Genomic DNA, 57,671 nt, shown 5'->3' with positions numbered 1-57,671 from the left:
GTCACCCTATAAACAGCGCTACGATTATCTTATCAAGCGTTACCAAAAACTTGCGCAGTCGAAAGCTTAATTGAACAAGCTGTATATTGAAGTGTTAAGGCTTAAATTTTAACACAATCGAATTTACGCCCAGTTTTTTATCTATTTCTTTTTTCTGCCTAAGTAAGGTGTTTTTTTCAAACTTGGGGCCAACATAAAGACGTGTCCTCGCCCCTTTACTCGTTTTAACATTCTCCGTATAAGCGGCATAGCCTTGTTTAATCAACTGGTCGCGTCGTGCAATTGCTTTTTCTTGATCGATAAAACTAGCAACTTGTAATACCCACCCCTTGGGCACCCCTTGCGCATCTAGATATTGCGACGTCGAGCTGAGTTTTTTAGCATCAGGTTTTGGTGTACTTGTGGGTTTGGCAAGGACTGTCGGCTTGGGGCTCGGTTTTGTAGCAGCAGTTTCGGCAGTAGAAGAAAGCTCGACGTCGGAATCCTGTAGCTCATTTTCATCAGGCAGATACATTTCAGCAGCATCTTTTGCGGTCGAGTTCACCTTAGGGGGCTCAGCTTTTTCCACACTTAACGGGTCAATCTGTGGTGCTGGTGGAATTACGGTTATCTTGCTGACGGGTTCAATGCGCTCACGATCAAAAAATACTGGGACAAAAATAACTGCCAATGCCAGTAGTACAAACGCGCCAACTAAACGCTGTTTTAATCCGTCATCCATTAGTAGAGCCTATTTAGTGGAACCTATTCAGTAGAACTTATTCGATTTTACTATTTTCTAGAAAATCATGGGCCAGTGATACTGTTATAAAAGATCCAAATACAACAATAAGTGGTTTTTGATCACCCGTCTGTGTTTTTTGTAATGCGTGGATCATTGCATCGTCAACATCACTACATTGCACCACATTTTTATTATCAATACCAAGTGCAATTAGTGTATCAGCTAGCATATTACTTTTAGCCGAACGCGGCATATCTTTAAATTCACAGGTAATCCAGTTATCAATCATTGGACACAGTGGGCTCAAGGTTTGGGCAATATTCTTATCTGCCATCATGCCAACAACAGCAATTGAGGGCCTTTGGTTAACACGCGTAAGATTATCAACTAACAAACGAGCAGCTGCCGGGTTGTGTGCCACATCCATCACAAGCTGACAAGATTTAAAGGTGATGGTTTCAAAACGGCCGAATAAGCTAAGTTGCGATAAACTTTGTGTAAGCCCTTCTTCATCCGGTAAAACATTTAAGAGGCATAACACCTGCAGCGCAGCGGCAACACTATTAACAGGCAACGAGGGTCGTTGCACGCAAATACTTTGCACTTTATGCATTGAATTAGTGAAGGTAAACCTTACGTCTTGGCCATTATTTTCATCCATAGCTGAAAATGCATGGTTGATATTAGCGGGCTTAACCTCCATCGAGGTAAAAATTGCTTCCATATTTTCAGTAGGCTTGGGCTCTGCACACACACAAGCAACGTGTGACCTTAATATACCAAGTTTTTCTACTGCAATTTTCTCCCTGGTATCTCCCAACCATGCTTCATGATCTAAGTCTATTGAAGTGATGACAGCCACATCAGGGTCAATGATGTTAACCGCATCAAGTCGTCCTCCTAAACCTATTTCTAACAGCCAATAATCAAGTTCATTATGAGCAAAAATATAAAGGGCAGCTAAGGTACCAAATTCAAAGTAGGTCAGACTTATCTCAGCTCTTGCTTGATCAATCAACGTAAAAGTATCGCATAAGGTTTGGTCATCGATTTCACATCGATCAAGTCGGATACGTTCGTTATAGCGAGTAATATGAGGCGAAGTATAGCTGCCAACACGATTGTGATTATCCGTTAGGATTTTTTCTAACGTAGCAATACAGGAGCCCTTGCCATTGGTTCCTGCAACAGTAATGACTTTGGCCCGGGTTTTACTGATACCCAACCTCTGAGCTACCTGCCGAATACGCGACAAGCCAAGGTCGATTTCACTTGGATGGAGAGTCTCCATCCAAGTGAGCCAATCAGTGAGCGTAGAAAATCGAGCTTGCGACAAGATAATGCCGTTAGGTAATTTCTAAAATGGGTTGCTGTTGATGTGTTAATTTAGCAACGATCGAGGCCAGACGATCACGCATTTGAGTGCGAGGTATAATTAAATCGATAGCACCATGCTCAAGCAAAAACTCACTTCGCTGGAAGCCCTTTGGAAGCTTTTGACGAATTGTCTGCTCGATAATGTTAGGGCCTGCAAAACCGGCTCTCGCGCCAGGCTCAGCAGCATTGATATCCCCCAACAGAGCTAGACTTGCTGAAACGCCACCGTAGACAGGGTCTGTCATGACGGAAATAAAAGGAATACCTTCTTGCTTCAAACGCTCAATAACAGCGCTGGTCTTAGCCATCTGCATTAAAGATATAAGCGCCTCCTGCATTCTGGCACCGCCAGTGGCAGAAAAACAAATATAAGGACTGCGTTCTTCTAAGGCCAATTGCGCAGCACGGGTAAAACGCTCGCCTACAACATAGCCCATAGACCCGCCATGAAAAGCAAACTCAAATGCACTGGCCACTACAGGCATCCCCTTTAAGGTACCTTTCATGGCAACCAAAGCGTCTTTTTCGCCGGTTGTTTTTTGTGCAGAAGAAAGTCTATCTTTATATTTTTTAACGTCTTTAAACTTAAGCCGATCCACTGGAACAACATCGCTTGCCAGCTCTTCTCGTCCTTCTTTATCAAGGAAAATATCGAGCCTACGACGAGCGCTAACACGCATATGATGATCACATTTGGGACATACATCCAAGTTTTTTTCTAATTCGGGACGGTATAACATCGCCCCACACTTTGGGCATTTTTTCCATACACCCTCGGGAACCTTGCTAGCACCGCGCGCATTTTCTGAACGCACGACTTTGGGAACAATTTTATCTAACCAGCTCATTGACTAACTTCTTAATATGTTAATTTTTTTAGTTTTGCTCATCGAGAGCACTTCTCATAGGTTCGATGATATTCTTCAGATCCTGGCAAATCTCTTGCGTATTACGATCGGCATCTTTCCCCATGGCATCCACCAAAACGCTGCCGACTATAACACCATCAGCCACATTGGCAATTGCCGATGCGGTATCGGCATCTTTAATGCCGAAACCAGCGAGCACGGGTAAGTCCGTATACTTTTTAATTTCCTGCAAGCGTTTCTCGACAGCATCGACGTCGATATGACCAGCACCTGTAACCCCTTTAAGCGATACATAGTACACAAATCCGCCGGCTAATGACACGACATCTTTAATTCGTTCTTCTGTTGTTGTCGGCGCCAGCAAGAAAATATTTTCCAGCGAATTTTGTACTAAATACTTGTTTAGCTCAGCAGATTCTTCGGCGGGCAGATCCACCGTCAACATGCCATCCACACCTACTTCAGCGGCAAGTTTTGCACACTCTTCATAGCCCATGCGCTCAAGTGGATTAGCATAGCCCATAATCACAATGGGAGTATGCTGGTTACGGGTACGAAATTCTTTCACCAAAGCGAAAGTATCACGCAGGCTGGTATTATGCGCTAGCGCACGTTCATGGCCACGTTGAATGGTTGGACCTTCTGCCATAGGATCAGAAAAGGGAATCCCCAATTCAATAATATCTGCACCTGCCTCTACCAGTGCATGCATGGCAGGCAAACTTACTTCTGGACGAGGGTCACCGTTGACAATATAAGTGACCAAGGCTTTACGATTTTGCGATTTTAACTCAGATAAACGCTGGCTTATTCTATTCACGATGTTTTCTCTTAAACCTCTATTCCATCCAGTTGTGCAACAGTAAGAATATCTTTATCTCCGCGACCAGAGAGATTAACAATAATGCTTTGATCTTTGCTCATAGTAGGCGCAAGTTTATGGGCGTAGGCAATCGCATGGCTTGATTCAAGGGCAGGCATGATACCCTCTACACGGGTAAGTGTTCTAAAGCCAGCCATAGCTTCATCATCGTTAATGGCAACATACTCAACTCGGCCAATATCTTTTAACCAAGAGTGTTCAGGGCCGACACCCGGGTAATCGAGACCTGCCGATACAGAGTGGGTTTCAATAATTTGGCCGTTCTCATCCTCCATTAGGTAGGTGCGATTGCCGTGTAAAATACCTGGGCGACCATCATTTAACGGCGCTGCGTGCTTGCCACTTTCAACCCCTAGACCACCCGCCTCAACTCCGTACATCTTCACGTCTTGATCATCAAGAAATGGATGGAACAAACCGATAGCATTAGAACCGCCACCGACACAGGCCACTAGAGCATCAGGTAACTTGCCGGTCATTTCTAAACTCTGACGACGGGCCTCTCGTCCAATAACACTTTGGAAATCACGTACAAGTTGAGGATAAGGATGTGGGCCGGCAACAGTACCGATAATATAAAACGTGTTGTCGACATTAGTTACCCAGTCACGCATCGCTTCGTTCATTGCATCTTTCAGAGTTTTTGAACCTGACTCCACAGGAACCACGGTAGCACCTAAAAGTTTCATGCGATAAACATTCAGGGCCTGACGCTTGACGTCTTCAGCGCCCATGTAAACTACACATTCTAACCCTAGACGAGCAGCAACCGTCGCACTGGCAACACCGTGCTGGCCAGCACCAGTTTCCGCAATAACACGAGGCTTGCCGGTATACTTTGCCAATAGTGCCTGGCCAATGGTGTTGTTAACTTTATGCGCGCCGGTGTGATTTAAATCTTCTCGTTTAAGATATATCTTTGCGCCGCCTAATTGCTCCGACCAACGCTCGGCATAATATAAAGGTGAGGGTCTGCCAACGTAGTGGGCAAGATCTTTATCAAACTCTTCTTGGAAGTCTGCGTTATTCTTCACTCGAGAATAAATGGCTTTCAATTCATCCAAGGCATGCATTAACGTTTCAGAAACAAAGCGTCCTCCATAAATACCAAAATGGCCTTTATCATCAGGAACCGCCGAAAAATCTATTTTTTCATTCACCTTTCAAAACTCCGGTTTTTGCGCGCGCAACAAATGCACTCACTTTATTTGCATCTTTAATTCCAGGTGCCTGCTCAACACCACCACTAATATCCACCCCGTAGGGTTTAGCACAGTCTATTGCTTGCTGAACATTGTCAGCATCTAACCCACCCGCCAGTACAATCGCTTTTTGTGTATCGTGGGGCACTCGTTGCCAATCGAAACTCTTACCGGTACCACCTGGCATATCTTTGACATAGGTATCCAATAAAATTCCGCAGGCACTGGGGTAGGCATTTATACGTGCAAGCACATCGAGATTCTCACTCATGCGTAAGGCTTTCATATAGGGACGCTGATATTGCTTACAGTCCTGCTCACTTTCATTGCCATGAAATTGAATTTGATGAATAGGCACATTGGCTAAAATGTTAGCGATAAAATCAGAGCGAGCATCCACAAAAAGCCCGACTACAGTAACAAAGGGGCCAACGGACAAAGCGATTTCTCGCGCAAGTGAAAGGTCAGACAAATAACGGCTACTTTTGGGATAAAACACCAAACCGATAGCGTCAGCACCGCTGCGCTCAGCAACGAGGGCATCTTCAACACGAGTAATACCACATATTTTAACTCTCAATTATTTCTCACTTCACTCTCAACGCGATTAATTTAGCAATCTAGTATTTTTTCGATTTTGTACCGATCCTTTCGTAGCGACGATGGTTGCTCAGTGGCTTGCCCATGTTCAATTTTCACTTTTAACACCGGTGACCGAATCGTTAAATACGACTAAATATAAGCAATTGATTCGATCTCGGCCAATTATAAACAGCTGCAGCTGGCTATAGAGAAAACAGCATTCATCATAGCAAGCGTCATTAACACAATAATCAAAAAAGGATAACCGTTCGATAAAAAGCCGGATAAACGCACCAGTGAGGGCGCCACAAACGTTGAAGATATTAACAGAATTTCACTTGTTTGTGAGCAATGGTCAAAGGGCGATAAGATGTGTTTAGCAGATTAACTCACAAAACATAAAAACCGAGCACATTTTAGACACTAAAACGAAGAGGTTAAGTTTTAGGGGGCAGGCCCAACAAAAATTGGCCCTGCCGGAGTTTGGGGCAAAGCAAACTGGGCATCGTAATCAACCTTGACGAGATACAATCCCCAAGGCTTGGCGGTAGGTGAGGCCCGTTTGCGATCTTTTAGCTGAAGTAGTTCCTCCACCCAAGCAGGCTCTCTAGCACCACGGCCTATATCCATCATAGTACCCACGATATTTCTAACCATATGATGCAAAAAAGCATTGGCTTTAACTTCCATGATAATAAAAGCACCACTGCGATAAAAACGCAAATTATAAATATGCCTCACTGGCACTCTCGCTTGACAATAGGCAGCGCGGAAAGAGGAAAAATCATGTTCACCCAACAGATATTGACCGGCTTCCTGCATACGCTCTATATCCAGTTGATAAGATGTCCAGGTGGTTGATTGATAAAAACAAGCAGGCGCCGTTGCAGCCGCATAGATGACATAACGATAGGTACGCGCCGTCGCGCTGAAGCGCGCATGGAAATCAGGGCTAACAGGCTTTGACCAGTGCACGCGTATATCAAAAGGCAACTGCGTATTGACTCCCTGCACCCAGGCTTTTGCCGGTCTTTGCGCCAAAGTATCGAAATGTACGACTTGCTCACTAGCATGCACCCCAGCATCTGTACGTCCAGCACATACCAGTGAAATAGGCTCATTCGCCACTTTAGATAGCGCTGCTTCTAGAGCTGCTTGGATTGTATTTGCGGTCGAGGCTTGCTTTTGAAAACCGTTAAAAGGCGCACCGTTATATTCAACCCCGAGGGCAACACGTTGCATATTATCGGGAAACTCTATTCCCGGCTTGATTTCACAATTACGGCTATACATAACTCTAAACGAAAAAAAACCTTGTTCGCTATGAACAAGGTTTTAGTGACTAAAATAAGATGCAGAAACTAGCTATCAATACGGGCTAACAAGTTTTCTGCTTCTGTTTTCTGCTGATCTGTGCCTTCGCCTACAACTTCTCGAATAATATCGCGAGCACCTTCTTGATCTCCCATATCAATATACGCTCTGGCAAGATCCAGTTTGGTCGCTACCTCATCACTATCGCTCAAGAAATCCAAGTCATCATCATCTAAGTCATCAGGATTAACTTCTGGGATCTCAAACTCAACATCAGAAGACGCTGTGCTAGGAACTTCGCTAATAGCTTGATCAAACATGTTGTCATCGCCCATGTCCGCAACATTGGTGTCGCCAGCATGGTCAGATTTTACCGTCTCCGCCATGGCTTCATCTTTCGCCAGATCATCTTCGAAATCATCAAAGTCTGTTACTGGCTCAGCCATAAGATCGTCAGTCCCACTAGCCCCCTCATCCATTCCGGAAGTCAACGCATCCAATTCTTCATCCAGAGAAGACAAATCTAGGTCGGCGTCGTCTGCTTCAAGGTCTAAGCTGTCTAGTGATTGGCTATCGCCAGCTGCGGCGCCACTAGCGATGTCATCTACCTCACTTTCTAACGACAGAGAACTATTGAGGATCTCATCATCGGACTCTGCCGATAATCGTTGCTCAATATAATCGTCGTTAAGCGCCTTATTAACTACGGTATCACTGGATAAATCGTCTTCAGCGTCTAAATCACTGTGATCGAGCCCGGTATCTAATTCAAATTCGCTTAAGTCATCGTCATCAGAGCTGGCTGCCAGATCCTCTTCTTGCATACTAAGAGGCGGCTCGCTGCGGATTAAGGTATCTTCCATATCCAAACCATCAGCAACTGAATAAGTGGAAGACTGCTGTTCTTCATCCCCTCCATCCAAAGACAAATCTAAATCCGCGTCTAGGGAAGCTAAATCAGATTCGAGCGACTCACTTAAAGACACATCCGAGTCACCGCCTAAATCAATAGAAAGATCATCGATATCTAACTCAGAGCTATCATCACCAGAGAAATCACCCAAATCAGTATCTAAGTCTAAGGACTCTTCGATACTTATATCTGCGTCTGCAGCGCCATCATCAGGTTTGCTGTAGTCTTTAATCTGAGTGACATCGTCATCATAATCAAGACCACTATTATTAGAGTCTAACGACAACTCGCTATCGAGTTCATTATCTAAATCCAACCCAGAATCCAGTTCAAAGTTGGGCTCACTTAAATCATCCTCAGTGGCTTTGTTTTCATCTGACTCATCGGGTAAGTCCAGCTCGAGGTCAAAAGAGGTTTCGCTATCATCACCTTCGGGGAGATCTAGGTCGAAATCCAAATCCAGCTCTTCGCCCTCAGGCGCAGCGTCAAAATTGATAGGGTCAGATCCACTATCTAAATCCACTAAGGCATCAGATGTGTCAGCACTGTCTCCGATACCAAGGCCATCGAACTCTAAGCCATCATCTTCAACGCTGTCGTCGCTGATACTTATATTATCGTCATCAGCGCTGAAACTATCGTCTAAACCACCGGCGTATTGCTGCACATCAGAAGTATCAAACCCTGTTTCATCAAAAGCGGCAATACCAGGAATAGTGTTACGTAGCTCCTCGGCTCGCTCGATATTAGCCGGGCTAGCAAATACCATTAATTTGGCATAATGAGGATCGAAGCTTTGAGCATCGCCCTGGGCAGAATAAACTTCTAGCAATTTAAGCCTGACTTCTTGGTCACTAGGGTCTTTGGTCAATACCTTGAGCAACATTTCTTCAGCTTGGTCATATTTACCATAAGCGATGTAAATATCTGCCTCTGCTACAACGTCTTCTGTTTGTTGCTCAGTCTCATCCGCGCTTTCTGGGTCTTCTTGCTCTCCTGCCTCAGCTAGAGAGTCGCTATCACCTTCATCAAAATTTGGAAGATCACCGTCTAAATCGAACTCATCTTCTTGTTCTAAAGCATCATCAGTTGCTTCAACGCCACCGTGATCTTGCATAAACTCATCAAAATCATCCTCATCTGAAGATTTCTTCTTAAGGAAAAAGAATACGCCAACAGCTAAGACAACAATACCTCCAACGAGGTACAAGATATTATCAAGAAGGATATCAACAATACTTTTCTCAACTGGCGGTGGCGGAATAACCACGCGCTTGGCCGCAGTAGTTGGCGTCGGCGTCGGCGTTGCTTCTTCAGCTAGATCAGTATTTTCCTCATCAAGACCTGCTTCTGCGCTATCACTGTCAAGTGCATCGCCATCGATAGCAGCACTATCCTCAACAGCACCTTCAACACCCTCACCTTCACTCGCACCCTCTGATCCAGCAACATCTCCACTTGTTTCGTTGCCAGAATTGTATGTATCTAAAAGGTCGTCGATGGACTCGCTACCACCAGAGGTATCCTCAGGAGCTTCTTCGCCAGTACCATCTGTGTTGTCAGTCTCAACCCCTGCCGCGGCAATATCATCTTCTTGCGCTGCTACTTCCTCAGCATTTTTCTTGGCCGCTAACTCAAGCGCTCGAAGGTTTTCATTGCTGACTTCAAGCATGCGCTCCATGGTTTCTATCTGCTCTTCTAGTGAAGAAACCTTCGATCGCAATTCAGTATTTTCTTTACCACTCTTATCAAGCTGCTCCAAAGTAATGGCCAGTTCATTTTCAAGGGCGTCAACACTGCTGTCTGCTGCTCCCCCACTCGAGCGGCCTTCGTTACTATCAAACGAATCATCAGGAGATGTAAGTTTAACTCGTCCTTCTACGTTACCAGAATCACTAGAGCCGCTATCGTAGACGTTAGCACCACTTAACTGGGCATCATCAACTTCGCCATCGCTACCAGACCAAACATTATTTTGAACAGAAACTTCACGTACCGCGTCACCTTGGTTTAAAGACGCCATTTCATCCGCATTGGGAATACGTAGAATCTGCCCCTTCTTTAACAGATTGATATTTTCATTAATAAACGCTTCAGGGTTAGCACGCTGAATCGCAATCATTGTTTGATATATGCTGACAGAGCGATTCGGACGCACTTGCGTGGCGATCTCCCATAGAGTGTCATTGGCCTGGACACTGTATGAGTCTCCCGTATACGAAGGAGTCACAGGGGCTTGAGAAGGACGTGGAGGTGCATCCTCAAAAGATGATCGATCATTTGATGCTGGCGCCGTTGACGTTTGTTTGGTTGGCGCTGGTGGCTGGTAACGAGGTGTTTGTGCTGTCTGACTAGTGCCGGTATTTCTAGTAGTAGACTGCCTAACTGGAGGAGCATCCTGATTAGCATAGACAGGAAGATCCATAAGCAAGGTATATTCGCGCAGCAGCTTACCACTGGGCCATTGCACTTGAACAATAAAGTTCAAAAACGGCTCACGCACTACTTTTCTCGATGATACGTTAATTGTTGGGCCACTAGGATCGTCAAGATCAATATCAAACTTAATATCGCTGAGGAAGAAGATTTTATCGACACCAATGCGGTCGAAATCTTCTCGTGAGGCGATACTCACGCGAATTTCAGTGGGCGTTAAATCTCTTACCTCAAACAACTCAATCTGAGCTTGCAGTGGTTGATTTAGTGATGACTCTAACTTTATTTTGCCTACGCCAAGTGCTAAAGCATTAGACGCCAGAAACGTAAACAATACGCTGGCCAGCAAAATTATCGAACGGTGACCCATAGGAAGATCCTTGTTTAAATTATAATCAGGCCTGCTTTGTCTAAGAAGAAGTCTTGGATCAGCGACTTCATCCACAAAGCCAAACCTCGAATAATCTTTCAGTATTGGTCGTAAGTATTCATTATAAATAGGTTTTTTTCAACTTATTGACTGAGATATTAGCTGTGATTACGACCCATTAAAGCCTTGTTTTTGAAAATCCTCACATTTCATTGATCAATAAACAATCTTATTACAATGTTTTTATAGCAAGCATCATAAATATAGTTTTATCAAACGATAGATTCGATTAAGAAAAACTTAGCAACAAATTCTCATTTTGGCGTGATTTTCTTACAAAAACTTCAGTAGTAAAAATGTACAGAATGAAAAGGCAGGCTCCCTGCCCCACACGCTGGTGCAAATATAGGGCAGAGTTTTAAATAATCAAGTATAGGCGACGGCAGCCAACTAGATTTATAAGAAATTAATCTCCATATGGGATAAACACCTCTAGTTTTCCAGCAGAATTTTCAACATTCTTCTAAGCGGTTCGGCTGCCCCCCATAAAAGTTGGTCGCCCACGGTAAACGCGCTCAGATATTGCTCTCCCATATGCATTTTACGCAGACGTCCCACCGGAATATCTAACGTACCGGTGACCTTAGTTGGAGTCAGTTCTTGTAAGGTAATATCGCGGTCGTTAGGCACAACGTTCACCCATTGGTTAGCATTTTGGATAATGTCGCTAAGCTCATCAATAGGCACATTTTGTGTAAGTTTTAAGGTGAGTGCTTGGCTGTGACAACGCATGGAACCGACGCGCACACAAATACCATCGATAGGAATTACGGCATCACTATTGCCAAGAATTTTGTTGGTTTCAACTCCCCCTTTCCATTCCTCACGGCTTTGGCCGTTATCCAGTTGACTATCGATATAGGGTAGCAAACTACCTGCCAGCGGCGCGCCAAATTTATCGATACTCAAGCCCTCTCTCATCGCAGCAGCAACTTTACTATCAATATCAAGTATCGCAGATGAGGGGCTCGCAAGTTCCGGAGCAACACAGGCATTAAGCTCACCCATTTGCACAAGTAACTCGCGCATATGCTGAGCCCCAGAGCCACTAGCAGCTTGATAGGTCATAGCGCTCACCCACTCAACCAAACCGGCATTAAACAGGCCTCCAAGCCCCATTAGCATCAAACTAACAGTACAATTACCACCGATATAATTTTTAACGCCGGCTTGCAAACCTTCACGAATAACTTTGTCGTTAACCGGGTCGAGTACAATAATCGCGTCATCTTTCATTCTCAGCGAAGAGGCAGCGTCGATCCAGTAGCCCTTCCAGCCGTCATTGCGCAGTTGAGCAAACACCTCGTTAGTGTAACTGCCGCCTTGGCAAGTCACGATGGCATCTAGGGTCTTCAACTGTTCCAGATCGTAGGCGTCTTTTAGTGTGGGAATCTCAACACCAATATTTGGCCCTTCACCACCAACATTAGATGTTGTGAAAAAGATAGGGTCAATATCAGCAAAATCATTCTCTTGCTGCATTCTTCCCATCAAAACAGAGCCAACCATACCGCGCCAGCCGACAAAACCTACTCTCATTTAAATACCCCCCAAACGTGAAAAAAAATTAACTTACCCACCTAAGGCTTCGACTACGGCATCGCCCATTTGCGAGGTGCCGACCTTAGTTGTACCCGGCGAGTAAATATCCGCACTGCGATACCCTTGATCGAGAACTTTACCTACAGCCGCTTCAATATCATCAGCGACAGCACTTTGATCTAATGAATAACGGAACATCATTGCCGCCGACAGAATAGTCGCCAAGGGATTAGCAATACCTTGGCCTGCTATATCAGGCGCTGAGCCATGCACAGGCTCATATAAACCTTTACCATTTTGATCAAGGCTCGCCGATGGCAGCATGCCAATCGAGCCTGTTAGCATGGCACCAGTATCGGATAAAATATCGCCAAACATATTGCCAGTAACAATCACATCAAATTGTTTAGGTTGTCGCACCAATTGCATCGCCGCGTTATCAACATACATGTGGGTCAGCTCCACATCAGGATATTCCTTAGCCAGTGCCTGCATAACTTCACGCCATAGCACGGTCACTTCCAGTACATTGGACTTGTCGACAGAGCATATTTTCTTGGATCGCTTACGCGCCATTTCAAACGCACTTCTGCCAATTCGCTCAATTTCACTTTCAGCATAGACGTAAGTGTTATAGCCCTGGCGCTCACCATTTTCTAATAGTCGAATGCCGCGAGGCTCACCGAAATAGATACCGCCCGTTAGCTCACGGACAATAAGGATGTCTAGCCCTGCCACTACTTCCGGACGAAGGGATGAGGCATCTGCCAGCTGCGGATACAAGATAGCCGGACGCAGATTAGAAAAAAGTCCCATTTCATAGCGAATTTTTAGAAGACCTTTTTCAGGACGAATATTGGAGTCCAACGCATCCCATTTAGGCCCGCCCACAGACCCCATTAAAACAGCATCTGCCGCACGGCATTTGTCTAAGGTTGAGCTGGCTAAAGGAACACCGTATTTATCAATAGCGGCACCACCAATACAATCTTCCTCGTATTTCAGACCCAATTTGTACTTATTATCAACTGCGTTGAGTACCTTGACAGCTTCTTGCATGATCTCGGGCCCAATGCCGTCACCAGGCAGGATAACAATTTTCTTACTCACTAATACTTCCCCATCTACGATGATTATTGAGTTACCATATTAAACAACCAAGGCGATTGTACCTTTAAGTTCTCTTCGTATGCTCGAATTTTATCAGCCTCTTGTAGAGTCAGACTGATATCGTCCAAGCCATTGAGCAAACAATGCTTACGAAATTCATCAATGTCAAAAGAGTAAGATGCCCCTCCTGGGGTGTTTACTTGCTGCTGCTTAAGATCGACTGTTAATTGGTAGCCCACATTAGAATAGGTATTGGAAAATAGCTCGCTGACAACATTTTCATCTAATACGATGGGTAAAAGTCCATTCTTAAAGCAATTGTTGAAAAATATATCAGCAAAACTGGGAGCAATAACCACCCGGAAGCCATATTCATCAAGGGCCCAAGGTGCGTGTTCTCTGCTCGATCCGCAACCAAAGTTTTCTCTTGCCAGAAGTACACTGGCGTTTTGATAACGTTCATGGTTAAGCACAAAGTCAGGGTTCTGTGGCCGTTGCGAATTATCTTGCCCAGGCTCACCTTTATCGAGGTAACGCAGTTCATCAAATAAGTTAGGGCCAAAGCCTGTTCGTTTAATAGACTTAAGAAACTGTTTGGGAATAATTAGATCCGTATCCACATTAGCGCGATCCATTGGTGCCACTATGCCGGTATGCTGAGAAAAGCTTTTCATCACAGAATCTCCTATCAATTAAAAATGTCTAACATCGACGAACTTGCCAGCTATCGCTGCCGCTGCTGCCATAGCTGGACTCACCAAATGGGTTCGTCCACCGTAGCCCTGACGCCCTTCAAAATTGCGATTAGATGTAGAAGCGCAATGTTCACCGTCCCCAAGCTTATCTGCATTCATCGCCAAGCACATAGAACAGCCAGGCTCGCGCCATTCAATACCCGCTGCGGTAAAAATCTTATCTAAACCTTCACTTTCTGCCTGTCGTTTTACTTCCCCTGAACCTGGCACTACGATGGCCTGTTTAACTGAATCGGCCTTATGCCTACCTTTAATCACTTGTGCTGCTGCTCGAATATCCTCGATGCGGGAATTAGTGCAAGAGCCGATGAATACACGATCAACAGCAATATCTCCTATCGCTTGATCAGCCTTAAGTCCCATATAGTCCAGAGCCGTTTGCATAGCGCGACTTTTTACATCGTCAGCTTCGTTTTCTGGATTAGGGACTTTTGCTCCTATGGCAGCCACCATTTCCGGTGATGTGCCCCAGGTGACTTGAGGCTCAATCTCTTCACCTTTTAGCACTACAACACTATCGAACACAGCATCATCATCACTGCGCAGGTGGCGCCAATGTTGCTCAGCGGCATGCCATTGCTCACCTTTGGGTGCAAATGGACGCCCTTTGACATAGTCAAGAGTAATGTCATCAACCGCTACCATACCCGCACGGGCGCCAGCTTCTATCGCCATATTGCAAACGGTTAAGCGCCCTTCCATCGACATGTTGCGAATCACATCACCACCAAATTCAATGGCGTAACCAGTGCCGCCAGCGGTACCAAGCTTGCCGATAATCGCTAACACAACATCTTTGGGTGTAACGCCTTGCCCTAGCTGTCCATCCACTCTCACCAGCATATTTTTCATTTTTTTACTGACCACACACTGAGTCGCCAGAACATGCTCGACCTCACTAGTACCAATACCAAACGCCAGTGCTCCCAAAGCACCATTGGTGGAAGTGTGGGAGTCACCGCAAACAATCGTCATACCGGGCAAACACGCCCCAGTCTCAGGCCCTACTACATGAACAATCCCCTGGCGAGGATCGTTGATCTTAAACTCGACAATGCCTAGATCGTCGCAGTTATCATCAAGAGTCTGTACTTGAATTTTAGAAATAGGATCTTCAATACCATCTACACCAGAACTGCGCTCATTCCTCGTTGTCGGAACATTATGGTCAGGCGTAGCGACAATGGAATCGACTCTCCAGGGTTTACGTCCGGCTAAGCGCAAACCTTCAAAGGCCTGAGGAGATGTGACCTCATGGACGATATGGCGATCGATATAGATCAAGGCAGAACCATCTTGTCTCTGGGAAACAATGTGTTGACGCCATAGTTTGTCGTATAGGGTAAGAGCAGGCATTAGCGTGAATTCCTCTTGGCCATGGATTTTTGTCGCACTTATATGTGCGCATAGTATAAATCTCTAGAAAATAACTCAAATTCATTATTTTCATAAATTGCATAACCAAAAAGAATAGACTATAACAGCAACCATGGATATAGAATCACTTAAAGCCTTTGTTCATGTGGCTCGCACCGGCTCTTTCTCTTCTGCGGCTGAGAATTTATTTATTACTCAGCCAGCCGTCAGTAAACGTATTGCCTCTTTAGAAGGCCATTTAAACCATACGCTATTTGACCGCCTTGGTAAGGAAGTGGCTCTAACACCAGCCGGACAAGCACTGTTGCCCAGTGCACTTAAAATTCTCCAAACTATCGAGGATACTGAGCGTCAAATACGTGAACGCTCCGGAGAAATCATTGGTTCACTTAAGGTCGCGACCAGCCACCACATAGGCCTACATCACCTGCCACCGGTACTTCGAACTTTTGCATCACAATACAAAAATGTAAATTTACAATTTGAGTTTTTAGATTCTGAACAGGCTCATCTGAGGGTACTTAAAGGGGACTGCGAATTAGCGGTAGTGACCCTAGATCCAAAACTTGAAAAGCCACTACGAGCTCTCGTACTCTGGCGCGATCCGCTGTGCTTTGTAGTAGCCAATGAACATCCCTTGGCAAAGGAGCCTGTCTTGTCATTACAGCAGCTAAGTAAAGAAGCAGCAATCTTACCCGACCTTAATACTTTTACCGGGCGAATGGTAAAAACCTGCTTTAGCCAAAAGAACTTACCGATATCCCTTAATATGGCAACTAATTACCTCGAAACCATAAAGATGATGGTATCAGTAGGACTTGGTTGGAGTGTTCTACCGCAAACTTTAGTGGATGAGCATATGACAGTGCTGCACATTCCCAAGATTAAACTGGAAAGGCAGCTGGGTATTGTCACCCACCAAAAGCGCTCTTTGGGCAATGCTGCCAGAGCTTTTATACAAGCACTGCAAGATGCATCGACACAAACAGATACTTCCTAGGGCCTGTTCACACTAATGGAATCGCTCCTGCCGCCGGTTTAATAAATACACCCATAGAACAGAACGTCCTACTCAACTCTTTGCTATACATATAATTAGAGGTGCCCTAAAGGCGCCCTGAGTCCACAGGCAAAGAGACATGAATAAAAGGATTACACTGTTTTATATATTTTTAATGCTACAAGCCTTATCCAATAAAGTCCTATGTGAAGAGTTGCTTGGCATTCGAATGGGAGCAATTGTTTGGAACCCCAATATACAGGGGAGACTGCAATCAGAAGACATTACCAGTGATAGCGCAAGCATAAGTGCAACGCGACTATCGCCTTTTCAGCTAGGCATTACAGATCAACAGCAAAAAAGTTATTTTTTTGAGCTGCATCATAACCTACCTATTATCCCTCGCTTTATCTATACCCAGGCTAATATTGAAACTTCTGCACAGAGCATACTCGGACAAGATATTAACTTCGTTAACACTACCCTTGCGACAGGCACTAGTGTCAACTCGGTGATCGATCTCAGTTTTCAGGATTACAGTTTTTATTATTCATTGTTAAATTCATGGATTAATTTGGACATTGGGCTCACACAGCGAAACTTTGATGGCCAAATATCTATTGTGGATCAAGCGGCCAATAGCACAAGTGGCAGTACGGATGGAGGAACAGATGGCGGCACCGACGGTGGCGACACTGGCACAGGTGGTGATGCAGGAGATGGCGGCGCAACTGATGGTGATGGCACAACTGGAGAAAACAACACAGAAGCAACAAGTTTACCTATTGCCACTATCGATGAAAGTCCCTTAATGCTATTTAGCCAGTTACAATTTCAGCTATTAACAACACCTTTACATGCAGCATTCAAAAGCCACTATTTAAATTCTGGCAATGATCATTTTAGTGATCAAGAAGTGAAATTTTCTTACTATATAGATGCAGGGATGCTGAATTACAGAATTGATTTAGGGTATAAAAAATTAAAAATTATGTCTTCTGATTTAGGCGGCTTAGAATCACGACTTAAAATTCAGGGGCCTTTTCTAGGCTTTGCGATATCTTTTTAATACTCTTTAAAAGCCTTTAACTCTAACAGTACTTTTTGCTGCTAGGTGATTAAATTGATACCGCAATACTATCCCATGACAAAAGTAAAATTCTAATTTACCCATGTTAGTCTGTTATCGACCAGTGAGAATACCATCTTCTTGCAAGTCTTCTTCAATATTGCTTACCAGTGACTCTAAGTTCTGCTGACCGTCTCGGTTAACAAATAGCTGCGACTCTCTCAGATCGGCAATGGACTTCTCAATATTACCATCTATCAACCAATGCAAGCTTGAACGATGTAAACGCGATGCCGCTTGGAACTCAATGAACTCAATATTTTTGTATTCGTTTGTATTAAGCTTATTAATTTCAATCAAACTAGTGGCTACATCTGAGCTTATTTTCCAGGCTTCCGCCGCCTTGCTATGTTGATTGAATTTTGCATAGGCATGACCACTGTGTTCAAAACCTTTGCCTGCAATACGCAGAGCTTTACGGCTCAACAAAGAGAAAATTGCTCTTTCTTTATCTGTTTGACTCTGCTCGATATTAGCACTCAAATCCATGCCTAGATCGCGAAACCCGGCAGCGTAAAGTTCCGCGCTTTCAGAATACTTCTTCCATGAGCGCCTCATTTTTTTGGCTTTATTAATAGCAATATAGTACGCATCTATTTGTTGCTGTAACTGAAAGATATTGTCGATATTAGAATCTTGTAATTTCAAGATTTGCAGTGTTCTTTTATATTTTTTTTCGGCTACGTCTTCTCGTGCTTCGTTGATTCCTGCTTGTATATTTAAGACCAGTCGATCAATTCTCTCATCTAACTCCTTAACATTAATGGAGTCATCCACCTCAAACTCACTAAATTTAATGGTCAAAGGCAAAGGTCTACCATCTAAGCCGTGAACAAGACAGTAGTCTTTTGGCGTATTGCCATTCTCAACACAAGCATTTTTAATAAAATCTTCATGGGCATTGCAGACTAAGGCCCATTGAACATTGGGTAAAGAATTACAATCACAATTAATCGCTGGACACTGCTCTGAGCTTTGGGATTTGGCACTGGGTGCATAGGTAGTCAGAGTAAGAGCAACTACCACGGTAAGAGAAGAAACAAGATATTTGATCATAAACCACCTTTCCTCTGTTCCACTTTTATAGCTTTCCTATTAATTTACAGCTTCTATAGTAATTTACAGCGGCAATTTACAGCTTTTGTAGCTATCCTGGTCTGCCTGGCTTGTATAGCTCTCTGGCTTCAGTTTGATTATAGCTTTTGCCATCTATGCTGCCTTATAACTATTTTTGTAGCTTTCTCTAAATAGCTTCCTGAAAGTTTATTTCCTTGCGCCTAAGCTTCCAAGTATCTGGTGTCGAGTAAGTTTAGTTGCCAATTGGTTGTAACTTGTTCACGCACTTTACGAAACTTAACCAGAACCGACGCATTATTAAGAAGAAACAGTTATATCTATTCAATTATTAGAGCTAATTATTATTAAGTTATTATATAGGGTAGATAAATCGTTAAAACTACCGTAGTTACTAATTTACAGCCTCATTTTTAAAAATACAATGGCTAATAACCAAGAAAAAAACGCCGCACCAGCTGCCACAAGAAAAGTAAGTTGAGGAGAGGATTGCCATAGCAAACCACTGACGAAGGCTCCAAGGGATGCACCACCACCAAAAGTGACGGCGGCATAGAAGGCTTGCGCTTGGCCATGGGAGCTTTCACCAAAGGTAGTCTTAATGAAATCGATGGCGACTGCGTGCATAACGCCAAAAGAAAAAGCATGCAGCAATTGAGCAAACACGATAATAGGCGCTGAAGAAGCGAATAGGGCCATCAGACACCAGCGTAAGGCAGTAAGAAACAAGCTCCATGACAACAGCTGAAAACGAGAAAAACGTGAGAATATTTCCGGCATTTTAATAAAAATGTAAATTTCACTGACGACACCAATCGTCCAAAGTACACCAATAAGCGTTTTACTGTAGCCATAAGACTCCAGATAAATACTGTAAAATACGTAGTAAACACCGTGGCTAAACTGTAGTAAAAACAATACAAAATAAAAAATAAGCACATATTTCCCCATCATTATTTTGAGGAAATCCGCCATACGTGAAGGCTCAAGCTGCCTGTCTTCAGGAGGAAGAAGGCAAGCAAAAATAAAAATTCCAATCAAAAAAAGCAGGATAAAATGCGGTAGCCATTGAATACTAAAATATTCAAAAAATACTCCCAGCAGCAACACTGTGACAATAAAACCAATCGATCCCCAAACGCGAATTTTACTATATTCATGCGCTTTATCTTGCAAATAAGTTAGAGTGATGGCTTCAAACTGAGGTAACACTGCATTCCAAAAGATACTGTACAGCGCAAGCAATACAATAAGGCTAGAATAGTCGTAGAGAAATAGTAACCCAACAAAAAATAGGCAAGCGCCAAAGGAGCCATAGCGAATAACAGTTAGGCGCTGGCCTGTAGCGTCAGCAAACCAGCTCCATAAATTCGGTGCTAGCAACTTAGTAAGCAATGGTACAGCTGATAGCACACCTATTTGCTGGGCTGAAAAATTTAGCGCCTGTAGATAGAGACTCCAATAAGGAGAAAATGCACCCACCACTGCAAAGTAAGAAAAGTACACCCCCGATAAACGCCAATACGGCATAAAAAATTTACATCCCTTAGGTCATAACTGCTCAGAAAAACCTATTAAAGAATTGGTGTCGAGCATTTAACATCGGCATTTTGTCCACGGTGCCGCAGAGCATGGTCTAAAATCACAAGTGCCATCATGGCTTCTGCAATAGGCGTGGCTCGTATCCCAACACATGGGTCATGGCGTCCTGTGGTGACCACTTCTACCGCATTGCCGTCAACATCGATACTGCGACCCGGCAATCTCATGCTAGAAGTAGGCTTTAGAGCAATGTGGGCAATCAAATCCTGGCCAGAAGAAATACCCCCCAGTACACCGCCGGCATGATTGGAAAGAAAGCCCTCTGGCGTCATTTCATCGCGATGTTCCGTGCCCTTCTGTGCGACACAGTCAAAGCCGTCACCGATTTCTACTCCCTTAACCGCATTAATACCCATAAGCGCATGGGCAAGATCAGCGTCAAGACGATCGAACACTGGCTCCCCCAAACCGGGAAACATATTCTTGGCAATCACTGATATTTTAGCACCGACAGAATTGCCTTCTTTGGTCAGAGCTTGCATATAACTTTCCATTTCTGGAATCTTACTTGGATCAGGGCAGAAAAATGGATTGTTTTCAACTTCACTTAAATCTACGGTATCAACACCAATAGGCCCTAGTTGCGATAGGTAGCCTTGTATTTCAATGCCCCAAGTCTCTTTTAAAACCTTCTTCGCCACCGCTCCTGCCGCTACACGCATGGAGGTTTCCCGCGCAGAAGAGCGACCACCACCGCGATAATCACGAATACCATATTTGTGCATATAGGTGTAATCGGCATGTGCAGGGCGAAATTGGTCTTTAATCTTAGAGTAGTCTTTGGAGCGTTGGTCCGTATTTTCAATCACCAAGCCAATACTTGTGCCTGTGGTCTTGCCCTCAAACACACCAGACAAAATTTTAACTTCATCGGCTTCTCGTCGCTGGGTGGTGTAACGTGATTGACCGGGTTTACGGCGATCTAAATCTCGTTGCAGATCTTTTTCCGACAATTCAATTCCCGGTGGGCAACCATCAATGACACAGCCTAATGCCAAGCCATGACTTTCCCCAAAGGTCGTGATAGTAAATAGTTTACCGAAAGTATTTCCCGCCATAATATCTAATCTTCTTAAGTTAATCTTAGAATACTGAGCTGGGACATAAATTAAGCCCCGCAATTAAAAATATTTTTTAAAAATATTGTTGCAATTGTTGCTTGGTCAAAATAAACACACCGTGGCCTCCATGCTCTAGATCTGGCCATGTGAAAGGTACATTTGGATAAGCCGCTTCTAAGGCGACATAACTATTGCCCACTTCCACAACTAACAGGCCTCCATCATTGAGAAACAAAGCGGCTTCTTTAAGCAGACGCCGAGTAAAATCCAGTCCATCAGCTCCCGATGTCAGCCCGAGCTTTGGCTCCGCATGATATTCTTTTGGCATTGAGGCGAAATCATCATCATCCACATAAGGAGGATTGGAAACGATTAAGTCATATGATCTGCCTTGCAAATTTTCGAAACCATCAGAGTGCACAATATTTACACGATCTTGCACTTGATGAAATTCAACATTTTTATGCGCCACATTAAGAGCAGGCTCGGATATATCACTGACATCAACTGAGGCTTGTCCAAATTGGTGGGCACAAGTAATCCCAATACAAGCACTGCCCGTACAAAGGTCCAATATTGTATGAGGGGGATTGTCGAGCCAAGGCTCGAAGCTATTGAGAATAAGTTCAGCAATGGGCGATCGTGGCACTAAAACGTCAGGCGTAACTTTATAAGGGAGGCCTGCAAACCAGGCAACACCGGTTAAATAAGGTGCTGGCACACGCTCACCAATGCGACGCATATAAAGACGGTAAATCTTTTCTTTTTCAGTGGCAGTCAACGCAGCATGTTGTATTTTATCAAAGGCATCCCAAGGCTGATCAATACACCAACATACTAAGTAAAGGGCTTCGTCCCACGAAGTTTGAGTACCATGGCCAAAATATAAGCCCGCTTCAGAAAATTGACTGGAACCCCACCTCACCCAATCGAGTACGGTGTTTAGGAAACGAGCATCTGAATCGTGAAAATCGACAAGGTTGTTCATAAAGTTTTGGCAAAAGTTAAAAAAGGCGGCTATTCTAGCGCCTTTTTGCTTCACAGCATAATAAGAATACGCAGATGTACCCACAGATGTATAGGGGTATGTTAACAACTTAGCTTAGGATGAAAGTGCCATTTATTTTCTCTCTTAAGCTCATGATCATTATGCCAATAAATAGCATGTAAATGTCGTGCATATTGGAACATTGATAGGAAAGACAATGAAAGAACTTTTTGCAAAAATTATCGAGACCGTTGGTGAAGACTTAGACCGACCCGGTTTAGTAGACACCCCTGACAGAGCGGCCAAAGCCTTTGAGTTTCTCACCAAAGGTTATCACCAAACTGTCGAAGAGGTAGTTAACGGCGCTCTCTTTCCTTCAGATTCAAACGATATGGTAATCGTCAAAGATATTGAGCTTTTTTCGATGTGCGAGCACCACATGCTGCCGTTTATTGGTAAAGCTCACGTGGGTTACATCCCAAGTGGCAAAGTATTAGGTCTTTCGAAAATTGCCCGCATCGTTGATATGTATTCACGACGCTTACAAATTCAAGAACAATTGAGTTCACAAATTGCACAAACAATTTTTGAAGTGACTAATGCAACCGGGGTCGCGGTGATTATAGAAGCCAAACACTTGTGTATGATGATGCGGGGTGTAGAAAAACAAAACTCATCCATGAGAACATCGGCGATGTTGGGAGTTTTCCGCGAGAACGCGACCACCAGATCTGAGTTTTTATCACTCATTAGGTAGGGATTTATTAGACAGCTATTTACCTGACGGGAGTTTGACCATCACCTTTTTTCCAGCTTGTTCGTGTTGTTGAACTGAATGATGTTGGTTTTGTGATGGCTCTCCTGCAATACCTTTAAGCCGTATACGTCCCTTTTGGATACCAAGTTTTATCAATGCAGCAGCAACCGATTGTGCATAATCAAGCGCACGTTTGTTATCAGAGACATCTTTCACATCGTCGTAAACAACAATTTCTAAAGGCCGAAAAGGCTGTTGATTAAAAGCGCGTACAAATGGTCGCAAACCATTTGAGTCAATATTAATCTGATCATTGTTAAAACTGATACCTGCTAGCATTATTTCTCGGTCACGATAAAAATATTTCGCCAGAACAGCAGCACTGGGAACGAGGGATGTGGGGAAGTCCTGCGGCTTCAGAGTATCTCGCTGTAAGTAAACACGTCGATTGCCCCGTTCAACCAAATATATAATTTCAATAACATTATCTTTTTCGCGATTGCTTTTCCACACTTGATAATGCTGAGATAGATCTAAACCATAAAGTTGTTTAACTGCAAAATGTTCATTCGCCCAAGCATTACTGCTACCGCAGCTTAAGCCTGTGCATTCAAAAATCAACTGATCTCCACGCTTAGAAAAATACTGTTGAACCCGATCCCAAGCAGACCTCAAAGTGTAAGGCCGTTTTAGCTCATAGGTGAGTCTGCGCACATCACCTAGTACCGATTGTTGGTACTCTGCCTGCCACTGGCCATTAATTTTTTTTAGAGCGCTCAGAGTTAAAGGGTACAGGCTAGATATTTCTTGCCTATTTTCAAAAGCGGATATATTAGCAAATAGAGACTCTGAATCTTGCGCGAAAGCGGAGGCTGATAAAATAACAACAGAGAGAATACTAGCGCGAAAAATAGTCATTATAGATATCGGCCACTTGCTGACATTGATGTGACATATGTAGATGGTGATCTCCCGATAAGTAATGAATTTTTATATTTTGCGTCTCATCAATAAAAGACTTTGCTTGAGGGAAATCCTCCATCAATCCATCTTTAGCGATAATTAATTCTATAGGGATAGTAATACGATCTGTAAAAGCTCTCGCCTGTTCTAGGGTAAATTTAATTTCCGAAGGAGCATTGAGTTTAATATCGTTATTCCACATATACTTGCCCTCGCGTTCAATAACACCTCGTTTAGCCAGTACTAAGGCATCTTGATGAACCAGTTTTAAAAAACCTTGTTCACGGGCTTTGACCGCATCATCAAAACTATTAAACTCGCTGCGGTTTTTATCGCGTATTCCAATTAAAGCATTAATCGCTGCCGCCATTTGTATAGGCGCTTCTTTTGCTTCGACAAATTGTGGCGCAAAGCTTTCAATCAGGGCCAGATGGGAGACGCGATCGGGGAATGTGCCGGCGGTTAACGTTGCAATCATGCCACCACGAGAATGCCCGAGCAGTGCGAATTTCTCCCATTTTAGCTGATCCGCAAGCATAATGATTTCCATAATATCCAGCCAGATATTATAAGCTCCAGAATGAGATCGATGATCACTCTGGCCTTGACCCGCCAGATCGATAGTCACCAAATCCACATCATTTAACAGCGGCGCCAGAAAATCAAAGCTGGCACAATTATCCAACCAGCCATGTAAAGCAATAACGGGTAATTTACCCTCTTCACCCCAACGCTTGCCTTTAAGGGTGACACCATCCAACTCAAAACTACATTCTCGCATTAACATCTCTTCATTATTTTTTTAAAACTGCCGATTTATTTATTTTTGAGTGACAAGTAACTAGTCACAAGCTCTAAAACAGTTTCTAGTATTATTTACAGGCTCTTAATTTAGCTATTTATCTGCCGAGCTTACACTTTACACTAAGATTCATGATCAAGTAGTATGATGCAGCCACTGTAACTGACAACACCCTTTAGCCATCACTTCGACGTTAACAGCAGCTAACGAGGCCGTTGCAAGTCGATGTTTTCCTGTTTCTAGCGCACACAATTGATCCAGTAATGTACCCAATAAAGGCTGGTGCCCAACCAACATAATAGTATTAACATTACGTTCATGGAACAGGGTGTATAGCATCTTAATAACTTGATCAGGGTCGCCGCTTGGCACTAGCAAATCACTATTGTGGCAAGTAATACCCTCAAGCCTCTTAGCGACTATTTTTGCCGTCTGTTGTGCTCTTAGATAAGGGCTTACAATGAGATAGTCAACTGAATCTAAATACGCTTTATCTGCATTAACTGCCGCTGCCACTTCTTGTCGTCCAAGGGCTGATAACTCCCTTAAACTGTCTTTAGGCGCTTCAGATACAGCCTCTCCATGACGCAGAATGAATAATTGCATAAAAGAAACCTCAATTGGAGCCTGTTATATTTAGTATCGGAATAAAGCCCTACCTACAGAACTTAACTTGTTCACTTTCATAAAGGATAAAATTCACTTAAGTAACAAATAAATTCGTTGTGTTATGGCTTATTTCACGTCATCTTCGTTGTTTGCCCTGTCCTCAGCAGGCTCAGGTCTCGCAACTTCAACCTCACCTTCAAGGGGTTGATCCTCCTTTGGTTGCGGCCAATCAGCAAATGGAAATGGTTTTTCGTCAGAGTTATAGGTTAAAAACCTTAATGCTTGGTAAATATACTCGCATAGCGTTTCACCGAAGCGACGTAGATTTGGGTTGTCCACACCGTTAACCAAAGCAACGAAGAACTGCAAACAAACAAGTATCCACATGACAAATCTTGCCGCGCTCAGGCAAACGATGAAGAACACCATGTATAAAAATCTTAGCCAGTGCTTACTTGAAGTCAAATTCGATTTAAGTTGATTATCCACTATACGCCCCCTTGAAGATCGACATCGCTTGCCATTTCTCCTGTCATGAGACCTCGGACAACAGACATAATATCCTGGCCATCGAATAAAATAGCATACAAGCCCTGTACTAAAGGCATGTATATGTTCATTTCATCTGCTTTTTGTTTTACTATTTTTAAGGTGTTTACGCCTTCAACCACTTGTCCGATCTCTTCTAGGACTTCTTCTAGTCTACGGCCCTCACCTATGGCATAGCCTACACGATAATTACGGCTTAAGTTAGACGTACAGGTCAATATCAGATCGCCGACCCCGGCTAAACCGAGAAAAGTCATTGAGTCTGCACCTAACTCCCGAGCAAAACGCCCCATCTCAGCCAGGCTTCGCGTTAATAACATGGCAATTGTATTTTGACCAACGCCCAAGGCTGTCGCCATACCTGTGACAATGGCGTAGATGTTTTTCAACGTGCCGCCCAGCTCCACGCCAAAACGATCAGAATTGCGGTAAATACGAAAAGTTTCAGAGGAGAAAACCCGCTGCACACTACTACAAACCTCGGTATCATCACTGGCAACCACACAGCCAGTATAATGTTTAGCAATGATTTCTTTAGCGAAATTGGGGCCGCTGATTACACCAATACGCACATCTTTTAACTCCTGTTCCAAAATCTGGCTCATGAGAAAAAAAGTATCCGCTTCCACTCCCTTGGTAGTACTTAAAACAATACTGCCAGGGCGGATAAAATCTCGTGCTGAACGGGTGACTTCACGAAAAGATTTACTGGGCACAGAAATAACAACCACATCGCTTTGCTCAACGCATGCCCCCATATCACTGCTTATTGTTAAATTTTCGTGAAAAATAAAGCCGGGTAAATATTCCGGGTTTTCTCGTATCTGTTGACAACGTTTGGCACGTTCAATATCACGCATCCATAGAAAAGTGTTATGGCCATTAGCTGAAATAATACTGGCAATTGCAGTGCCGAAACTGCCTCCCCCCAGTACCGTTACCGTGTGAGAATCGGTCATAAAGTGCCTTTTTGTTGAATGTTTTTATTGTTCGGATAGAAACAGTGAACTAATGATAGGCAAAATTAGCCTTGGAGAGAAGAGTAGCTTAAATATATTCTTACAGTAAAAGCTCAATAAAGAGTGTACGCATTACCGGATAATTACATGTACAAACTCTGATTAGGATTGACGCTAAGCACAAGAACACGAGGCAGCAATAAAGCTTTGTGAAGTAATATTATTGCCGGTGCTAACGGTTATTTAAACGTGTACGTTATTGAGGGGAGATTGTTGAAAAAACACACCTGAAAAAATGCAGAGTGCATTTTTTCAGGGTAAAACAGCCTAAAATTCTAGGCGCTCATTTCCAAAAGAAGTTTATTTAAGCGACGTACATAAGCAGCAGGATCTTTTAATGTACCGCCCTCGGCCAAACTCGCTTGATCGTAGATCACTTTCGTGAGCTCGGCGAAACGATCTTCATCTGGTTCTTGATCAATCTTCTGAAGCAGAGGATGCTCAGGATTGATTTCAATTGTTGGTTTAGATGCAGGCATTGCCTGGCCAGCTTGCTCCAGCATGCGACGCATCTGAGCTCCCATATCGTTCTCACCTACCACCAAACACGCTGGGGAGTCGGTTAAGCGATGAGTGACTCGCACGTCCTCTACGTCTTCTTTAAGGACTTCCTTAATACGAGCCACAAAATCTTTGTATTGCTCTTCGATTTTTTCTTGCTCTTTTTTCTCTTCTTCTGTGTCCAGATCACCTAGATCCAAAGCGCCCTTACCCACATCCTGGAAGGGTTTTCCATCGAATTCGGTAAGGTGGCCCATCAGCCATTCATCCACACGATCAGACAACAATAATACTTCTACCCCTTTCTTCTGGAAGACTTCAAGGTGAGGGCTATTTTTAGCCGTATTAAAGTTCTCGGCGACCACATAATAGATTTTTTTCTGTTCCTCTTTCATGCGAGCAACGTAGTCAGCCAATGACTGGTCTTGCTTGTCTTCACCTGTATGGGTAGAGGCGAAACGGAATAAGCCAGCAATTTTTTCCTTATTAGCAAAGTCTTCAGCAGGACCTTCTTTTAGTACTTCACCAAATTCTTTCCAAAATTCTGCATACTTGTCAGCATCATTTTTGGCAATCTTTTCAAGAGTATCCAAAACGCGCTTAGTTAAAGCAGAGCGCATGCTGTCGATATTAGGGTCTTTTTGCAATATCTCACGAGAAACATTCAAAGATAGATCGTTGGAATCGACCACACCCTTTATAAAACGCAGGTAAAGCGGCAAAAACTGCTCCGCATCATCCATAATAAAAGTGCGCTGTACATAAAGTTTTAGACCACGTGCTGCGTCACGATTATATAAATCAAACGGTGCGCGAGCGGGAATGTATAACAAACTTGTGTAATCAAGTTTACCTTCCACACGATTATGAGACCACTTCATGGGTTCTTGGTAATCGTGAGAAATATGTTTATAGAACTCTTTATATTCTTCTTCGCTAACATCAGAGCGAGAACGCGTCCACAACGCAGTTGCTGTATTTACAACTTCATCTTCTGGTGCTTTTGCTTCCGTTTCAGCGCCCTCTTCTCCCTCTGCTTTTTCAGGTTCAGCAGGCTGATCTTTAAGCATCACGATAGGAAGCGAAATATGATCAGAATACTTCTTAATCACCGAGCGCAGACGCCAGCCATCCGCGAACTCTTCTTGGTCTTCTTTCAAGTGAAGAACAATTTTTGTACCGCGATCCGCCTTTTCCAAAGACTCTATGCTGTACTCTGCTTCACCTTGGCTCTCCCAGTGAACACCTTCTGAAGCCTCAGCACCAGCACGACGAGTGAATACTTCTACTTTTTGAGCAACAATAAACGCCGAATAGAAACCCACACCAAACTGACCGATTAATTGGGAGTCTTTCTTCTGATCGCCAGATAAGTTAGATAAAAATTGTGCTGTACCCGACTTAGCAATCGTCCCTAGGTTTTGTACAACTTCATCACGAGACATACCAATACCGTTGTCACTAATAGAAACAGTTTTGGCTTCTTTATCAAACTCAATTCGAATTTTTAATTCTGGGTCATCCTCGTAGAGGGCTCCGTTATTAAGCGCTTCGAAACGAAGTTTATCAGCAGCGTCAGACGCGTTAGATACCAATTCTCGTAAGAAAATCTCTTTATTCGAGTAAAGAGAGTGAATCATTAAATGAAGAAGCTGTTTGGCTTCAGTTTCAAAACCACGAGTTTCTTTAGCTGCCTCTACGCTCATGAAGCAAGACTCCTTTAGATAGTAAGAATGTTATGGTGCAAATCCCATCAAAAAGCGATCAATCTGATGTTCATTGAAATACTTGGAGCAAAAATGGGGACACTTGAAGGTAATTCAAGGTATAAGACGTGAGAGATCAAAATACAGACAAAAACACATCCCAATACACAGCAAAATCCAGCAGCTAACGAGCTGAATTATGGAGTTCAATGCAACTTCATTGCTCTGAGCGCCAATATTTTAAGATAGCCAAGCGTCAGTAGATAAATGACCGAACCAATCAGGTGGTAGTTACTACAAAGCTAGGAAATTATCGATTTAATCAAATTTAGGAGAATATATGTTCCCAGGCCCTTCGGACTACAGATCGACAATACACGGTGTAAATACACATCCTACATCAAGTACCGTAAATAGAAGTACAGGTTATGCAAGATCAACTTCGGCGACACCTCGTTTGACTCAAGCCCAAGCCATACAGTCTCTCACCATAAAAGACCTACGAAAAGAAGCAGCAAAACGTCGTACCAATTTAGCAAACGCTGTAAGTAAGCCGAATAATAGAGAGGCTATAAGAGAAGCAACGCGACAGCTAAATCGTATAAATAAAGTTATGAAACTGAAAGCTGAGGCTAGTGCTCGTGCGAGAGGTGCATTATGATGATGAAAAATAAGAATATGCTCTTGCTAATGAAAACTTAGCTAATACTGACTCATGCACTAATCTCCGGTGACGACTTTATCGGGAGAATGTGACACTCTTATAAACCCAAGCCTTACTATGCATATATCCTACGAGCATCAGCCAGACTTTAGCTGATCTTAAGTCTCGAAGGCTATAAAAACCCCTTTTAAAGTATTAAGTGCCAAGCAAAAAGCCACCCTTCATAAAGGTAGCTTTTTGCTTGCAATAAAAAGAGTAATCGCTCAGTAGGCGTATTTCTTAAGCGATATTGCTGAAGTAAATTATTGGCAGGAATAGATATCGAACTTTTGACTACCGTCGACCATTTCACCGATTGCCACAATTGTATCACCATTGATCTTTGCAGCTTCATTTTTAGCTAAAGTCACCAACTCATCGCTTACCACATCGTCTTTGCGCTTGACAAAGCCAACCTTCTTCTTGCCTACAGAAGTGGTTACCGCCAGCTTCTTACAATTCTGCACATGAATAGGCTTCACCAGCGCAACGTCCTTACCATTATCCGATGGCTTCACCCACTTACACCCCGTAGCGATAACACATAGTGCTAGAACCAACACTCGACCCATATTTCCCCCAAACAATCATTTAATCTCGAATGTCTATCCTACCATAAGATAAAAATTCAGATTGTGACCTAGCAAATTTACAGAACAATTTACGTCATACCGACCGAAGAAAAGACATATATTTTGTGTCGACTAAAGCAGCATTTGGATATCATATTACCTGTGAGGAACCTCGTGTTTTAATCGTTGTAATGGCGGCGAACTCTCGGCTATTAGCCTAGCAATCAAATAGTTCGTCCTGAACTATTTGATGAATACCATTGAAAACCTTAACTGTGCGAAGTTTCTCGATTTTCAATGGCTTGCATCGGCTATGCCGATGTTAGGGCATCCTTGCCCTATAGTAGTTAATCTGGAAAACAAGTTTCCCAGATTAACAGAAATGATAAGAGTTCTATATCATAGACATTCTGCTTTACAGTTTTTCGAAAGGAAAGGTTATGGCCCCGCTCTCAGATATCCGCACGCATATTGAGCAACATATTCATCAAGATGAGAATGAGTGTGTCGCTAATCTATTAGCGCTCAGTAAACTCGATCGTGCAGCGCGAGAAAGAATACTGAAACAATCGAGAGAATTAGTAATACGTTCAAGAGAGAGTAAAGACTCGCGTGGAACCCTGGACGCGTTTTTACAAGAGTTTGGCTTATCTAACAAAGAAGGCATCGCGCTTATGTGCTTAGCCGAATCGCTGTTGCGTATTCCAGATGCCGATACAGCCGATAAACTCATCGCCGAGAAAGTCGCGGTAGGCGACTGGCAGATTCACTTGGGCCAGTCCGACTCCCTGTTTGTCAATGCTTCTACCTGGGGTCTAATGCTGACGGGGAAAATTATTGAACCGGAAAAACTAAGTAAAGATGCACCTTGGTACAACAGCATGATTAGCCGCCTGGGGGAACCGGTTATCCGCACGGCAATGCTGCAAGCGATGCGTATTTTAGGCGGTCAATATGTGCTCGGCCGCACTATTAGTGAGGCCCGTAAAAGAGGCTATAAAGAAAACCGTAAAGGCACGCGTTTTTCTTTCGATATGTTGGGCGAAGGCGCCAGAACCGCAAAAGATGCAAATAAGTATTTCCAAGCCTATAGCGAGGCCATCCACGCCATAGGCAAAGCAAGCAAGTGTGCTAAAGATGATGATGTGAACCAGGCTGATGGCATTTCCATTAAATTATCCGCGCTTCATCCCCGCTACGCATTTTCTCATAAACAAAGGGTTATGGATGAATTACTACCTCGTATTAACGAGTTAGTGGCACTAGCGGCCGAGTATAATATTGGCTTAAATATTGATGCCGAAGAAGCTAACCGCTTAGATATATCGCTAGATTTATTCGAAGCCTTGGCAGAACAAGCAAAACAATTGCAGTGGAATGGTTTGGGCTTTGTCTTACAAGCCTATCAAAAACGTGCTCCGTATGTCGCTAAGTGGTTAATTGCCCTGGCACAAAAAAATAAACAAAAGTTTACTGTTCGTTTAGTAAAAGGGGCTTATTGGGATAGCGAAATTAAACACGCACAAGAGCACGGATTGGAAGATTATCCAGTGTTCACTCGCAAAGCTAATACCGATTTATCGTATCAAATATGTGCAGAACTATTACTCAATGCGCAAGGTTATATATATCCTCAGTTTGCAACCCATAATGCCTACACCATTGCACTGATTTATGAAATAGGCAAAAACAAACACTATGAATTTCAGCGCCTTCATGGCATGGGGCATTTGCTCTACGATCAACTGGTAGAGTCGGTGGAGGATACACCGTCTATTCGCGTCTATGCCCCAGTAGGTGCCCACAAAGACTTACTCCCTTATTTGGTAAGAAGACTATTAGAAAATGGTGCGAATAGTTCTTTTGTTAATCGCTTTATGGATGAGTCGACACCAGCAGATGCGTTAATTACCGATGTTTTTTCCACGGTAAGCGCATATCAGCCCTATCGTCATCCGAGTATTCAGACACCCGAGAAAATTTTTCAACACAGCCAACAACCACGCATTAATGCTAAGGGCATCGATATTGATAACGGTGCTGAAATAATTCCTCTACAAAAGCGCTTAATAGATTTTGGTCAACATCACTATATAGGTGGAGCTATTGTTAATGGCGAAAAAATAGAAAGCCAGCAAGCGATTCACTCCCCTGCCGATGGCTCTCTTGTGGGTTATTCAAGTGAGGTAGGCAGTGAAGATATAGAGCAAGCCTTAGCAAGCGCACACGCCGCTCAAGCACAATGGGATAAATGCCCGGCGGAACAAAGGGCGTTAATTCTTGAAAAAATCGCCGATGGTATAGAGCAACAACAACCCGAGTTTATGGCACTAATATGTTATGAAGCGGGACGTACAATCGCTGATGCCATTAGCGAGATTCGAGAAGCGGTAGATTTTTGTCGCTACTATGCGCAGCTGGCCAGACAGCACTTTGCCACCCCCCACATGATGCCGGGGCCGACAGGAGAAACCAATGCTTTAAGCTTACACGGTCGCGGAATATTTTTGTGTGTCAGTCCGTGGAATTTTCCACTGGCTATTTTTACCGGACAAATTGTTGCCGCTCTGGCTTCCGGTAATAGTGTGATTGCTAAGCCGGCTGAACAAACACCTTTGGTTGCCTCTAAGACTATTGAATTAATGCACAAAGCTGGAATTCCCAAGGAGGTGCTGCATCTTCTTACTGGCGGCCGAGAGCTCGGCGCACAGCTTGTCGATGACTCCCGTATTGCCGGCATCGCCTTTACTGGCTCAACGGCTACAGCAAAACATATTCAGTTGCAATTAGCCAAAAAAGAAGGCCCCATCATCCCCTTTATTGCCGAAACAGGTGGTCAAAACGTGATGATAGTGGATTCCACGGCATTACTTGAGCAAGTTGTAGATGATGTTATTGCCTCTTCCTTTATGAGTGCCGGTCAGCGTTGCTCAGCGTTGCGTGTCTTATTAATTCAAGAGGATATCGCCGATAACTTAATCGACATGTTAAAAGGTGCCTGCGATGAAATTACCATCGGTCAACCATGGCAGCTAAATACCGATGTGGGTCCTGTAATTGACAAAAATGCCCAACAAATGTTGTTAACACATATTCAAAGAATGCAGCAGGAAGCTAAAGTTATCTATAAAACAGAAAATAATAGGCTTCCATCATCAGGTACTTTTGTTGGCCCACATATTTTTGAATTGGATAGCCTTAAACAACTTAACGGAGAAGTTTTCGGGCCAATCCTCCATATTCTACGCTACAGCGCAAACAAGCTTGACACTGTTATCGATGATATTAACGCCATGGGCTACGGCTTAACACTGGGCTTACATTCACGCATTGAGAGCAAAGCAGACTACATTTTTAGCCGAGCAAAAGTAGGCAATACCTATGTGAATCGCAACATGGTTGGTGCTGTGGTAGGCGTTAACCCCTTCGGTGGGCAAGGGTTATCGGGTACAGGCCCCAAAGCCGGTGGCCCCCATTATTTATTTCGTTTTGCGACTGAAAAAACACTAACAATAAATACTGTGGCAACAGGTGGCAATGCGCAATTGCTCTCCCTAGAACAATAAAATGTGCCTAGACAAAATGCTCAATAGTCGACAGGCTTCAATATCGACGTCATAAATGTAATATTAAGCTACGGCACTTATTGATAAGTGCCAATAATAATTACTCCATTTACGATCGAGCTCAACAGCAAGAGCCCCGACATTTTATTGCTTAAAGCAATAAAATGTCGCGATCTTATAATCTTTCTCCCTTCCTCCGAACTTATTTTTTAAGATCGCACTAACACAGCACACACCTAACTTAATAAACTTAATTTAAAGATTATAAATAATGGCAGACATATATTTACCAAGATTCGGGGCAGTGACAACGGATCGAGCTTCACAAATATTTTCAGATTCGACTACTTGTAAAAGTAAGTATCATAAAGCAATTTCTCATTCACCAGTACTTTCACAAGATAACACCAGACTAAATAGCCTTCTAGAGCCATTAGGAATGAAGGACAATGATAAAATTTCACGATCCGAACAATATACTGGGCTTTCATTAAGTGGCAAAAAAGGCGCAATTAGAACACATAAAAGCATATCTTTACCGCCTAATATCACTAGAGAAGCAGCATACCGCGCTTGCTGCCATATAGAAAAATTAATGAACGAATGGGCTCATAAGGATATCAAGTGGGAGGGAGAAGGTTTAAATCTTAGCCTCACACACAGAAGTTTTCCTTTACAAAATATTCCCGATCTCAGAGTAACCGGTAGCGTCTTGGATATTCGTCCTGGGCATCATGTAATGATCGAGGAGAACTATCCAGACGAATATTCGACTCAAGATCATTATCAGCTTTTTAGGTTAAAAGAAGGAAAAAAAGGAAACATTGAAGTTCACTATAACGCTATTATTATGAACCAGAAAAAAGATGAAAATAGTTCAACCATTAATAATAACGCTTTATTTAATCGAATGTTTTTCTCTTATGATTATGCATCAAGACAAAATAACATGTTGAAAGATTTAAAAAATATGGCAATCGAAGAACAAAAAAAAATTGATGCAGAAAACCAAAAAAATAATTAAGTAGCTGACGAGATTGCTCTCATAGATGAATCGATATTTAACCCAAGAAAAATACCGGTTCATCGAATATACTAAACAAGAAAAGCTGTCAATATAGACCTAAAAATTAAAATACACTCTTCATAATCACTGTGGTTTTCATGTAGCAAGATTGCTATTCCAAATATCACGATGGTATTTCCATTGGCCGTTTACCTTTTTCCAAACAACAAGATACTTACCAATATCGGCGACTGCTCCCCCTTTTTTCATAAGGTATGAACCCACTTCAATCGCGGTATCATCGATGAAGTCCAGCTCTATGGTTTCTAAATTTGCATCGGTAATACCTGCATCCAATACCCCCCGCCAATAGCTGTTAATGGCATCTTTATCAGCAAGTGTTTCGCCGTGAGGTTGGAGCATTTGACCTTCACTGGTATAAATCGAAGCTAAACGCTCAACACTGGTTTCATCGGCATCACGTATTGCCGTTTCCACACCTTTGTTAATTTGCATAATCGCCTCAGCATCAGGCGAATGTTGAAATGAATTCATGCGCGTTATCTCTTATTAAAAAATTTTTTGTATTGGGCCTTGTTCAATAGCAAGATTTCCACTTTCTTTCCATACTGAAAAAGAGCCATCAAATAGAGCCGCATCAATACCTAAAACTTTAAGAGCGATAAGAATTACTGTGCCAGCATAACCTGAGCCACAGGAGGATATTAATTTAGCTCGATCAATATTCGATATTTTTTTATTAAATATAGCCCTTATAGATACCTCATTTTTAAACAAACCCGAAACATCATCCAATACAGAAAAGTAAGGAATATTGATGGCGCCGGGTATATGACCTGTATCTGATTTTGAGGGATCACCCCCATAATTAACAGGACCTCGCGCATCAATCAAAGATACATTGTCTGCCCTATTTTTAATACGTTCAAGGCCGACACTTAAATCACTGCGTTCAGATACTAAGAAGCGGCCTTCTTCAACATAGCCAATCGTTGTCGTTGTAGGAAAATCTTCCGCAATCCAGTATTGCCAACCGCCATTAAGTACTTTGACATTTGAAAAGCCCCAGTAACGCATCGCCCACCAAATTCGACCTGCTAACATATGATGATAGTCATCGTATAAAACTACCAAATCGGTTTCAGATATTCCCAATTCCTTAAATGCCTTCTGGGCATCTTTTTTTGAAGCGATTGGGGCTAAGCCAATAGGGAGATCTTGCTGCAAAAAATACTTAGTCCAATCAAGATAGATTGCAGCCGGGATATGCCCTTTTAGGTAATCATCATAATTACTTACTGGCGGCGCACCCCAATTGCCTCGAATATCAAAGACTTTGACATTTTTTTTGTTTAGCAAAGGTTGTAATTCTAATGCTGAAATAAGCGGAGAAGTATTGTCAACTATTTTCATAGCAGTACCTCTGTCCTATTGTTTTTTTGATATATCATAGGGAACAGCATCAAGAGGTTTTTCGTATGCGACAAACATGACACATTCAATATTGCTTGCACAAAAACCGTCGTGAGGTAATTGTTCAGGGCCATAAGCAAAGTCCCCTGATTTCAAAATAGCTTTTTCTTGACCTTGATAAATAGTATGGAATTCACCAGAGATCATAACCATATGCTCAGCTGAAGTATGGGTATGAAAAGGAATTTTAGCCTTACTTGGAAATTTCAGAAAAATATCCATATTGTCGCCACCTAATTGACCATGTAAAACGGCAAATTTACAAGGCAGAAAGTCAGGGCAGTTAAGCCATTCAAGCTTGGCATTCGCCAAAGAGAAAGACATAGCTTTTTTTGACGGTGAAGATTCTGCTGAGACTATCGAAGCAATAGTAAAGCTAAATAAAAAAAAGCTTGTCTTTACTATCTTTGACATTAAATTAAAATTAGCAATCATAAAAATTCTCAATAATTAATTTAGAGCAAGTAAAAGTTAGGCCACTGCACCATTCAAAATTGCACGGCTTTCTTCAAGGGTAATAGCTTGATGTTCACCTAACTTTGTCATACCGTGCAGCTGTAGCCGCTTAATAATTTTCTCAATCGCTTCTTGCTTGGTTTCTACATGTTCAGTCAATTGAGTGCGAACATTCAGTTGCTGATAAAAAGATTCGATTTCTTGAACAGTTAACTCAGCAAGATCATCACGCTGAGATAGGCCAAATACATTGCGCCCCATTTGCTCAAGTTTTCCTTTCTTAGCAGTTAGTTGATTACGCAATAATGACGGTTGGACAATCGCCAGTGAACGTGCATGATCGACGCCATATAAAGCGGTGAGTTCATGTCCAATCATATGCGTAGACCAATCCTGTGTAACACCCAAACCAATAAGACCATTGAGAGCTTGATTAGCAGCCCACATTAAGTTAGCTCGCCACATATCATCTTGCTGATTAAAGTTGTCTGCGATGTTCTTTAGGCTTTTTAATAATGCTTCAGCGTATCCTTCTTGTACCAGTGCGCCAGTTGGAAAGGTCAGATATTGTTCACAAACATGCACCCAGGCATCGACAATGCCATTAACAAGTTGTTTTTCTGGTAATGTTTTCATTACATCAGGATCCATTACCGCAAATACCGGCTGCACATAAGCGCTGGCAAATGCCAGTTTATCTTGAGTTTCCGCTTTAGTAATAACAGAGTTGGCATTAGATTCTGAGCCAGTCGCAGGCAAAGTGAGAATGGTGCCTAAAGGCAAGGCCTTTGTGATAGTGTATTTGCCTTCAAGTATGTCCCAGCCATCACCCTCATAACAACTTGCAGCGGCAACATATTTAGCACCATCGATGACAGATCCACCTCCTACCGCGAGGATGTAATCTATATTTTTACTTTTGGCGATAGCCACGGCTTTATCCAAGGTTTCTTTGGTTGGGTTTGCTTCAATACCACCAAATTCAAGCCATTGGTAATTACTCAAAGCGGCTTCAACCTGGTCGTAAACACCGTTCTTTTTAATGGAACCAAAGCCGTAAAGCACTAGTACACTGCTATCCTTGGAGATTAAGTTTTTTATACTTTCAATTTGTCCTTGACCAAATTGAATTTGAGTAGTGTTTTGATAAGAAAAATTCATTTATTTTATCTCTGTATTTTTATTTCAAGTGTAAGGCGTAAAACATTATAACTTTACTATATGGGCTAAATAATCTTCTGCGGATTGGTCTATATCCCGTTGCGATGCTTCCAGAGCGCTATAAAATACAAATGGCGGTAGATAATTCATCTGTGTTAGTTCAACTGTTTGTTGAATGGGCTTTAGAAACTCACTCATAGAATAATTATTTTCTCCCCCCGCCTGATAGGATTGCCCAGAGCAACCTGTAGATATAGCTAATACTACCGACTTGCCTTTTAGCGCTTCACCACCAATACCGTAAGCCCATTCATAGGTCAATATATCGTCGACCCACTTCTTCATTAGCGGCGGCATGGAATACCATAAGAAAGGGAATTGAAAAACAATAAGCTCGTGTTCGCTTAGCAGCCGTTGCTCTCTAACCACATCAAATTGCCAGTTTGGATAATTGGTATATTGTAGATTCAAAGTTACATCACGATACTTTCTAAGAACTTCAACCCATGTAGCATTAACACTAGATGCTTCTATATTGGGGTGAAAAACATTGACTAAGATTTTCATTTTACTTCCCTAGATTTTAAATTCTGTCTAGATAATAGTTGTCTCCGTTAAGGCGTTTATGCTTTCTAAACAGAACCTGAAGACCGAAAGTATAAGAAGTGAAGATAATTCAGGGATAATTATTTCATTACTGTTGTATATGTTTTGCTAACAATTCTCCAGCCGACATTTAGTTTCAACAAAGTTAGGTAATCGTAGAAGTCTCGATCGGGAAGATCGAGGTGTACTTTTGCAAAAGCCATATCGTTGGTCACTTCAATCTGCATAATTTCACCCTTGTGTGGAGGAACATTACCCGCTAAAACCATCTCAATGAGGCTGTCACGGGGTTGAAACTTTACATTGCCATCTTCATCAAGTGAATGTAAGTTAGTACTTGAATAAAATGCCGCTTGAATACGCTCTCTGGCAATCTCTGGACGGCTAATACCTGTTAAATAATTGTTTACGGCGGTTTTAACAGCCTCTTGTTCGGCATTGCTAGACATATTTATTTCTCCACGATTTGTTGTTTGAGCAAACTGGCTAGATTTTAAATTATTAGTGCTTTTTTCATTAGCTGAAGCAAATGTAGATAATACAATTGCGATAAAAATACATGCATTTAGTAATTTAAATTGTGTAATCTTCAAAATATCTTTCTCCACTTAACATTTAAACGGATGAGATTTGTCAAAATATCTCCGCCATGAATGTAAAGCTCAAATGCATTACTCATGACCTGAAAATATTGTAATCATCTTGTCTGAGAATAATAATAGGGTATTTTTGCAAATAACTATTGCAGCTGAGCAACAATAGAGATTACTAATACAGAGCTAGTGACTTATTTTTTAATCACGTATAGAGATGGCCTTAGATAAAGTATATTGAAAAGGATGGTGGAAATAAGATTGATTCAACGCATAGGTTTTTGCTGAAACCACATGACGTGTTTCAGCGAAATTGATATAGATTAAGGTGTTGCATCTATTGATATGAGCGAGGAGTTTTTAACCGGGCAACCATTCCAGTATAGCTTTCCCAATATCCTCGGGAGAATCCTCTTGAATAAAATGAAGCCCCTTTACCGTCACTTCTTTTAAGTTCGGCCAAGTACGCACAAAATCTCTCGCATATCCCGCTAAGAATGCGCCAGGCTCAGCGTTGATAAATAGTTTAGGTAGATCTGAGGATTGGGATAAGTACTGCGCGTAGTTTGCAATTAAAGCAACTGTTGCTGCAGGTTCACCTGCAATGGGCAGTTGTCGGGGCCCGGATAACATCGCCCTTCGCGCTTCTCCTGCCTGGATAAATGGCCGACGATACTCATTACGTTCAATATCACTCAATGGTCTAGTCACAGCAGCAGGCAGTAATGTTTCGATAAAAAAGTTATCCTCTAAAACCATTTTATCCCCCTCTTTAGAACGCAAACGTCCAATGGGATCATGCAGATCTTTGGGGAAATCATCCCAACTGGGAAAAGGTGTCACAATGGCCTCCATAAACGCGATTCCTTTAACCGACTCTCGATGTTGGTTAGCCCAGTGAAAGCCAACCCCAGATCCCCAGTCATGAAGTATTAAGATCACATTGTGTGTGACACCAACAGCCTCCAAAAGCGCAAAAGTGTAGCGACAGTTCTCCTCTAAGGAATAATTACTATTGTCGGTACTTTTGTCGGTACTTGCCAACTTTTCAGAATCCCCCATGCCAATCATGTCGATCGCTATTAAGCGGCCTCGGCCCTCTATATAAGGCATGATATTGCGCCATAGGTAAATCGACGTTGGATTGCCATGTAAAAAAACAATTGGATCGCCGGAGCCAACATCCACGTAAGCCATCTTCTTACCTAATACGGTTTTGTATTGTTTGTCGTATGGCAGCGTTTCTGAATTACCCTTCATGTGATTATTTTGTGTCATTTTATAAATTTCCACTCATTGCTGTTAGCAAAGCCAAATTAATATATGATTGAGTCATACAATAATTCAGATAGAAAACCTTGTCTATATATTTTTATGAGCGAGTCATATATAGTAGAAGGTATGAACAATGAACATTACCTCGGGAATCTTATTGGCGCCTTCGCGACCAACATTGCCAACCGCATCGAAGAACAGGTCGCGACTTTGGGAGGGCGAAGTCTAAATCACGAATCTGCACTGGTGGCAATTCATTATCACCCCAATGATACGATTGATACCTTAAGCAAGGTACTAGGACTATCTCATTCCGGTGCCGTAAGGCTTGTAGATACGCTAACAAAAGAGAATTTAGTTGTGCGCCATAAGAGTACTGCGGACGCGCGCTCTGTGGTGCTCTGTGTAAGCCAGAAAGGAAAATTGCGCGTGGAAAAGATATTACAGGCACGCCAAAAAGTAACGGCGCAAATACTGTCACAATATAGTGAGGAAGAAAAGCAAGCTATCGCCCAACTACTAGAGCCTGCTATGAGCAAACTGGCGAAAGAGCCTATTGCCGCAAGACGCGTTTGCCGGTTATGCAATGAAGATGTATGCCGCTCAATGGGGTGCCCGGTAGAAAAATCGGTACACGTTTCTTCAATGTAATTTAGTTATGCGTTATTGCTTAACTGTTCACCCAATACAAACATACGTTGGATGAATAAGTAAACGTGCAAATAAAAAAACCGCTTTCAATAAAATTGAAAACGGTTTTTTATGAGCATCCTTAAAAATAAACTACTTATAATATCCTATAAGAACACTCCATATTCACTTTCTGTTGTTAATCAATCCCCAAAACTGCTTCTGTATTTCCGTATATTAACAATCCTTCAAAACGCGGTACTACTTCTTCGCGCCAGTAGTATATAGTCATCCCTGACAATAATTCCGTTTATGTCCCTTTTCCCTAACACATCCTAAAACACACCACTACATATCAACTTTAATACACAATATCCGTATTTTATTCGCCTTATCCGTAGCATCTAACACACACATAACACACAACTCTTACACAATCTCCAACACAAATTCCTAATTTTTGTGCTTAAAATTCCATTTAACTTTATAAAAAATCCTTCTCTTCCTATTCCTAACCACACTACTGTTACAAAAAACTCTTGTAATACATCAATTCCGTTTAATGAAAAAATTCCTATAACCCTATTTCAATTCCTTTGTTTTTTTCTTATCACACCATCCTTTTTCCAACACTTCTCTATCACACAACAACACACTAAATATTCAAACGTCCTTGTAGTACAGGGTTATTCCTTTTGCTCCAACACACACTAACACTTCAACACTACTATCTACTTTCTCAACATCCATGTAGCTTTGATTTTCATCCTAAGCTCCAACACTTCAAAAACCAGAGGTATCCATTACACAATATACATATAGCAAAAGCTAAGCCAACATTTAAAAAAAGGTAAACATCTTGTAAATAAATTAAAAATAGCGTTTTCTGAACGGTATTTTTTAAACTTAACGTTTACCTTTATAAAAAAAATGCCAAATGCGTCTACTTTTTAATTTGCTTCAGCTAAATAAAATACAAAAAAGACACAAAATAACTTTGTTTTTTTCCACAATTAAGCTCTAAAAAATCATGCTCTTTTAAGTAAAAATAAATAGAGAAACACAAAATCAAAATATTAGATAGATTGATAAATTAATCGACACGCACAACCCAAGCCAAGATAGAGAAATGAGGCAGAGATTTGCCATGAACCAATGAAAAATGAGCTAAGCGCTTGATAAGTATAGGGAAATGGCTATTTAACCCGCTATTTTTATCACTTAATGACAAGTATTTAGCTAAAGTGCAGTGATAACAATTCCGTCACGAGAGTGGATTTTAGGTAAGGGAGAAGAGTTATCTACAAATAGATACAAAGGGGTTAAGAAAATCTCACTGCCTAGGTAATAAGCGTGATAGCCATCATATGTATGCCGGTTTGGAATATGATGTATCGAGACTTAAAAGGATCAATCATAGCCTTATATTCCAGACATAGCGCTAGGGAAGTTATTGTAATATTAGTCGACACATACGCCACAATAAGCAATATCATGCAGCTTGCAGCTTCGATCTGCAGGCATACTAGCCCCCTATCCTCAGCTCACTATGCTCAGCAAGAGGATTACAGAAGGCAAGAAAACAAAAAAATAAATAAGCTTAAATGAGTTCGGCGAGAACACCCAAAATAGGCGCATCAGTTAGCCACCATCCCACAAAACAAATAATTGCAGCGAAGGTAATTAAGCTAAAGTCAGCTATGGTACAGTGATAGCCATGTTTACTAGCGTAGGCAACCATCACAGGGTGAGAGGCGATACTGGCGAAAGCCAGAGCAACAATCACGCCTGGAGCACCCGCCATCCAGCCACCCAATAAAATCGAGGCAATCAAAATCACGGCACTTACTGCGCTAAACTTCATTTGGCTAAAAGAATCCCCACAGGCAAGCATAAAAGGCATTAGAGTTCCTGTAAGCGCCCTGCCCACCTGCCCTAAAGCGAGAATTTGCAGCATCCAACCACCGTCGAGATAGCGATCATCATAAAAGCCTTGAATTATTTTATCGCCAATTAACGCGACCACCACACACACCACCATATAGGCAGCGTTGAGCATATTGCGTACTCTTTTAATTTTAGAGTGATCACTGTTAGTGTCATCGATAACCTGCTTAAAATAAGGATGCAAAATACGAGTAGAAAAGTTAACAGACAGCAGCGCCACAATCGCCGCCCAAGTGGCCGCGACCGAATAAATCCCCAACTCACCCATCGTTAGAAAACTTCCTAGTATCAGACGGTCGCCTTGCACCGTGATATAGGAAATAGTCGATGATATAAGAATCCACTTGCCAAAACTGGTAAGGGTTTTAACTGCTTTTTTATCCCAGGCAAACTTACTATGATGTCCCTTGAAAAGCACATAGCTCAGTATTACGTCTAATACAGAAGCAAATACATGGCCGACAACCAAGGCCCAAATACTTTTCCACCACCACGCGCAGACAATTACTACCACAAGCCCTGCTACCTGCACACCCAAGTCCACTAACATTTGCGCTTTGAGATCAAGACGCTTGTCATAGGCCAGCACGGCTATAGATTTAAAACCAGTAATAAAAGTGCCGCAGGCGATCACCATAAGCACCGGGGCTAATACAGCTTCGTCATAAAAATTTGCTAGAGGGAACGCGATGATCGCCGCCAGTATTGCAATTACAGCGGTGCGGCAAATCTGCAAAGTCCAAGCCGTGCGCATAAATTGAGGGTCATTGATGCGATCACTATTAACCACACCCTCCCTAAGACCGACATCAGATAGCTGGCCTAGGCCAACAAGGACAGCAGTTACGATGGCCATAATACCGAAGATCTCGGGAAACAGCAGACGCGTCAGAATCAAATTACCAAATAGGCGAATGACTTGATAACCGCCACTACCCAAAATCACCCAAAATGTCGCCTGAACAGCAGGAGAAGATTTTAAACTACGCACTCGCTCAGCGACTTGTGCAGGTGAACGAGGCAAAGATGATAAAATTGATTTCATGTAACAGCATTCCTAATATGCTAAAAAATCACCATTTAATGTGGCCGTTATCATACCGTATTTCTTTGAGCAGGCTCTAAGTCAGCAAAAGAAACAAGCGCCGCTTTAGCATCTCACTATTCATTTGCACACATAAACCCTTATGCACTATCGCTAAGTGCTAGCTTTTAAACAGGGAATTTACATCGAGAAAAGAATTCTCATAGAGCCAATCCACGGTATGTCATGTCATTCCATTTATTGCTACAGGATGAGTAAATAACTGCTGCGAAGTTTAAGGGAAATTCGCTTTAGAGAAAAGCACTGCATACACCACTTCTTTTCCACAACGATGATTTTCTATCAAGAAAAATGCCCTATACCAGAGATTAATCCAAGAGTATAGACTCAAAATTCAGCCTGTGAAATTTTTTGTGTGGATAAAAATAATCGTATTGCAGGCACGAAATAGAATATAACAAAATTTAGACACCAAGCGCCAAGCCATGCTAGCCGTGGCCTGTAGCCAGATACCCCAAGTTTATCCACAGTCCTATTCTAGATATTGTTGATATCTTTATGATGAAAACTCCAGCAAAGCGATTAGCAATATGCCAATTTTTTTGTTTAAAAAAATACTAGCGCCTACTAACACCACACTCACGTACCACGCCATTTTACTAATAGTAAATATAGGTTTATGTTATCAACTCAAGTAATGGGGAAATAACAATGGCTTACGCTGCAGACTTTTATATACAGGAAAATATTATTGGCTATACTGGCGACAGCCAAAATAAGCCTACCGTCTATTTTAGATCGGGCCACAAATTCGGGCGAATAACCCAAGCCTACCCGGACTCAAACTACCAGGGCAGAAGCCTAGTAAGAGAATATACTGATTACAGCATCAGTAATCGCCCACCTAAGGGCACAGCGGAAGAATATTATAATGGCGAAGTCCGCCATTGCAGTCGCTATCCATTTATCCCCGTAGATGACAATGACTCACTTAAAGCAGTATTAGCAATAGCCATCGCTTCATATCCCTACAAGAAGCCTATCTACAGTAAATAGCCTGATAATAGAATTAAAAAAGAATAGTCTTGTCCTATGCTTACTTTTAAAATTATTGGCTAATTATAAAATGGTCTCTTTTATATAGTGTATGATTTGCGAGCAAGCCAAAGAGCCATAAGAGAAACATATGAAATATTTAATAACAGCGTTACTCTTTATATATTCACTACAGACCCAAGCAGGGAAAGTGGATGATGGAGTGATCACAAAACTCGCCATCAACAAAAACATTGGCAATACAGTGTTTATATATACCAACGAAGCCAAGGATACAGACCCTCAGTGCCAAACCAATCACGCCTGGCGTTATGTTTTGGAACTACAAACAGATATAGATAAATCCCTGTTTTCCATGCTATTAGCCGCAAAAGCCGGTGGAGCAAAAGTGCGTCTCAACGGCAATAGCCTTTGCGACACATTTTCAAGTGTAGAAACGCTTCGTTATGTGGAAATTAAACCTTAAGTGATTTATCAACAAAAGATAAAACCACCTTTCTTAATTATTCAAACACTAATTTATTATTATTTCTTTTTACCCGATGTTTGATCTGCTGCTGCATAAAGTCAAAGCCTCCCACTTTGTGCAGGAGTGTATCTACACTTTGTTTTTCTTCACCGTGTAACGAGTGATAACAATCCAACACTCGCTGCACTTTCCATTGATGGAAGCTTAGCATCTTGCGCTTACCTGCCACACCCGCAATTGTAAAATCACATTCACCCAACGCCCTAGGAATTGGCTTATGGTTATTATCACCGGCGGACTGATGGGAGCTTTGATGGTTATAAAACTCGGCAATAGCTGCAACGGTGTTGATTAGCACAGGCCATTGATCTCGAAACATACCCGTTAAGAGTGGTAATAAGGTTTCCGGTATTTCATCGTTGGTAGGTAACGCTCCGACAGGCTTGGGAGGCGCTTTAAGCTCTTGATCCCAGCGTACAACATTCGCAGCTTTTCCTAAAATCATTTTTTTGGGAGCAGGATCATGAAGTAAATGACCTGAAAGTGGCCCCATAAGTGCGAAATCACCGAGTGTGGCTGCATCACCTAACAAATAACGGTGTTTGGCAAAATGTGCGTCTAGCTGCACTAATACTTCTTGTTCGAACCACTGTTCAATAGCATCACGTGTTTGATCGTTAACACCAAGCATAGGTAAGTAACCACTGAACTTTTTACTAAGCTTGCGGCCGACAAAATTCTGCACAAAGTGAGGCATGCGAGGAAAAGCCACTTGCCCAAACTCGCGGTATATTTGCATTGAATTATCATGATTCCAGCGATAGTGCATCGCGGGAATCACCAGCCACTCATCGGCAAAAAGCTCGAATAAGTAGGAGACCAGTTTTTGCTTAGGGCCAATAGGAATCACCGGGCGCTCTGTCTCGCGTGCTTCAATCGTATCGATAATGGCTGATGTATCTTGAAAGTAAGCTCCGTCAGGCATCTTAACTACAGGTATAAAGCGCACCCCAGTATTGGGGATAATGATATTTTTATACACCTTTAAAGAGGAGAAAACCTCATTGAACTCTATATTTTTATAGCGCAGGTAGGCCCGAGCTTTACCCGTGTAAAGTGAAAACTCTGTACCGTACAAGGTGTAATTTTGTGACATAACGGTATGCTCTTTGAATTGTTGAAGTAGATGAAATATGAGAGTCAAGACCCTACAAGCCATGGCGATATAAGTTATAGCGGCTTAGCTTATAGCTACCCTTTGACATATATTATTATTTTTTATAAACCAGCAAGACTACACATCATACTCTTCAGGCCCAGATGCTCACACTACTTTTTCTTCAATCAGACGGTTTTAGTGCGATATGTATTTTTTTTAGCCGTTGTTCGCGCTTACTGCACTTGTGAACCATAATTAACCTAGTGCCTCCTTACGAGTAACAATGAAATGGACAAAACCTTAGTATTTATAGCAAAGAAGGCCGAAAATACATTTTTTTATATCGAAATAAGATAAGAATTTTGGACATTAACTGCTAATTCAAAGAAGCTAAAGAAATTAGAAAAACAAAGGTCATAGAAAGGTTCACTTAGGCTATGCTCAAAGAAAATATTGCTGTCATCATCAGTATTGAGATTGCAGCTATATTGCTCGTCGTTTGCTTTCTTCTCCTGTATAAAATCCGTTCGCTAAGGGAACTGGTGAAAAAGTTACAGAGCAGAATGATGGAGCTTGTCAATAAAATAAAGAATATGCACCTGCTGTCGAAGAATGATGCCCAAGAGAAAGATGAGCGCACCTATATCTTCCACGTCAACGAAGAGCTTCTGAAAACCAGAAAGTACCATGCACAGCTCAACTCAGAACGCGATATCACCTTGGATATATCACCAGATACAGAGCTTCCTAAGCGAGCTGCCGCCTTGCGTCATGCGGTATTACTTGCTGAAAAAGAAGCCATACACAATACCGAACAGGGAGAAGAATCACCCGACTGGTTATCGATTGGCAAACGATATCAACAAATTTTCTCTTTTTATGAAGACTACGCCACACAAGAAGACAAGGCCCCACAATTAGAAGAGAACACAGAACAGATTGAGGTACTGAACCAAGAACTGGAAAACGCCAAGAAGCGTATTGACAACCTTTCTCGCTTTCAAACCATGTATTTCGATTTAGAAGCCCAATGGAACGCCAGTAAAGATCAGGCCGACAGCTACTATAATAACATCAGCAATATGATTGCCAGCATAGATGGCGGAGCAGAAATTGAAGAGGCCTTAAAAAACTATCGCAATGTTTACAATGATTTTGAAACGATTATTCATCGAGACATAGATGGGCCTGCAAGTGGCACCACCACGATAGTGGAAAGAATTGAGGTCAGAGACGAACAAACAGTCAATGAACTGCGCCAATTACGGGAGGTAACCGCCGGTCAACATCAAACGATAGAGGAACTGCAGGCAAAACTTGTTGCTGCTGACTCCCAGGAAGAACGCACACAAATTATCACAAGCTTGCAAGACGAACTGGAAAAGCAAAAACGTTTTATGCAGGAAGCGGATACATGTATTCAACTGATGGAGGATGAGCTAAATAACGCGCAAATTGAAGTAGACGCCTTACATCGCCGGCTAGAACAACTTCCAGCCGTACAAAACGAAATTGCGACGCTAGAGAAACAAAATGATATATTTAGAAGAAAAATAGAATCGATCTCCGCTGAGAACGAGCAACTTGTCTTACAACTTGAACAACAAAACGTCAATACAACCATCAGCAGTAATGAAGACACATCAAAAATCAAGCAAGAACTGCAAGAGTTGGAAACGCGCTATGCCAACTTAGAAGAGAAATTCCTCGATCTAAAAATGAGCCAGTAGCGCATCATATGGGTATCTCAAACAAGCGCAATGCCTTGCAAGTTTAACACTCCCATTTCGTGGTTAATACAGGTGTTTGAATTTCCATTATCAGTTTCTATTATCCTAAAAGTCCTACACGACAATCAAATTGACTATATCGGACAGTAAAATAGTGACTATTTAGTAGTTAAGGCGCTATTTAAGTAAGGAATTAATAGGTACAATTAAAACCAATGACCATCTGATAACTTAATGCAAAAAGAAAGGAAAACTGGCTGGACGCAATAACTAAAAAACAGTACCCCATGAGTCAAACAAAAAAAACAGCCGAATCTAGCCTAAGCTCTTCACCTTTACAGTCACGACAAAATGACGTGCGCACCATTATTTGTTTTGCAGCTTCAACAACAGTAGTGGCAAATAATTATGATTCTTGGGCAGCATTATCGATACTAGACATCATACTAATGATAGGAGCCTTTGTTTACACTCTGGCGACCTACATTTTTTTAATCAAACGTAATAAAAGCGATAAGTACCAAGACTTATTTAATAATATTACAACGATCGATGCCGCTGTTATTGGTTTTATTTTAAGCTTTATACAGTTTAGTATTTTACCAACCATGCTGTTTATCATCATGATTCAGTTTAATAGCCTGATTAATGGTGGTATACAAAAATGGACACGTGATAATTTAGTATTCGTGCTGGGCGTGGTTGTAACATTTTTGCTGTGGCAACCACAGTGGGATTTTTCCAATAATCTGGCCATCGGAATTGTTAGCCTGATCGGTGTTTTTACCTATTTTTGCATTTATGCTATTCACCTTAATCTGCATATTAAACGTCTGGAAGCTCATGGCAAAAAGCTTGTTAGTGAGCAAGTTCTGCATAAGCTACGTACCTTTAAATTGTCACGTTATCTCACACCAACAGTGTGGCGAGCGGTTAATCAAGGACAGGAAAGAATATTGAAGGCTGAGCGTAAGCCTGTCACTGTATTTTTCTCTGATATCGAAGGTTTTACTTCTTTATCAGAAGAACTTGAATCGGAAGCGGTGACCGATATTCTCAATAATTACTTAACAGAGATGACTAAAATTATTTCCCATTTCGGTGGCAACATCGATAAATTTATGGGCGATGGCTTAATGGTTCTCTTTGGTGACTCACAAACGAAGGGGGTAAAATCAGATTGCGTGAGATGTGTCTGCATGGCAATACAAATGCGCAAAAAGATGAAGGAGTTACAAACAAAGTGGTATAACCAAGGTATTAAAAAGCCTCTGCGCATTCGAATGGGAATAAGTTCTGGCTACTGCACTGTAGGAACTTTTGGCACCAATAATTACGCTTACTACACAGCCTTAGGTACTCATGTAAATTTAGCTAGCCGACTGGAGTCGGCCTCTGAAGCAGGTGAAATCTTGATATCACACGAAACATGGTCACTCGTTAAAGATGTTGTTCTCTGTCGCGACAAAGGTGAAATCAACGTCAAAGGTTTCAACTACCCGACCAAAGTATATCAAGTGGTAGACCAGCGTAAAAACCTAGGAAAAAACCAAAGCTACTTTGAAGAAAATGCCGAAGGATTCTCCATGCATTTAGATTTGGATAAAATACGCAACTACGATAAAGCAAATATTATTGCATCTCTTGAACGTGTGGCCGAGCACGTAAGAGATAAAATTATCTAATGCTTATTCCCAATTACTGCCGAGGCAAACGCCCGAAAGGCAGTCCTACCTCAGCACTTGAGCGATATGGATTGATATCTAAGCCCCCTCTTCGGGTATAGCGCGCAAAAACACTTAAAAAAGATGGCTGGCACTTGAGCATAATGTCTTTGAAAAAGGCTTCAACACAACTTTCGTGAAAATCTTGATGGCCTCGATAGGAAACAACATAGCGTAAAAATGACTCAGGTAAAATCTCTTTACCTGAGTATTCAATCCAGACTGTCGCCCAGTCAGGTTGTCCGGTTACAGGACAATTACTCTTTAATAGGTGACTGTATAACTGCTTACGCTCCACATGCTTTGACGAACACTCAAGTAAATCTGGGTTTGGCTCGTAGCAATCCACAGCAACATCTAGTTGGTCAACACAATAGCCACTTATAGCAGCAACTTGAGGAAAATCCTCTACGCCATAAATACGTACATCAACACTGTCTTGTACACAGACGGATAAATCCTTCTTTAGTACCTCAGCGACAATATTTCTTGTCGCGTATGTCATCTGATTAAAGGAGTTGAGGTAATATTTAAACGACTTTGACTCAATAATATTTGCCGAGTGCGCAGGAAAACTAAATTCGGCAATCGCCACTTGAGGTACACCATTAGAATTTAACCACGACAACTCAAATGCGGTCCAGAGATCGAAACCCTTGAATTCCGGCACCTCATCGCCCCACAACGCATCACGCGCCAAACGCCTGGGAATAGGGTCGAGCAAACCTGCATCATAGGTTTGCGGGTAATCAAGGTCTCGGCCAAGTTTACTATCCTGATGAGATGTTTTATCCGTCATAGCTTTACGTCCGAAGTTTTTTGCCGCGGTCAAGCAAGTACATACAATAAGCAAAGAGCACTGCAATAAAAATCAGTATACCGATAAACGATACTGCAATACTCACATCAGAAACGCCCAAAAAACCATAGCGAAAGGCATTCACCATATACAATACAGGGTTCAATTGCGAAACGCCCTGCCAGAATTCTGGAAGTAAATCGATGGAGTAGAAAACACCGCCAAGATAGGTCAAGGGGGTTAATACAAAGGTGGGAATAATTGAAATATCATCAAATGAATTAGCATAAATAGCATTAATCATTCCCGCCATTGAAAACAACAGTGACGTCAAAAAGATAACAGCCACAATAACCGCAACATTGTGAACATGTAACTTGGTAAAGAAAAACGAAATAATGGTCACAATCCCACCAACAAGTAATCCGCGCAGAGAGCCGCCCAAAACATAGCCACATAAAATCACATAATTGGGCGTCGGACTAACCAGCAGCTCTTCCACACTTTTAGTAAACTTAGCACTATAAAAAGAGGACACCACATTTGCGTAAGAATTACTAATCACCGACATCATAATGAGGCCAGGCACCACAAAGGACATATAATCATAGCCCCCCATCTGGCCAATCCTAGAGCCGATCAAGGAACCAAAAATGAGAAAATACAGCACCATGGTGATAACAGGTGGAATGAGCGTTTGCACCCATATACGCAGGAAGCGTCTAATTTCACGGCGAATAATGGTGAGAAATGCAATAAACTGCTGCTGTGCACTCATTTCGCCACCGCCTTATCGTTAGATTCATTCACTAGTGATACGAACAATTCTTCCAGTCGATTCACTTTATTACGCATACTTACCACATCGATAGATGCCGATGACAAACCTTCAAATAACGCGTTGAGGGACTGGCCCTTATCCACTTCTACTTCCAAGGTGGAATTATCCACTTTGCTCAGGTTGTAGCCTGCCACTTCAGGACAGGTTTTAATTTCAACTTGCGTATCCAAAATAAATACTTCTTTATTTAGTTGCTTCAAAATATTTTTAATACTGGTATCTTCAACAATCTCACCGTGATTAATAATGGCGATATTGCGACACAGGCTTTCTGCCTCTTCTAAATAATGTGTGGTGAGAATAATGGTGGTACCCGCTGCATTGGCGCTCTCCAAAAACTCCCACATGGAGCGGCGCAATTCAATATCTACGCCTGCCGTAGGCTCATCTAAAATCAATAGCTGAGGCTCGTGAACAAAAGCACGAGCAATCATTAAACGACGTTTCATGCCTCCAGATAAATTGCGTGCCGCATCATTGCGTTTTTCCCATAAACCCAATTGCTTTAAATATTTCTCGGCACGTTCAAGTGCTAGGCTTCTAGGCATACCGAAATAGCCTGCCTGATTGAGCACAATATCCTCAACCTTCTCAAACATGTTGAAGTTAAATTCTTGCGGCACAACACCGAGATACTGCTTGGCAGTGGAGAAATTTTGATCAATATCATGACCAAAAATACTTACCTTCCCCGCCGTTTTTTTAACAAGTGAAGAGATAATACCAATAGTGGTGGATTTACCGGCACCGTTTGGGCCTAATAATGCGTAAAAATCGCCTTTCTCTACCTTTAGATCGATTCCCTTCAGGGCTTCAAAGTTGTTCCCATAAACTTTGCCTAACCCTTGTATTTCTAGTGCCAAGGTCATATTGTAATCTCACTTAAACCCGCCAGGAAGTAGTGCTGACGTATGTCCGATAAAAATCTGTCCGAAAAAAGTTACCAACAATACCATCAAACACTCATTGAAACACTCGCTGAACACATTAAACGAACGCCCCCTTTCAATGGTGACGTCTTAGATGAACTTCAAGCCCTTTTTCTAGAAAAACTTGACGACATTTTAAGCAACCATCCAAACCAGCAGGATGTTTCAGACTCTGGTCAATGGTTGCTTAATCATATTGTTTCAAACTACCAACAACTCATGCCCGCTGTGCCAAGGGATCTATTTTGGTATTTTGGCGGTGATTGTTTGCACTTTTTGGAAGACCATGAAATTAGCCACTTCCAGCAGCTCGATGAGGCATTTCACGAAGCCAGGTCTCATACGGATCAAGCGGTGAATTATGAGCAATTGGTGAAGCAGTCTAAAACTGATATCGAAGGTTCTTTACATTAATCTTGTACCCTTTTTTCTCGCGTGAAATATATTTGCCAGTGAAACCACTGGCCCCACAAAAACTGCCACAATGCCCTGGCATGAAGATATCGATTTAAACATTTCGAACTTTCTATTTTCCCTGCACACTTACGGATGCACCTCAGAACTAAATATACATTATTTAGTTTATAGACTCATAACTTCGTGTAACTTCAAAATATAAATAACAATAGGAAAAATAGTATGCCGCAAGTCACTAATCATTCAAATGCTTACAATACTTTAGCAATGGCAGGCCATAGAACCGGCAAAAGCAGTAGATCCAAAAAGAAGGACGATCAGATGCTCTCTGAGATGCTCACCGGCGCCGGTAGCGCACTGAAGCGAAAACTTAGTGGCAGAAGTTCCTCTCGCTACGCTGCACACAGAATTGATAAATATTTGAGTAATCCTTCCGACAAGAACGCCCATCAAGCATTGGGTGCTAGTGCGGCAGCGCTGGGTAACTTTTTAGGTTCAATGACAGACTCAAAACGTAAAAAATAGAATAATTTAACTTCAAATAGCATCGTTTAGTTTTAATCCATACTAACGAATATGATATTTACTGGAAAAATCATGTTAAACCTAGACTATGAAGTAAAACAACTAGAAGAAAAAATCGGAATAGATATTCCCCTGCACAGCGGTGCTGCGGAAATTACCACCACTAGCGGTAAAACTATATGGTTTGAACGCTACGATGAAGTTGAAACATTAGCATTAGCCATAGAATTAGCGGTCGATCCCACTCTAAGAGATAACCCATCTAAGTTAGCAGCGTGTCTGAGTCTAAATACCAATGCGCCGCTAATGCAGGGCACTTACCTTGGCTATATAGAAGAATCTAATGATTTAGCGCTGATAAAGTCCTTAAGTTATTCGGCTGCCACGGCAATAGAAATCGAAAAAGGGCTAGAGCAACTTATTAAGTTAGGTGATGAGATTTTAGAGAAGATCTAAAACCCAAGTAAGCTATATCTATTTTAATACTCAATAATGTAACAACCGAGAGCAAAGGCATATACACCTATATATCACAAGTCTTCGCTCTCGGTAACATTGTACTATCCACACAGCATCGTTTAAATTGAACACATTTCAACCGCTCACTTCCTCGCTCTTTTATCTTTATCAGTGGAATAATGACCAGCATGCTTGGAAGCACACAAATTTACACAATATTTATTCAAGAAAACATTTACTATGATGGCTTTGATTATTTACAGTTACGCTAAAGGCTTTCACTCAAAATTTTGGATCGATTATGAATGTTAAGTGACAGCGTCTATGAAAAACCTTGTGCAATTTGGATATACCATTGTTTAAGAAATTTGAATTAACTTTTCCGCCAAAAGTAGCAGACTTCGTCAAAGAGACATACCAGAGCGCGCAATTAATTGTGGAATATGGCTCTGGTGGCTCAACGCTTTTCGCAGCACAAGTAGGCAAGAAAATACTCAGCGTGGAATCTGATATACAGTGGTTGATGGAGCTTATGGCTTCCTACAAAGAAGCGGGTCTGCCAGGAGATATTGTGCCGCTATGGGCTAATATCGGTAAAACAGAAAATTGGGGTTACCCTGATAATGAAGCACAATGGAAAACCTGGCCAACCTATGCCAAGTTACCCTGGCAATTCTGCCAAGAGCACACACTCACCCCCGATATTGTTTTGATCGATGGTCGCTTTCGTGTGGCTTGTTTTATCGCTTCATGTATGGCTATAAAAAAAACAACCACATTATTATTCGATGATTATGTAGAAAGATCGCACTATCATTGCGTCAACCACATCGTAAAACCCGATACCATTATAGATAATCGTATGGCAGTATTTACACTTCACCCCAACATGATTGACGGCAACTACCTACTGCAACATTTGGAATACTTTTATGAGCCAGAGTAGTACCTGTGTGCGTCAAAAATAAAATCTATTAACGGCTAAAAAATTGCTAGTTCACGATTAAAGAAAGACACAAAAAACTAAGACTAGAGAAAAGCTAAATAGTAACATTAGCTAACGACAGAAAAAGTAAAGAAGGCAATAGGAATGCAAAATAAAGTTAATAATATGGATGTTAACAACAGGGAGCCATCATGTAAAAAATCACACGCGCAATCTCCATAGGTTTTTAGGTATTGGCTTATTGGAAAGCTATAGCACACCAGCCTGTTTTTCACTCAATAATATTTTAGCTCTAAGAACATGATTACTAGAAAAATCATAAAAACTATGACTCCGATAAAATCATCTAACCACTCTCTAATTCTGATCCTTTTGATTTTCACACTAGGTTTAAGTGCCTGTGAAGATAATGGTGTTTCTCGCTTTAACGATAGTGATATCGCCTCACCTATCCCAAGTGATATCAACTCAGGAGGTGGGATTATTAGTGCTCCGCCCGGCGAGAGACCCGCTGATCCGGATCAACTTGCAAATTTACCTTCAGTATTCGCCGGCAATCCACAAAATGCCGATGCCAATGTTTTAGTTAACCTTAGAGGGCAAGCAGAAGCTAAAAACAGTAAAACAATTAGTCAAATTCTTTGGCGTCAGATCGGTGACAGCGACCCTGCTATTACCATTGCCAGTCCCAATAACTTGGCCACCCAGATTCTTATTCCTGACTTTTTACAGCAGACGGTATTAACCTTTCAGCTAGTGATACGCGATAGTAGTGGCTTAATAAACGCCTCCACAACTTCAATAGTGGTGACACCCTCTGCAGCTTTTGCACGCGTTATTGGCGACACCGTCAATGAAGATCAAGCCAATGCCCGTTTTCAAATCCGCATTAATAGCGCTCAGGCCAATGACCTAATCATCGACTACAGAACATTGGATGGCAGTGCTTTAGCCGGTATAGATTACCAGGCCGTATCGGGAAGTTTGGTCGTTCCTGCCGGCGAGACAGAAGCCTTTGTAGATGTGCCCATCATCGATAGTGTTGGCGGCGAAGAAAATGAAACCTTTAGTTTGCAAATCACGCTGGCAGATAGTGAAGGTAACTTCCGTTCAAATACGGGCACCATGTTAATTCGTGATAACCAGGGACCAGAGGGCGCTATTGCACCACAATTGCAAGATTTGGCTGCCCAGGTGTTAACTGCTGGCCAAACTATTTCACCGATACAATTGACTAATACCGGTGGTGCAGATATTACCTCATGCGAAGCAAGTGCCTTACCCAACGGCTTAAATATCGCACCTACGAGTGATTTAACATCCTGCATTATCAGCGGCACTCCCACCACAATACAACAAAATACTACAGTGCAAATAACAGCGAGTAACACAAGCGGCAGTAGCAGCATAGACGTCGCCATTGGTGTTAATCCATCAGCGCCAAACTTAGTCACACCACCTATTCAGAACTACACCATTAACGAGTCGATTCCCCTTTTAAGTATTACCAACAATGGTGGAGGACAACTCAGCGACTGTCGCCCTGGTAGCAACTTACCAGATGGCCTGATGGTGCGTATCTCCCAGGATTTATCGACCTGTGAAATCGACGGTATTCCTACCGTACTGCAATTGCCAACAACAGGCCCCGCAGGGGCAAGTACTTTCCCCATGTTCGCGATCGAAGCAAGGAATGTAAGTGGCAGCAGTGAAGTATTCGTTAGCTTATCCGTGAATGAGCCAGTGTTCGGCGACCCCATGCGCATACCCTACTTTGCAGCAGGCTCTGCTGGTAGCGATGTTACTATCAATATTGGCCTTGCATTAGTCTCCGGCACAGCACAAATAGACTGGGGGGACGGTTCAACCATTAATATCACTAATCAGGAAATTTTCAATATTGGTTTAGACGTACCATTTGGCGGTGGTTTTGCTTCTCACACCTACAGTGCATCTGACTCCGGAGAAATTACCCTGCGTTTTTCACAAGGCCAAGGCTCACTGCGAGGAATAGAAGTAGATGGCGATCTCGCCTACCTATTCGACCTGGCTATATTTGAAAATGCGAGTGATCTTGAATATATCGATATCGAAACGGGTCAGTTTAGTGCTGTTGATGCAGAGTTAATGCTACTTGGCCAGAATAATCCACAATTAGAAACACTTCGGCTACGCAGTAACTTTTCGAATTCCTCAAGTAATCCACGGGCGGGCCTCTACATCAATGGAGAGGTAAGGAATTTTCCACGTAGCTTAGAGGAAGTCACTATCAGTGGCAGCGATGGCCAA

Annotated in this window: 52 protein-coding genes (2 of these 52 cut by a window edge); 17 read left to right on the top strand and 35 right to left on the bottom strand. The window is 42.2% G+C overall.

The window, feature by feature from the left end:
* Positions 1-70: the final stretch of a tetratricopeptide repeat-containing response regulator gene (locus BVC89_RS11380; RefSeq protein WP_086931301.1), read on the top strand. Its footprint begins 1,580 nt before the window's first position; 70 of the gene's 1,650 nt are visible here — the last part of the coding sequence; its start codon lies beyond the left edge, outside the window; it ends in the stop codon at positions 68-70.
* Positions 71-94: 24 nt separating this feature from the next.
* Here the strand turns inward: BVC89_RS11380 and BVC89_RS11375 are convergent, their stop codons facing one another.
* The 12 genes from BVC89_RS11375 to leuC all read right to left on the bottom strand — a co-directional run bounded on the left by BVC89_RS11375 (position 95) and on the right by leuC (position 15,493).
* Complete coding sequence (locus BVC89_RS11375; protein ID WP_086931300.1) at positions 95-721, bottom strand: SPOR domain-containing protein; 627 nt, start codon at positions 719-721, stop codon at positions 95-97.
* Between the two features lie 37 nt (positions 722-758).
* Positions 759-2,060, bottom strand: coding sequence for a bifunctional folylpolyglutamate synthase/dihydrofolate synthase (locus BVC89_RS11370; protein ID WP_158657884.1), 1,302 nt, complete (start codon positions 2,058-2,060; stop codon positions 759-761).
* Positions 2,061-2,070: 10 nt separating this feature from the next.
* Positions 2,071-2,949 carry an acetyl-CoA carboxylase, carboxyltransferase subunit beta gene (gene accD / locus BVC89_RS11365; protein WP_086931298.1) on the bottom strand — a complete coding sequence of 293 codons (879 nt, stop codon included), beginning with the start codon at positions 2,947-2,949 and terminating at the stop codon, positions 2,071-2,073.
* A gap of 28 nt (positions 2,950-2,977) precedes the next feature.
* Complete coding sequence (trpA, locus tag BVC89_RS11360; protein ID WP_086931297.1) at positions 2,978-3,790, bottom strand: tryptophan synthase subunit alpha; 813 nt, start codon at positions 3,788-3,790, stop codon at positions 2,978-2,980.
* A gap of 11 nt (positions 3,791-3,801) precedes the next feature.
* Entirely contained in the window at positions 3,802-5,013 is a 1,212-nt protein-coding gene (gene trpB / locus BVC89_RS11355) for a tryptophan synthase subunit beta (protein WP_086931296.1), read from the bottom strand.
* Positions 5,006-5,635, bottom strand: a complete 630-nt coding sequence (locus tag BVC89_RS11350; protein ID WP_086931295.1) for a phosphoribosylanthranilate isomerase — start codon at positions 5,633-5,635, stop codon at positions 5,006-5,008. Before BVC89_RS11350 ends, trpB begins: the two co-directional genes overlap by 8 nt.
* A 446-nt stretch (positions 5,636-6,081) precedes the next feature.
* Entirely contained in the window at positions 6,082-6,930 is an 849-nt protein-coding gene (gene truA, locus BVC89_RS11345) for a tRNA pseudouridine(38-40) synthase TruA (RefSeq protein ID WP_086931294.1), read from the bottom strand.
* Between the two features lie 68 nt (positions 6,931-6,998).
* Positions 6,999-10,745, bottom strand: a complete 3,747-nt coding sequence (locus BVC89_RS11340) for a FimV/HubP family polar landmark protein (RefSeq protein ID WP_158657883.1) — start codon at positions 10,743-10,745, stop codon at positions 6,999-7,001.
* A 417-nt stretch (positions 10,746-11,162) separates the two neighbouring features.
* Complete coding sequence (gene asd / locus BVC89_RS11335; RefSeq protein WP_086931292.1) at positions 11,163-12,269, bottom strand: aspartate-semialdehyde dehydrogenase; 1,107 nt, start codon at positions 12,267-12,269, stop codon at positions 11,163-11,165.
* Positions 12,270-12,302: 33 nt separating this feature from the next.
* Entirely contained in the window at positions 12,303-13,382 is a 1,080-nt protein-coding gene (gene leuB / locus BVC89_RS11330; protein WP_086931291.1) for a 3-isopropylmalate dehydrogenase, read from the bottom strand.
* 23 nt (positions 13,383-13,405) lie between these two features.
* The gene (leuD, locus tag BVC89_RS11325; protein WP_086931290.1) at positions 13,406-14,056 is read right to left on the bottom strand and encodes a 3-isopropylmalate dehydratase small subunit; all 651 of its coding nucleotides are present in this window, start codon (positions 14,054-14,056) and stop codon (positions 13,406-13,408) included.
* An 18-nt stretch (positions 14,057-14,074) separates the two neighbouring features.
* Complete coding sequence (leuC, locus tag BVC89_RS11320; protein ID WP_086931289.1) at positions 14,075-15,493, bottom strand: 3-isopropylmalate dehydratase large subunit; 1,419 nt, start codon at positions 15,491-15,493, stop codon at positions 14,075-14,077.
* Between the two features lie 133 nt (positions 15,494-15,626).
* On the opposite strand from leuC, the gene BVC89_RS11315 reads away from it, so the two are divergent.
* Together BVC89_RS11315 and BVC89_RS11310 are read left to right on the top strand one after the other, a co-directional pair.
* Entirely contained in the window at positions 15,627-16,514 is an 888-nt protein-coding gene (locus BVC89_RS11315) for a LysR family transcriptional regulator (RefSeq protein ID WP_086931288.1), read from the top strand.
* 139 nt (positions 16,515-16,653) lie between these two features.
* Positions 16,654-17,583 carry a porin family protein gene (locus BVC89_RS11310; protein WP_086931287.1) on the top strand — a complete coding sequence of 310 codons (930 nt, stop codon included), beginning with the start codon at positions 16,654-16,656 and terminating at the stop codon, positions 17,581-17,583.
* Positions 17,584-17,697: 114 nt separating this feature from the next.
* Here the strand turns inward: BVC89_RS11310 and BVC89_RS11305 are convergent, their stop codons facing one another.
* From BVC89_RS11305 to prmB, 4 genes are all read right to left on the bottom strand, one after another.
* A complete protein-coding gene (locus BVC89_RS11305) occupies positions 17,698-18,699 on the bottom strand; it encodes a hypothetical protein (RefSeq protein WP_086931286.1) in 1,002 nt (333 codons plus the stop codon).
* 417 nt (positions 18,700-19,116) lie between these two features.
* Positions 19,117-20,247, bottom strand: a complete 1,131-nt coding sequence (locus tag BVC89_RS11300) for an MFS transporter (protein ID WP_086931285.1) — start codon at positions 20,245-20,247, stop codon at positions 19,117-19,119.
* 44 nt (positions 20,248-20,291) lie between these two features.
* Positions 20,292-21,377 carry a chorismate synthase gene (gene aroC / locus BVC89_RS11295; RefSeq protein WP_086931284.1) on the bottom strand — a complete coding sequence of 362 codons (1,086 nt, stop codon included), beginning with the start codon at positions 21,375-21,377 and terminating at the stop codon, positions 20,292-20,294.
* A 76-nt stretch (positions 21,378-21,453) separates the two neighbouring features.
* On the bottom strand, positions 21,454-22,368 hold the full coding sequence (gene prmB, locus BVC89_RS11290; RefSeq protein WP_086934592.1) for a 50S ribosomal protein L3 N(5)-glutamine methyltransferase: 915 nt from the start codon (positions 22,366-22,368) through the stop codon (positions 21,454-21,456).
* 217 nt (positions 22,369-22,585) lie between these two features.
* On the opposite strand from prmB, the gene folE reads away from it, so the two are divergent.
* Positions 22,586-23,125, top strand: a complete 540-nt coding sequence (gene folE / locus BVC89_RS11285; RefSeq protein ID WP_086931283.1) for a GTP cyclohydrolase I FolE — start codon at positions 22,586-22,588, stop codon at positions 23,123-23,125.
* Positions 23,126-23,140: 15 nt separating this feature from the next.
* Here the strand turns inward: folE and BVC89_RS11280 are convergent, their stop codons facing one another.
* The 6 genes from BVC89_RS11280 to htpG all read right to left on the bottom strand — a co-directional run bounded on the left by BVC89_RS11280 (position 23,141) and on the right by htpG (position 29,274).
* The gene (locus tag BVC89_RS11280) at positions 23,141-24,043 is read right to left on the bottom strand and encodes a DUF4892 domain-containing protein (RefSeq protein WP_086931282.1); all 903 of its coding nucleotides are present in this window, start codon (positions 24,041-24,043) and stop codon (positions 23,141-23,143) included.
* Positions 24,024-24,869, bottom strand: a complete 846-nt coding sequence (locus BVC89_RS11275) for an alpha/beta hydrolase (RefSeq protein ID WP_158657882.1) — start codon at positions 24,867-24,869, stop codon at positions 24,024-24,026. Before BVC89_RS11275 ends, BVC89_RS11280 begins: the two co-directional genes overlap by 20 nt.
* 156 nt (positions 24,870-25,025) lie before the next feature.
* Entirely contained in the window at positions 25,026-25,496 is a 471-nt protein-coding gene (gene sixA / locus BVC89_RS11270; RefSeq protein WP_086931280.1) for a phosphohistidine phosphatase SixA, read from the bottom strand.
* A 129-nt stretch (positions 25,497-25,625) separates the two neighbouring features.
* A complete protein-coding gene (locus BVC89_RS11265) occupies positions 25,626-25,988 on the bottom strand; it encodes a DUF4389 domain-containing protein (RefSeq protein WP_086931279.1) in 363 nt (120 codons plus the stop codon).
* Complete coding sequence (locus BVC89_RS11260; RefSeq protein ID WP_086931278.1) at positions 25,988-27,007, bottom strand: NAD(P)H-dependent glycerol-3-phosphate dehydrogenase; 1,020 nt, start codon at positions 27,005-27,007, stop codon at positions 25,988-25,990. Before BVC89_RS11260 ends, BVC89_RS11265 begins: the two co-directional genes overlap by 1 nt.
* 335 nt (positions 27,008-27,342) lie before the next feature.
* Positions 27,343-29,274, bottom strand: a complete 1,932-nt coding sequence (gene htpG, locus BVC89_RS11255) for a molecular chaperone HtpG (protein ID WP_086931277.1) — start codon at positions 29,272-29,274, stop codon at positions 27,343-27,345.
* A 340-nt stretch (positions 29,275-29,614) separates the two neighbouring features.
* Between htpG and BVC89_RS11250 the strand changes: the two genes are divergently transcribed.
* Positions 29,615-29,935, top strand: a complete 321-nt coding sequence (locus BVC89_RS11250; protein ID WP_086931276.1) for a hypothetical protein — start codon at positions 29,615-29,617, stop codon at positions 29,933-29,935.
* A gap of 305 nt (positions 29,936-30,240) precedes the next feature.
* Here BVC89_RS11250 and BVC89_RS11245 read toward each other — a convergent pair whose 3' ends face one another.
* A complete protein-coding gene (locus BVC89_RS11245; protein ID WP_086931275.1) occupies positions 30,241-30,549 on the bottom strand; it encodes a DUF4156 domain-containing protein in 309 nt (102 codons plus the stop codon).
* A gap of 440 nt (positions 30,550-30,989) precedes the next feature.
* Between BVC89_RS11245 and putA the strand changes: the two genes are divergently transcribed.
* A complete protein-coding gene (gene putA, locus BVC89_RS11240; protein ID WP_086931274.1) occupies positions 30,990-34,115 on the top strand; it encodes a bifunctional proline dehydrogenase/L-glutamate gamma-semialdehyde dehydrogenase PutA in 3,126 nt (1,041 codons plus the stop codon).
* A gap of 271 nt (positions 34,116-34,386) precedes the next feature.
* Positions 34,387-35,139 (top strand): hypothetical protein, encoded by a 753-nt coding sequence (locus BVC89_RS11235; protein WP_086931273.1) that lies wholly within the window; start codon positions 34,387-34,389, stop codon positions 35,137-35,139.
* A gap of 138 nt (positions 35,140-35,277) precedes the next feature.
* Here BVC89_RS11235 and BVC89_RS11230 read toward each other — a convergent pair whose 3' ends face one another.
* The 7 genes from BVC89_RS11230 to BVC89_RS11200 all read right to left on the bottom strand — a co-directional run bounded on the left by BVC89_RS11230 (position 35,278) and on the right by BVC89_RS11200 (position 40,709).
* A complete protein-coding gene (locus BVC89_RS11230) occupies positions 35,278-35,676 on the bottom strand; it encodes a YybH family protein (protein ID WP_086931272.1) in 399 nt (132 codons plus the stop codon).
* A 15-nt stretch (positions 35,677-35,691) separates the two neighbouring features.
* A complete protein-coding gene (locus BVC89_RS11225; RefSeq protein WP_086931271.1) occupies positions 35,692-36,555 on the bottom strand; it encodes a sulfurtransferase in 864 nt (287 codons plus the stop codon).
* A gap of 15 nt (positions 36,556-36,570) precedes the next feature.
* Positions 36,571-37,050 (bottom strand): cupin domain-containing protein, encoded by a 480-nt coding sequence (locus BVC89_RS11220; RefSeq protein WP_216825130.1) that lies wholly within the window; start codon positions 37,048-37,050, stop codon positions 36,571-36,573.
* 36 nt (positions 37,051-37,086) lie between these two features.
* On the bottom strand, positions 37,087-38,232 hold the full coding sequence (locus BVC89_RS11215) for an iron-containing alcohol dehydrogenase (protein ID WP_086931270.1): 1,146 nt from the start codon (positions 38,230-38,232) through the stop codon (positions 37,087-37,089).
* A gap of 45 nt (positions 38,233-38,277) precedes the next feature.
* Positions 38,278-38,799 carry an NAD(P)H-dependent oxidoreductase gene (locus tag BVC89_RS11210; RefSeq protein ID WP_086931269.1) on the bottom strand — a complete coding sequence of 174 codons (522 nt, stop codon included), beginning with the start codon at positions 38,797-38,799 and terminating at the stop codon, positions 38,278-38,280.
* Between the two features lie 119 nt (positions 38,800-38,918).
* On the bottom strand, positions 38,919-39,431 hold the full coding sequence (locus BVC89_RS11205) for a nuclear transport factor 2 family protein (RefSeq protein WP_216825129.1): 513 nt from the start codon (positions 39,429-39,431) through the stop codon (positions 38,919-38,921).
* A 360-nt stretch (positions 39,432-39,791) separates the two neighbouring features.
* Entirely contained in the window at positions 39,792-40,709 is a 918-nt protein-coding gene (locus BVC89_RS11200) for a haloalkane dehalogenase (RefSeq protein ID WP_245929378.1), read from the bottom strand.
* A 123-nt stretch (positions 40,710-40,832) separates the two neighbouring features.
* Here BVC89_RS11200 and BVC89_RS11195 point away from each other — a divergent pair, with 123 nt between their 5' ends.
* Positions 40,833-41,357 (top strand): MarR family winged helix-turn-helix transcriptional regulator, encoded by a 525-nt coding sequence (locus tag BVC89_RS11195; protein WP_086934588.1) that lies wholly within the window; start codon positions 40,833-40,835, stop codon positions 41,355-41,357.
* 1,579 nt (positions 41,358-42,936) lie between these two features.
* Here BVC89_RS11195 and BVC89_RS11185 read toward each other — a convergent pair.
* Entirely contained in the window at positions 42,937-44,328 is a 1,392-nt protein-coding gene (locus tag BVC89_RS11185; protein ID WP_086931267.1) for an oligosaccharide flippase family protein, read from the bottom strand.
* Positions 44,329-45,039: 711 nt separating this feature from the next.
* Between BVC89_RS11185 and BVC89_RS11180 the strand changes: the two genes are divergently transcribed.
* Both BVC89_RS11180 and BVC89_RS11175 read left to right on the top strand, forming a co-directional pair.
* Positions 45,040-45,384, top strand: coding sequence for a hypothetical protein (locus BVC89_RS11180; RefSeq protein WP_086931266.1), 345 nt, complete (start codon positions 45,040-45,042; stop codon positions 45,382-45,384).
* Positions 45,385-45,514: 130 nt separating this feature from the next.
* Entirely contained in the window at positions 45,515-45,850 is a 336-nt protein-coding gene (locus tag BVC89_RS11175; RefSeq protein WP_086931265.1) for a hypothetical protein, read from the top strand.
* A 37-nt stretch (positions 45,851-45,887) separates the two neighbouring features.
* On the opposite strand, the gene BVC89_RS11170 is transcribed toward BVC89_RS11175, so the two are convergent.
* Positions 45,888-47,009 carry a glutathione S-transferase N-terminal domain-containing protein gene (locus BVC89_RS11170; protein WP_086931264.1) on the bottom strand — a complete coding sequence of 374 codons (1,122 nt, stop codon included), beginning with the start codon at positions 47,007-47,009 and terminating at the stop codon, positions 45,888-45,890.
* A gap of 545 nt (positions 47,010-47,554) precedes the next feature.
* Between BVC89_RS11170 and BVC89_RS11165 the strand changes: the two genes are divergently transcribed.
* Both BVC89_RS11165 and BVC89_RS11160 read left to right on the top strand, forming a co-directional pair.
* Positions 47,555-48,742, top strand: a complete 1,188-nt coding sequence (locus BVC89_RS11165; protein WP_158657881.1) for a GumC domain-containing protein — start codon at positions 47,555-47,557, stop codon at positions 48,740-48,742.
* A 287-nt stretch (positions 48,743-49,029) separates the two neighbouring features.
* Positions 49,030-50,427: an adenylate/guanylate cyclase domain-containing protein gene (locus BVC89_RS11160; RefSeq protein WP_086931262.1), complete on the top strand. Its 1,398-nt coding sequence runs from the start codon at positions 49,030-49,032 to the stop codon at positions 50,425-50,427.
* Positions 50,428-50,440: 13 nt separating this feature from the next.
* Here BVC89_RS11160 and queF read toward each other — a convergent pair whose 3' ends face one another.
* From queF to BVC89_RS11145, 3 genes are read right to left on the bottom strand one after another with little or no spacing between them, the layout of a single operon-like run.
* Positions 50,441-51,265, bottom strand: coding sequence for an NADPH-dependent 7-cyano-7-deazaguanine reductase QueF (queF, locus tag BVC89_RS11155; protein WP_086931261.1), 825 nt, complete (start codon positions 51,263-51,265; stop codon positions 50,441-50,443).
* 4 nt (positions 51,266-51,269) lie between these two features.
* Complete coding sequence (locus BVC89_RS11150; RefSeq protein ID WP_086931260.1) at positions 51,270-52,043, bottom strand: ABC transporter permease; 774 nt, start codon at positions 52,041-52,043, stop codon at positions 51,270-51,272.
* A complete protein-coding gene (locus BVC89_RS11145) occupies positions 52,040-52,975 on the bottom strand; it encodes an ABC transporter ATP-binding protein (protein WP_086931259.1) in 936 nt (311 codons plus the stop codon). Before BVC89_RS11145 ends, BVC89_RS11150 begins: the two co-directional genes overlap by 4 nt.
* Before the next feature lie 42 nt (positions 52,976-53,017).
* Here BVC89_RS11145 and BVC89_RS11140 point away from each other — a divergent pair, with 42 nt between their 5' ends.
* From BVC89_RS11140 to BVC89_RS11120, 5 genes are all read left to right on the top strand, one after another.
* Complete coding sequence (locus BVC89_RS11140) at positions 53,018-53,449, top strand: PA2817 family protein (RefSeq protein WP_086931258.1); 432 nt, start codon at positions 53,018-53,020, stop codon at positions 53,447-53,449.
* A 225-nt stretch (positions 53,450-53,674) separates the two neighbouring features.
* Complete coding sequence (locus BVC89_RS11135) at positions 53,675-53,977, top strand: hypothetical protein (RefSeq protein WP_086931257.1); 303 nt, start codon at positions 53,675-53,677, stop codon at positions 53,975-53,977.
* A gap of 72 nt (positions 53,978-54,049) precedes the next feature.
* Positions 54,050-54,433, top strand: coding sequence for a type III secretion system chaperone family protein (locus BVC89_RS11130; RefSeq protein WP_086931256.1), 384 nt, complete (start codon positions 54,050-54,052; stop codon positions 54,431-54,433).
* Between the two features lie 358 nt (positions 54,434-54,791).
* Positions 54,792-55,382 (top strand): hypothetical protein, encoded by a 591-nt coding sequence (locus BVC89_RS11125; protein ID WP_086931255.1) that lies wholly within the window; start codon positions 54,792-54,794, stop codon positions 55,380-55,382.
* A 327-nt stretch (positions 55,383-55,709) separates the two neighbouring features.
* Positions 55,710-57,671, top strand: the 5' portion of a protein-coding gene (locus BVC89_RS11120; protein ID WP_158657880.1) for a Calx-beta domain-containing protein. Its footprint extends 879 nt past the window's final position; 1,962 of the gene's 2,841 nt are visible here — the first part of the coding sequence; the start codon lies at positions 55,710-55,712; its stop codon lies beyond the right edge, outside the window.

This window comes from Agarilytica rhodophyticola (assembly GCF_002157225.2).
GTDB classification, from domain to species: Bacteria; Pseudomonadota; Gammaproteobacteria; order Pseudomonadales; family Cellvibrionaceae; genus Agarilytica; species Agarilytica rhodophyticola.
This window is presented reverse-complemented; position numbering and strand designations above follow the sequence as displayed.

Excerpts from the sequence above, each read along its gene's own strand:
- BVC89_RS11150 (WP_086931260.1), bottom strand. The coding sequence starts at position 52,043 with ATGAGTGCACAGCAGCAGTTTATTGCATTTCTCACCATTATTCGCCGT.
- BVC89_RS11170 (WP_086931264.1), bottom strand. The coding sequence starts at position 47,009 with ATGTCACAAAATTACACCTTGTACGGTACAGAGTTTTCACTTTACACG.
- BVC89_RS11305 (WP_086931286.1), bottom strand. The coding sequence starts at position 18,699 with ATGATCAAATATCTTGTTTCTTCTCTTACCGTGGTAGTTGCTCTTACT.
- BVC89_RS11195 (WP_086934588.1), top strand. The coding sequence starts at position 40,833 with ATGAACAATGAACATTACCTCGGGAATCTTATTGGCGCCTTCGCGACC.
- BVC89_RS11310 (WP_086931287.1), top strand. The coding sequence starts at position 16,654 with ATGAATAAAAGGATTACACTGTTTTATATATTTTTAATGCTACAAGCC.
- prmB (WP_086934592.1), bottom strand. The coding sequence starts at position 22,368 with ATGAACAACCTTGTCGATTTTCACGATTCAGATGCTCGTTTCCTAAAC.
- truA (WP_086931294.1), bottom strand. The coding sequence starts at position 6,930 with ATGTATAGCCGTAATTGTGAAATCAAGCCGGGAATAGAGTTTCCCGAT.
- BVC89_RS11180 (WP_086931266.1), top strand. The coding sequence starts at position 45,040 with ATGGCTTACGCTGCAGACTTTTATATACAGGAAAATATTATTGGCTAT.
- BVC89_RS11135 (WP_086931257.1), top strand. The coding sequence starts at position 53,675 with ATGCCGCAAGTCACTAATCATTCAAATGCTTACAATACTTTAGCAATG.
- BVC89_RS11175 (WP_086931265.1), top strand. The coding sequence starts at position 45,515 with ATGAAATATTTAATAACAGCGTTACTCTTTATATATTCACTACAGACC.
- BVC89_RS11220 (WP_216825130.1), bottom strand. The coding sequence starts at position 37,050 with ATGATTGCTAATTTTAATTTAATGTCAAAGATAGTAAAGACAAGCTTT.
- BVC89_RS11235 (WP_086931273.1), top strand. The coding sequence starts at position 34,387 with ATGGCAGACATATATTTACCAAGATTCGGGGCAGTGACAACGGATCGA.
- BVC89_RS11210 (WP_086931269.1), bottom strand. The coding sequence starts at position 38,799 with ATGAAAATCTTAGTCAATGTTTTTCACCCCAATATAGAAGCATCTAGT.
- leuC (WP_086931289.1), bottom strand. The coding sequence starts at position 15,493 with ATGCCTGCTCTTACCCTATACGACAAACTATGGCGTCAACACATTGTT.
- aroC (WP_086931284.1), bottom strand. The coding sequence starts at position 21,377 with ATGGCGGGAAATACTTTCGGTAAACTATTTACTATCACGACCTTTGGG.
- BVC89_RS11185 (WP_086931267.1), bottom strand. The coding sequence starts at position 44,328 with ATGAAATCAATTTTATCATCTTTGCCTCGTTCACCTGCACAAGTCGCT.
- putA (WP_086931274.1), top strand. The coding sequence starts at position 30,990 with ATGGCCCCGCTCTCAGATATCCGCACGCATATTGAGCAACATATTCAT.
- BVC89_RS11250 (WP_086931276.1), top strand. The coding sequence starts at position 29,615 with ATGTTCCCAGGCCCTTCGGACTACAGATCGACAATACACGGTGTAAAT.
- folE (WP_086931283.1), top strand. The coding sequence starts at position 22,586 with ATGAAAGAACTTTTTGCAAAAATTATCGAGACCGTTGGTGAAGACTTA.
- BVC89_RS11200 (WP_245929378.1), bottom strand. The coding sequence starts at position 40,709 with ATGACACAAAATAATCACATGAAGGGTAATTCAGAAACGCTGCCATAC.
- BVC89_RS11230 (WP_086931272.1), bottom strand. The coding sequence starts at position 35,676 with ATGAATTCATTTCAACATTCGCCTGATGCTGAGGCGATTATGCAAATT.
- queF (WP_086931261.1), bottom strand. The coding sequence starts at position 51,265 with ATGACGGATAAAACATCTCATCAGGATAGTAAACTTGGCCGAGACCTT.
- BVC89_RS11300 (WP_086931285.1), bottom strand. The coding sequence starts at position 20,247 with ATGCCGTATTGGCGTTTATCGGGGGTGTACTTTTCTTACTTTGCAGTG.
- asd (WP_086931292.1), bottom strand. The coding sequence starts at position 12,269 with ATGAGAGTAGGTTTTGTCGGCTGGCGCGGTATGGTTGGCTCTGTTTTG.
- BVC89_RS11315 (WP_086931288.1), top strand. The coding sequence starts at position 15,627 with ATGGATATAGAATCACTTAAAGCCTTTGTTCATGTGGCTCGCACCGGC.
- BVC89_RS11215 (WP_086931270.1), bottom strand. The coding sequence starts at position 38,232 with ATGAATTTTTCTTATCAAAACACTACTCAAATTCAATTTGGTCAAGGA.
- BVC89_RS11280 (WP_086931282.1), bottom strand. The coding sequence starts at position 24,043 with ATGACTATTTTTCGCGCTAGTATTCTCTCTGTTGTTATTTTATCAGCC.
- BVC89_RS11130 (WP_086931256.1), top strand. The coding sequence starts at position 54,050 with ATGTTAAACCTAGACTATGAAGTAAAACAACTAGAAGAAAAAATCGGA.
- BVC89_RS11275 (WP_158657882.1), bottom strand. The coding sequence starts at position 24,869 with ATGCGAGAATGTAGTTTTGAGTTGGATGGTGTCACCCTTAAAGGCAAG.
- accD (WP_086931298.1), bottom strand. The coding sequence starts at position 2,949 with ATGAGCTGGTTAGATAAAATTGTTCCCAAAGTCGTGCGTTCAGAAAAT.
- htpG (WP_086931277.1), bottom strand. The coding sequence starts at position 29,274 with ATGAGCGTAGAGGCAGCTAAAGAAACTCGTGGTTTTGAAACTGAAGCC.
- BVC89_RS11225 (WP_086931271.1), bottom strand. The coding sequence starts at position 36,555 with ATGAAAATAGTTGACAATACTTCTCCGCTTATTTCAGCATTAGAATTA.
- sixA (WP_086931280.1), bottom strand. The coding sequence starts at position 25,496 with ATGCAATTATTCATTCTGCGTCATGGAGAGGCTGTATCTGAAGCGCCT.
- BVC89_RS11375 (WP_086931300.1), bottom strand. The coding sequence starts at position 721 with ATGGATGACGGATTAAAACAGCGTTTAGTTGGCGCGTTTGTACTACTG.
- BVC89_RS11160 (WP_086931262.1), top strand. The coding sequence starts at position 49,030 with ATGAGTCAAACAAAAAAAACAGCCGAATCTAGCCTAAGCTCTTCACCT.
- BVC89_RS11260 (WP_086931278.1), bottom strand. The coding sequence starts at position 27,007 with ATGACCGATTCTCACACGGTAACGGTACTGGGGGGAGGCAGTTTCGGC.
- leuD (WP_086931290.1), bottom strand. The coding sequence starts at position 14,056 with ATGAAAAGCTTTTCTCAGCATACCGGCATAGTGGCACCAATGGATCGC.
- BVC89_RS11245 (WP_086931275.1), bottom strand. The coding sequence starts at position 30,549 with ATGGGTCGAGTGTTGGTTCTAGCACTATGTGTTATCGCTACGGGGTGT.
- BVC89_RS11145 (WP_086931259.1), bottom strand. The coding sequence starts at position 52,975 with ATGACCTTGGCACTAGAAATACAAGGGTTAGGCAAAGTTTATGGGAAC.
- BVC89_RS11140 (WP_086931258.1), top strand. The coding sequence starts at position 53,018 with ATGTCCGATAAAAATCTGTCCGAAAAAAGTTACCAACAATACCATCAA.